Genomic DNA, 55,756 nt, shown 5'->3' with positions numbered 1-55,756 from the left:
CAGTAGCGCGCTGGCTGCACGGATCTGCGACAATACGCGTATGTCTTTGCCGAGCCGAACCATCCGCATCCTGCTCGTGGTGAGCGGCGGGATCGCCGCTTACAAGGCCGCCGAGTTGGTCCGCGAACTGCGCCGCGGCGGCGCCGAAGTGCGTGTGGCGATGACCGCCGCCGCGCAGCGCTTCATCACGCCGCTGACCTTTCAGGCCCTTTCCGGTCAGCGCGTCCACACGGATCTGCTCGACGCGGAGGCCGAGGCGGCCATGGGCCACATCGAGCTGGCGCGCTGGCCCGATCGCATCGTCGTCGCGCCGGCCACCGCCGATTTCCTGGCGCGACTGGCTCAGGGGCGGGCAGACGACCTGCCGGCGGCGCTGTGCCTGGCCACCCGTGCGCCGATCACCGTGGCCCCGGCCATGAACAACGTCATGTGGGAGGCGGTGCCGACCCGCGAGAACCTGGCGGTGCTGCATCGCCGGGGCGTGGCGTGCATCGGCCCCGAGTACGGCGAGCAGGCCTGCGGTGAGTTCGGCGAGGGGCGCATGTCCGATCCGGCGCGCATCGCCGCGGCGTTGCTCGATGCCGGCGGTGCCCCGGGGGGCGCGTGGGCCGGGCGCACCGTGTTGATCACCGCCGGCCCGACCCGCGAGCCCCTGGATCCGGTGCGCTACCTGACCAACCGCAGCTCCGGGCGGATGGGCTTCGCGCTGGCGGCGGCCGCCCGCGAGGCTGGAGCCCGGGTGATCCTGGTTGCCGGGCCCGCCGCCCTGGCCACGCCGCCGGGCGTGGAGCGTATCGATGTCGAACGCGCCGGGCAGATGTACGACGCTGTGCTCGGCCGGATCGACGAGGCGGACTGCTTCATCGCCGCCGCTGCGGTGAGCGACTACCGGCCCGAGCACGAGGCGCCCGAGAAGATCAAGAAAGGCGGTGACGCGCTGACCCTGGCCCTGGAGCCGACGCCGGATACCCTGCGCGCCGTGGCGGCGCGCAGGCCGCGCCCCTTCGTGGTGGGGTTTGCCGCGGAGACCGAGCGCGTTGCTGAATACGCCCGGCGTAAGCTCAACAACAAGGACCTCGACCTGATCGCCGCCAACCGCGTCGGTCCGGGGCAGGGGTTCGATACCGACCACAACGCCCTGGAAGTCCTCTGGCCCGACGGCGGCGTCGCCCTGGCCGAGCAGCCCAAGACGGCCCTTGCCCGGGAGCTGCTGCAGATCGTGGCCGAGCGCGCCGGGTTCGCGGAGGCAGCGAGGAGCACCCATGCACCGTAAGATCGAAGCACGCATCGTCGACGCACGCCTCGGCAGCGAGATCCCGCTGCCCGATTACGCCACCGACGGTTCGGCGGCCATCGATCTGCGCGCCTGCCTGTCCGAGCCGTTGGTGCTCGAGCCGCGCGGGCGGCAGCTGATCGGCACCGGGCTGGCCGTGAACATCCACGACCCGGGCCTGGTCGGCGTCGTGGCCTCGCGCTCGGGGCTATCGCTCAAGCACGGTCTGCGTGTGGCCCAGGGTATCGGGGTCATCGATTCCGACTACCATGGGGAGATCGGGGTGATCCTTGCCCACGACGGGACCGAGCCGTATACGATCACGCCGGGGGAGCGCATCGCGCAGCTGCTCTTCCAGCCGGTGGTGCAGGTTACGCTGGATTACGTCTCGGGCTTTTCCGCCACCACCGAGCGAGGTGAGGGTGGCTTCGGCCACAGCGGTACGCTATGACGCGGGGGCATCCCCGCAGGATGACGATGACAAGGAGGCGCCCGTGAGCGCAGCGCAGGTACCCGCATCGATCTTTCGTGCCTACGACGTCCGCGGCGTGGTGGGCGAGACCCTGGATGCCGACATCGTCCGCTGGGTGGGGCGGGCAGTGGGCAGCGAGGCGCGCGAACGCGGTGTCCGCCGCCTGGTGGTCGGCCGCGATGGCCGCCACTCCAGCGCCGAGCTGGCCGCGGCGGTGGCGGCCGGCATGAACGACGCCGGCTGCGACGTCATCGACATCGGCCAGGCCCCCACCCCGGTCATGTACTTCGCCACCCACGAGCTGGAGACCGGCTCCGGGGTGATGATCACCGGCAGCCACAACCCGCCGGAATACAACGGCCTGAAGATCATGGTCGCCGGCGACACCCTCTCCGGTGAGGCCATCACGGCGCTCTACCGGCGCATACAGGACGGTTGCCTGGCCGAGGGCGAGGGTTGCGTGGAGACACGCACGGACCTGGTGGAACGCTACCTGGCGCGCATCGCGGGCGACATCCGCCCGGCGCGGCCGCTGCGCCTGGTCCTGGATGCCGGCAACGGGGTGGCCGGGGCGGTGGCGCCGCGCCTCTTCGAGGCCCTCGGCTGCCAGGTCGAGGCGCTCTTCTGCGAGGTCGACGGCGATTTCCCCAACCACCACCCGGACCCGGCGGAGCCGCACAACCTGGAGACGCTCATCGCCCGCGTCCGTGACAGCGGTGCCGATCTCGGGCTGGCCTTCGACGGCGACGGGGATCGCCTCGGCGTCGTCGACTCGGCGGGGAACATCATCTGGCCCGACCGCCAGCTGATGCTCTACGCCCGCGACGTGCTCAGCCGTCGCCCCGGTGAGCCAGTGGTCTTCGACGTTAAATGCAGCATGCACCTCAAGCACGTCATCGAGGCGGCCGGCGGGCGGCCGCAGATGTCGCGCACCGGGCACTCGCTGATCAAGGCCACCCTGCGCGAGAGCGGTGCGCCCCTGGCCGGCGAGATGAGCGGCCACACCTTTTTCGCCGAGCGCTGGTACGGCTTTGACGACGGGCTCTACACCGGTGCCCGGCTGGTGGAGATCGTCGCCGCCGATGGCCGACCCAGTGCCGAGGTCTTCGCCGAGCTGCCTGAGGGGGTGTCCACGCCCGAGCTCAAGGTCCACATCCAGGAGGGCGAGCAGGCCGAGCTCATGGATGCGCTGGTGGCGGAGGGGCGGCAGCGCTTCACCGAGGCCACCATCCACACCATCGACGGTATCCGCGTGGAGTGGCCCGATGGCTGGGGGCTGATCCGCGCCTCCAACACCACGCCGGTGCTGGTGGTGCGCTTCGAGGCCAACGACGCCGACGGCCTGGCCCGTATCCGCGAGGCCTTCGAGGCCCTGCTTGCCAGCGTGCGCCCCGGCCTGGCCATCCCTGCACCCTGACCCAGCAATCCGCACCCTGAATTCAATATGACCGAACACCCCATCGATCCCGATCTCACCGCCCAGGTCCTGGTCGAGGCCCTGCCCTACATCCGCCGCTTCCGCGGGCAGACCATCGTCGTCAAGTTCGGCGGCAATGCCATGGTGGACGAGGCGCTGAAGGTGGCCTTCGCACGGGATATCGTGCTCATGCGCCTGGTCGGCTTCCGCGTCGTCGTGGTTCACGGTGGCGGCCCGCAGATCGGCAACCTGCTCGATCGCATCGGCAAGGAGACCGAGTTCGTCCAGGGCATGCGGGTCACCGACGCCGAGACCATGGACGTGGTGGAGATGGTCCTCGGTGGCCTGGTGAACAAGGAGATCGTCAATCTGATCAGCGCCCAGGGTGGCCGTGCCGTGGGGCTGACCGGCAAGGACGGTGGCCTGATCCGGGCCCGCAAGCTCGAGGTGGAACAGCCCGGGCCCGAGAACCAGGTCCCCGAGATCATCGATATCGGCCACGTCGGCGAGGTCGATCACATCGACCCGGCGGTGGTGGAGATGCTCGACTCCGGGGAGTTCATCCCGGTGGTCGCGCCCATCGGCGTCGATGAGCGCGGAACGTCCTACAACATCAACGCGGACCTGGTCGCCGGCCGGATCGCCGAGGTCCTCGACGCCGAGAAGCTCCTGCTGCTGACCAATACCCCCGGCGTGCTCGATGGCGCAGGCAATCTGCTCACCGGGTTGAGCCCCGAGCGGGTCGACGGCCTGATCGCCGACGGCACCATCGCCGGCGGCATGCTGCCCAAGATCCGCTGCGCCCTGGACGCCGTGGCCGGCGGCGTGCGCAACGCGCATATCATCGATGGTCGCGTCCCCCACGCGGTGTTGCTCGAACTGTTCACCGACAAGGGCGTGGGCACGCTGATCCGGCGCCAGCCCGACTAGCCCGTTCGCGCGGGGCCCGCGCCGCGGTCGCGCAGCCCCCAGATCCAGTACCCGGCCAGGCCGAGCATGGCGGCCAGGGAGGCCACGTAGGCCTCCCAGCCCAGGCCGTGGTAGAGGTAGCCCGGCAGCCACGAGCCCACCGCGCCGCCGGCGTAGTAGAAGGCGATGTAGAGGCCGTTGACTACGCCGGTCTCGCCCTCCACCTCCTGGTTGAGGTACCCCGGTGCCAGGGCGTGAAGCAGGAACATCCCGGCGCAGAAGACGAACATCCCCGCGAAGATCACCACCAGCCACGGTCCGAGGAACATCGCCAGCGAGGCGGCGAAGATGGCGATGCCCAGCAGCATGGTGTTGACCACGCCGCCGATGCGATCGGCCACGCGCAGGGCGCTGAGTGCCGTGACCACCCCCATGAGGTAGCCCGTGTACATCAGCGCGATGCCCAGATCGCTGAGCCCGGTCTCGAGCTCCACCAGGCGGAAGGGTAGGAAGGTGAGCAGCGATAGGAAGACGAAGAAGGCACAGAAGATGGCGCCGTAGACCCGCAGCGCCCGGGGCTGACGCAGGATCTGGCCGACGGCGCGGCGGTCCAGGCGGCCGAAGCCAGCCTGCGGATCGGCGTCCAGACGCAGCAGCAGGGCGGTGCACAGCAGCTGCGCTACGCCGAAGAGCAGGAAGGCGGCCTCCCAGCTCGCGGCGGTGGTCACCGCGCCGGCGATGGCCCGACCCAGGAAGCCGCCCAGCACCGTGGCCGCCACGTAGCCGGCCATCACCCGCGTGGTCCGCCCCGGGGCGGCGCTGGCGGCCAGGTAGGTCATCAGCGCGGTGAGGATGGCCGGGATCAGCAGGCCCTGAACCAGGCGCAGCCCGAGGAGGATCTCAAAGCTTGGCGCCATGGCCACCGCCAGCTGGGTCACGGCCAGCAGCCCCGAGGCCACCACCAGCATCTGTCGCGACGATACGCGCTGGAGCACGAAGCCGTAGGCGATGGGCGCAATGGCCAACGGCAGCAGCGTGGCGGTGAGCAGCAGCGAGGCCTTCGGCTCGCTCACCGAGAAAGCGGCCTGGAGCGTCGGCAGCAGCGGCTGCGGGGCGTGGATGGCCGAGAAGGCGAGGACCGTGCAGTAGATGGTGATCAGCAGCTGGGCAATGGGCATGGACGGGCTGAGGGTGGCTTTCGGGACGGGAACGGGTGCGCCGGCTAATGCTCGGCGCGGTGGAAGAGGGCGTAGAGCACGGGCACGACCCCGAGGATGAGGATCGTGCCGAAGGCCAGGCCGGACATCACCGCGATGGCCATGGGCGCCCAGAAAGGCCCGGAGAGAGCCAGTGGGATCATCCCCAGAATGGTGGTGGCTGCGGTGAGCAGCACCGGGCGCATGCGCCCGACACCGGCCTCCATGATAGCCGGCTGCACGGCCATGCCATCATCGCGGTGCAGGCGTATCTGCTCGACCAGGACAATGGCGTTGCGGATGAGCATGCCGGCCAGGCTCATGGCGCCGAGCAGGGCGATGAAGCCGAATGGCTGGCGGAAGGCGAGCAGACCGGCGACCACCCCGATCAGCCCCAGCGGCACGGTCAGGGCCACCACGGCGGCATCGCGTAGGCTGTTGAACTGCGCGACCAGCAGCAGGGCCATGACCGCCAGCACCAGCGGAACAAAGGCCAGCACATCGGCCCGTGCCTCCCAAGAGGCCTCGGCCTCGCCGCCCCAGGAGAGCTCCAGGCCAGGGGGCAGGTCCAGCTCGGCGAGTTCCGGGTCGAGGCGGGCCACTAGCCCTTCGGCGGTGGCCCCCTCGGCCAGGTCCGTCTGGACGGTCACCGTCGGCACCCGGTCCTGGCGCCAGATGCTGCGCTCTTCCCAGGCCGGCTCCAGGTTCGCCACCTGGCGCAGCGGGACCGGCTGCTCGGCGTCCCGCGGCCAGATCTCCAGGGTATCGAGCCGCGACAGGTCACCGCGTTCGGCCTCGGGCAAATACCAGTGGATCGGCAGGTGGCGGTCCCCGTCGATGAGCACACCGATGGGGCCGTCGTCGTAGGCCATCTCCAGGGTCTCGGCTACCTCGGCCGAGGAGAGCCCGGCGGCGCGGGCCCGTTCCTGGTCGACCTCGACATCCAGCGACACCGCCTTCTGGCGCCAGTTGTGCCGGGTGCCTTCGGTTTCCGGCTGGGCCGCCAGCCAGTCGCGCAGCTCCTCGGCTACCCGGCGCAGCTCCGCGTGATCACGCGGACCGGCCACGCGCAGCTCCACCGGGTAGCGCACCGGATCGCCCAGCATCATCGGCCGCACCCGCGGCTGTGCGTCGGCGAAGCGGCCCTCGAGCCAGTCGCGCACATCGTCGATCACCGCATCCAGGTCGCTGCCCGGTTCGGTGCCTACCAGCAGCTGGGCGTAGGCCGGGTTGGGCAGCTCCGGGATCATCGGCAGGTAGAAGCGCGGAGCCCCCTCGCCGATGAAGGTGGTCACCCGAGCGACGTCGTCGTGCTCGCGCAGGAAGGCCTCGATGCGCTCGGTGTCGGCGGCCACCGCCTCGATGCGCGTGCCCTCGCTGCGCCAGTGGTCGATGAGGAACTGGTCCCGGTCGGCGGCGGGAAAGAAGATCCGCGGCACCAGGGTGAATGCGGCCACCGCGATGCCCACTACCAGCAGGACGACGATCAGGCTGCTGGCGCGGTAGTGCAGCATCGTACCCAGAGCCCGCCGGTAGGTGCGGTGCCAGACGGTGTCGTGGGGATCCCCTGCCTCGCCCTCGGCCGGTGCGGGCAGGAAGCGGTAAGCCAGCAGCGTGGTGAAGGTCACCGCCAGGATCCAGCTCAGGCCCAGGGCGAAGGCCACCACCCAGAACAGCGAGCTGGTGAACTCGCCCACTGCCGTCGGCGTGAAGCTGATCGGCGAGAAGGCCAGTGCGGCGATGGCCGTGCCGATCAGCAGCGGTACGGCGGTCTCGCTGACCGCCTGTCGCGCCGCCCGGGCGCGCTCGACGCCGCGCTGGATGCGGGTCATGGTCAGCTCGGCGACCACGATGGCGTTGTCGACCAGCATGCCCAGGACCACGATCAGCGCCCCCAGCGAGACGCGGTGCAGGTCGATGCCGGTGACCCACATCACCAGGAAGGTGCCGAGGATGGTCAGTGGTACGCCGGCGCCGACGATCACTCCGGTGCGCCAGCCCAAGGCGATCAGCAGGACGGCCAGGACGATGGCCACGGCAGTGGCCAGGTTGGTGACGAACTCGGTGATCGCCTCGCGGACCGTCTCAGCCTGGTCGTTGACGGTGTGCAGCGCCATGCCCACCGGGCGGTCGTGCTCAAGCTCGGCCAGGCGCTGTTCGATGCGTTCGCCGAGCTCGACCACGTTGGTCCCTGGAGCCGGCGAGACCCCCAGCGCTACGCCCGGTTCGCCGTCATGGCGGAACACGCGCTCGGGAGGATCGGCGAAACCGCGGCGGACATCGGCGATGTCGCGCAGGTAGATGCGCTCGTCGGTCTCCGGGTTACGGATGGACAGCGACCGCACATCCTCGACGCTGTCGAAGGCCCCCGAGACGAACAGCCCAACCCGATCGTCGTCGAGATCGATCGCGCCCGCCGGCGCGACCACGTTCTGCCGTTGCAGGGTCTCGGCGATCTGCCCGGGGTGTAGGTTGAGAGCCGACAGGCGCTCGCGGCTGATCTCGATGAAGATTCGCTCGCCCTGGCGGCCGAAGAGCTCTGCCCGGGCCACGCCGGGGACGCGCAACAGCTCGCGGCGCAACTCATCGGCATAGTCGTCGATCTCGCGCAGGCCGTAGCCCTCGCCGGTGACCGCATAGAGCAGGCCGAAGACGTCGCCGTAGTCGTCGTCGACCACCGGTCCGCGCACCTCGTCCGGCAGCTCGCGGGAAGCCCGCTGGACCTTCTTGTTCAGCTCGTCCCAGATCTGGCGCAGCCGTGCCCCGGAGTAGCGCTCATCCACGTCGACATAGATGACCACCTCGCCGTCGCGGCTGATCGACTCGATCTCTTCGAGTTCCTCGAGCTGCTGGATGTGACGCTCGAGGACCTCGGTGACCTCCGCCTCCACCCGCTGCGCCCGCGCGCCGGGGTATTCGGCCTGGACCAGGGCGGTGTGGATGGTGAAGTCGGGGTCCTCGAGTTGCCCCAGTTGGCCGTAGGCCCAGATGCCGGAGAGCCCGAGCAGCACCGTGGCGAAGACAATCAGCCGGGCATGCGCCAGGCTCCAGCCGCCGATGCTCACGGCGCCTCCGCATCCATCCGCCGGGTGGGCTGACCCTCGGCCAGGTGGTGGACGCCGGCGGTCACCACCTCGTCGCCGGTCTCCAAGCCGTCACCGACCAGAGCGCTGCCCCGATCCAGGGCGAGCAGCTCCACGGCCTGGCGCCGGACCCGGTGGTCCTCGCCGCGCAGCCAGACGTGGGGCTCGCCGTCGTGCTTGTGGACGGCGGTCAGTGGGACGCGGAACCCCTCGCCGGGGCCGAGGTCAGCGCGGAAGACCGCCTCGGCGGTCATCCCGGGCAGCACCCGGTCGTCGGGGTCGGCCAGGGTGACCTGAACCGGGTAGGTCTGGCGCTCGGGGAGCACGTCGACCCCGACGGTGCGGATCCGCCCCGGGAAGACCGCGTTGAGGGCCGGGACGTGCACCTGCACCTGCTGCAGGTGCTCCCGGTAGACCATGAACTCCTCGGGGATGCCGACCTCGACCTCCAGCTGCGAGAGGTCCTCAAGGAGGTAGACCGGCTCCTGGGGCGGCACGGCCTCGTAGGCGTCAAAGCGGCGCTCGGCGACCGCCGCTTCGAACGGGGCCCTCAGCCGGGTGTAGGCGAGCCGGTCGCGGGCGAGGGCCAGGCCGGCCTGCAGCGAGGCGGCTTCGGCGCGGGCCTCGTCACGCTGGCGGGCGGCCTGGTCGTACTCGGACTGGGTGATGGCCTCCTCCTCGACCAGCTGTGCGGCGCGCAGGTACTCGGTGGCCGCGTAGGCCTGCCGGGCGCGGGCCGCCTCGAGCTGTGCCTCCAGCTCCTCGACCTCGCGGGCGTGGTCGGAGTCGTCCAGCTCGGCAAGGCGCTCGCCGGCGGCCACGCGGTCACCCACATCGGCGTGGATGGTATCCAGCTCGCCACCTACGCGGAACGACACCCAGGCCCGGTGCTGCGCCTCGACGCGGCCGGTGAAGCGCCGTTCGGCGAGGCGGTCGGGATCCTCCAGGACCAGGGTCTGGACCGGGCGCGGCCGCTCCTCGGGGGGCTGCTCGGTACCCGGATCGCCGCAGCCGGTGACCAGGGCCAGGCCGGTGACCAGCAGGGTCACCGTCCGCAGCAGCGGCGCGGGCGCATGGTGGGGCCGCACGTCCATGGCGTTCCTTGAAGGTGATGGGGGGTTCAGGCACTCCACCTATCGTATCCAGCCGGGCCGAGCAGCGCCAGCCGGCGGCGCGGCTACGCCGCGCCGTAGCGGCTCCGATACTGGCGGATGGCGTCCAGGGTCTCGCCCTTGCCGCCGTGCTCGGCCAGGTAGGTTTCCAGGTGATCCAGGGTGATGATCGGGACCACCGGGGCGCCCAGGGCCTGTTCCACCTCGTGGACGGCGGAGACCTGGTTGGCGCCGCGCTCCTTGCGGTCGAGCGCGATGGCCACCGCGGCCACGCGGCCGCCCTCGGCGGTGATCAGCTCGGCGGCCTCGCGGATGGATCCGCCCGATGAGATCACGTCGTCGACGATCACGGCGCGCCGACCATCCACCGGTGCACCCACCAGCCGTCCCCCCTCGCCGTGGTCCTTGGCCTCCTTGCGATCGAAGGCGTAGGGGACGTCGCGGCTGCGCGTCTCGGCCAACGCCATGCTGAGCGCCGTGGCCAGCGGGATGCCCTTGTAGGCGGGGCCGAAGACCAGGTCGAAGTCAACCTGTGCCCTCGCCAGGGCCTCCACGTAGCAGCGGCCGAGCCTGCTCAGGGCCTCGCCGCTGTTGAACAGCCCGGTATTGAAGAAGTAGGGGCTCTCGCGGCCGGATTTCAGCGTGAAGCGCCCGAAGCGCAGCACCCCGCGGTCGAGGGCGAAGCGGATGAACTCTTCCTGGTAATCGTACATGGCGGTCTATCCCGTGTTGCGCATGCCCGCCGCGATCCCGTTGATGACCACCTGCAGGCCGCGGCGCAGGGAGTCGTCCTCGCACATCCGGGAACGACGCAGCAGCTCGACCTGCAACAGGTTGAGCGGGTCGACGTAGGGGTTGCGGACCTCCACAGCGCGTTTGACCACCGGGAAGTCCGACAGCGGCTGCTCGTGCCCGGTGACGGTCAGCACGGCGTCGCGGGTGCGGGCGAAGCGCTCGCGCAGCTCGTCGCCCACCCCGCGCAGCTCCTCGGGGACCAGGGCGTGCTCGTAGAGCCGGTTGACGCCGGGTTCGGCCTTGGCCACGACCATCTCGACCATGTCGAGGAAGGCCTCGAAGAAGGGCCAGTGGGCGAACATCTCCTGTAGTTCTTCGGTTAGCCCCTCTTCGATGGCCTCTTCGAGCGCCTCGCCAACACCCAGCCAGGCCGGGAGCATCAGCCGGGTCTGGGTCCAGGCGAAGACCCAGGGGATGGCGCGCAGGCTGTCCACGGTCATCTGATCCGGCGAGCGCTTGGCCGGGCGGCTGCCGATGGTCAGCCGCGAGATCTCGTCGATGGGGGTAGCCGCCCGGAAATAGTCCATGAACTCCGGGCGCTCCTTGACCGTGTCGCGATAGGCCGCCATGGCCCGGGCGCTGAGCCGGTCTAGGATCTCGCGCCAGCGCTGCGGCGGTGGTTCCGGCGGGCGGACCGTCGCCTCGAGCACCGAGGTGGTGTAGAGCTCCAGGTTGCGCAGGGCGATCCCGGGCAGTCCAAACTTGGCCTGCATCACCTCGCCCTGCTCGGTGACGCGCAGCGTCCCGTCCACGGAGCCCGGCGGCTGGGCCAGGATGGCGGCGTGGGTCGGGCCGCCGCCACGGCCAATGCTGCCGCCGCGCCCGTGGAACAGGGTCAGATCGATACGCTGCCGGCGGGATAGGGCGACCAGCTGCTCCTGGGCCTGGTAGAGCGTCCACGTGGAAGTCAGGTGACCGGCGTCCTTGGTGGAGTCGGAGTAGCCGATCATGATCTCCTGGCGGCCGGCGATGCGCTGGCGGTACCAGTCGCTCTCGAAGAGCACCTCCATGGTGTCGGCCGCCTCGGCCAGCGTGTCGCGGGTCTCGAACAGCGGCACCACCCGGGTGGGGTGGGTGAGACCGCACTCCTTCTGCAGCAGCTCCACGGCGAGGATGTCGGAGGGCTTCGCGGCGTGGGAGACGATGTACGCCCCCACCGCGTCGGGGCCGATCTCCTCGAGCATGCGGATGGTGTCGAGCACCTCCTGGACCTCGCGCTCCGGCTTGAAGTCCAGCGGGATCAGCGGGCGGCGGTGGGAGAGTTCCTGGAAGAGCCACTGCTGGCGGGTTGGCTCGTCCCACTCGGCGTAGCTGCCCAGTCCCACGGCGCGGGTGATGGCGTCGAGCACCGCGGTGTGGCGCTCCGCGTGCTGGCGGATGTCCATGGGCATCAGGGTGAGCCCGAAACAGCTCACCCGGCGGATGGTATCGAGCAGCTCGCCCTCGGCGACCACCCCGGCGCCGACGCGCTGCAGCGAGTAGTAGCAGCGCAGCAGCGGCTGACGCAGGTCCTCGACGTCGGAGAGGATGTCGCTCTCCGGGGGGCGACCGCCCTGGAGCTTGGCCTCGGCCCAGCGCATGGTCTGGCGCAGCCGCGCCCGGAGCCGCTTGAGCACCACCCGGTACGGCTCCCACGCCTCGCCGCCGACCTCCTCGCGCAGCTCATCGTCGCAGACCTGCAGCGACAGGGTGGAGACCAGCCGCTGGATGTCCCGCTCGTAGAGGTAGGCGGCCATCCAGCGCGAGAGGATGGCCACGTCCCGGGTGACCCGGTGGGTGACGTTGGGGTTGCCGTCGCGGTCGCCGCCCATCCACGAGCCGAAGGTGATCGGCGCGCAGTCCAGGGGCAGCGGGCGGCCGGTGTGCTCGCGCAGGGTGTGATCAAGGCTGCGCAAGTAGCGCGGCACGGCGTCCCAGAGTGTCTGCTCGACCACCGCTAGACCCCAGCGGGCCTCGTCCTGCGGGGTGGGGCGGCGGCGGCGGATCTCGTCGCTGTGCCAGGCTGCGGTGATCTCGCGCTTGAGCGCCAGCCGCGTCTCGGCCACCTCCGTGGGCGTCTGGCCGAAGCGGTCGCGGTTGTCCAGCAGCCCGGCGATGCGGTTGTACTTCTGCAGCATGGTCCGCCGCTGCACCTCGGTCGGGTGCGCGGTGAACACCAGGTTGATGTCCATGCTGCAGATGGCCTCGTGGAGCTGCTCGGGCTCCATGTCGGCGGCCAGTCGGGGGACGGTCTCGGCCAGGGAGCCGAACAGCGGTCGGGCCTCGGGGGTACGGGCCCACTCGCGGCTGCGCCGCACCCGGTGATGCTGCTCGGCGATGTTGGCCAGGTTCAGGAACTGCGAGAAGGCCCGGGCCACCGGGGTGACCTGTTCGGGCGGCAGTTCCGACAGGGTCCGTTCGAGCTCCTGCGCAGCTTCGTCGTCCCCGGCGCGGGCCGTCTTGGCCAGCACCCGGACGCGCTCGACGGTCTCGTAGAGCTCGGCGCCGCCCTGCTCGCGCAGGGTGGCACCGAGCAACTCGCCGAGGTCCCGGATGTCTTCGCGCAGGGCGCTGTCGCTATCCTGATGCTCTTCCATGCCGTTGCGCCCCGCCTGCTTGGGGTGGTTGCGTGGTCACTCGGCCTACTCGGGCAGCCCGAACTGCTCGACGCTGGCGAAGATGTCGGTATCGGAGATGATCCCGATCGGCCGGCCCTGGGTGTCGATGACCACCATGCGCCGGATGTTCTCCGCGCCCATGCGCTCGGCGCAGTCGAGCAGCGAGGTGTCCTCGGGTACGGTGATCAGCGGCCGCGTAGCCACCTCCGAGATGCGTACCTGGCTCGGTTGCTTGGTGGCCGAGACCACCCGGCTGATGACGTCGCGCTGGGTCATGATGCCCATGCCGTCGGCCTCGTCCGGCGCGGGCTGGACCACCACCGAGGAGATCCGCCGCTCGCGCATCAGGTGCATGGCGTCCTCGACGCTGGTATCGCCGGACATGGTGACCAGGTTCGGGTTCATGAGGTCGGCCACCGTGTGCGGCACCCGGCCCGAGGCGACCATCTCCTCGAGTGGAGCGACCACCCGGCGCTGCTCGCGGGCCTGGCGCTCGGCCTCGATCGCCTCCTCGCGCTCGCGCTGGATGCGGTCGATGTCGATGGTGCCGTGCATCTGATCGATCAGCGCGTCGGCGAACTGGCTGGTCTTCACCTCGGTGGCGCCCTGCAGCGAGCGGGCGAAGTCGTAGGTGACGATCCCGGCGCCGACCACCTTCTCGTAGGCGGCGCGGATCAGGTCGGCTGCCTCGCTCCAGCCGATGTGCTCGAGCAGCATGACGCCCGAGAACAGCAGCGAGCCGGGATTGACCTTGTCTTGGTTGGCGTACTTCGGCGCGGTGCCGTGGGTGGCCTCGAATACCGCCACGTTGTCGGACATGTTGGCGCCCGGCGCGATGCCCACGCCACCGACCTCGGCGGCGATGGCGTCCGAGAGGTAGTCGCCGTTGAGGTTCATGGTGGCGAGGACGTCGAACTCGTTGGGCCGCAGCAGCATGAGCTGGAACATGATGTCCGCGATGCGGTCCTTGATGACGATCTTGCCCTCGGGGCGCTTGCCGCCGTAGGTGGCGTAGAGCTCCTCCTCGGTGATGGTCTGGTCCGGGAACTCCTCGCGGGCGACCTCGTAGCCCCAGGTGCGGAAAGCCCCCTCGGTGTACTTCATGATGTTGCCCTTGTGCACCAGGGTAACGCTCTCGCGGTTATGCTCGATGGCGTACTCGATCGCCTTGCGCACCAGGCGCTTGGTCCCGAACGGGCTGATCGGCTTGACGCCGAGACCGGCGCCGTCGAAGAACGTCTCGCCCATCTCCTCGCGCAGGAAGCGGGCGACCTTCTCGTTGTCGGCGCTGCCGGCCTGGTACTCGATCCCGGCGTAGACGTCCTCGGTGTTCTCGCGGAAGATCACCACGTCGATGTCCTCGGGGCGCTGCAGCGGCGAGGGGACACCGGCGTAGTGGCGCACCGGGCGGACGCAGGCGTACAGATCGAGCTCCTGGCGCAGGGAGACGTTCAGCGACCGGAAGCCGCCGCCCACCGGCGTGGTCAGGGGCCCCTTGATGGAGATGAGTACGTCCTTCAGGGCGGCCTTGGTCTCATCGGGGAAGTAGTTGCCGTCGTACAGGGCGGCGGCTTTCTCGCCCATGTACAGCTCGGCCCAGTGGATCTTGCGCCGCCCGCCATAGGCCTTCTCGACCGCGGCGTCCCAGATGCGCATGCAGGCGCGGTTGATATCGGGCCCGATGCCGTCGCCCTCGACGTAACCGATGATCGGGTTGTCCGGGACCTGAAGTCGGCCGTCGGACCCGACGGTGATCTTCTGGCCGCCCTCGGGGTACTGGATTTGTTGGCTCATGGCTCCTCCCGCTGGATTTCCTTTCGGCGGCGCGTGGCCGGTCCGGCTTTTGGCCGCGGTCCCGGCGCCTGTGACAAACGGGCTCTATTCTCAATCAGCCCCCGGGGCCAATCAAGAATGGGCGAGCCGCTCCAGGTAACGCTCCACGTCCAGCGCGGCCATGCAGCCGGTGCCGGCCGAGGTGACCGCTTGGCGATAGACGTGGTCGCAGACGTCGCCGGCGGCGAACACACCCGGGACGCTCGTCGCCGTGGCGTTGCCGTCCAGGCCGCTGTTGACCCGGATGTAGCCGCCGGACATGGCCAGCTGACCCTCGAACAGCCCGGTATTGGGGGAGTGGCCGATGGCGATGAAGACGCCCGAGACCTCGCGTTCAGCGATCTCGCCGCTTTCCGTATGGCGCAGGCGCACGCCGTTCACGCCGCTGTCGTCACCGACGACCTCCTCCAGGGCCCGGTTCCAGCAGATATCGACGCGCCCCTGCTCGACCCGCTCCATGAGTTGGCGCTGGAGGATCTTCTCGGCGCGCAGGTTGTTGCGTCGGTGCACCAGGGTGACGTGGGAGCAGATGTTCGCCAGGTACAGCGCCTCCTGGACGGCGGTGTTGCCGCCGCCGACCACCGCAACCGGCTGATTGCGGTAGAAGAAGCCGTCGCAGGTGGCGCACGCCGACACGCCCTTGCCCATGAATTGCTTCTCGGACGCCAGGCCGAGGTACTTGGCGCTCGCCCCGGTGGCGATGATCAGCGCGTCGCAGGTGTAGCGATGCTGGTCGCCCTCCAGGGTGATCGGCTGCCCGGCCACGCTTGCGGTGTGGATGTGGTCGAAGATGATCTCGGTGTTGAAGCGCTCGGCCTGGCGGCGCATGCGGTCCATGAGTTCCGGACCCTGAATGCCTTCCGGCTCGCCGGGCCAGTTGTCGACCTCCGTGGTGGTGGTCAGCTGGCCGCCCATCTCCATGCCGGTGACCAGGACCGGATCGAGATTGGCCCGCGCGGCGTAGATGGCCGCGGTGTAGCCGGCCGGGCCGGAGCCGAGGATCAGCACGTTGCAATGCTTGCTCTGTTGGGCCATGGGGTCACGACTCGTCTGTTTCCAGGGGTGGATGCACCGCACGCCCGGCGCGCGCGGCCGGGGATATGTTAGCGCTATTGCAAGGGTGTCTCTACGCCGTCGCGCCCCGGTCGGTGGATGCGGTCCGGGTGGGCGTAGCGCAGCAGGACCAGGGCCAGGGCGATCGCCGGGAGCCCGGCGGCGGCAGAGATCATGAAGAAGTGGACCCAGCCCACCTGCTCGGCGACGACCCCGGTGAAACCGCCGAGGAACTGACCCGGCAACGTCATCAGCGAGCTGAACAGCGCGTACTGTGTGGCCGTATAGGCGGTGTTGGTCAGGCTCGCCAGGTAGGCGAGGAAGACCGCGATCGCCATACCGCCAGTGACGTTGTCGGCCACGATGGCCGCGATCAGGCCGTGGATCTCCGGACCCAGTGTCGCCAGCCACGAGAAGGTGAGGTTGGTCAGTGGCGCCAGGATGGCGGTGGCGATGAGCATCGGCGCGATGCCCACGCGGCTGACCATGACGCCGCCGAGGGCGGCGCCGAAAAGGGTCATGGCGAGGCCGAAGGCCGCCGCGATGTTGGCGATCTGGTCCTTGGTAAAGCCCAGGTCCAGGTAGAACGGGTTGGCCATCACGCCCATGACGATGTCGCTGACGCGGAAGGTGGCGACGAACAGCAGGATGATGATGGCCACCGGGAGGCCGAAGCGCTTGAAGAAATCGGCGAAGGGGCAGAGCACGGCGCCGATCAGCCAGGCCGTAATCCGCCGGCGCAGGCCCCGGTGCGGGGTCCGCTCCAGGTAGTCGACGACCCGCTGCTCCAATTGCCGCGTGTCGCGGCTGACGGCCACCTGCGGCTCGCGGATGAGCAGCGTTGTGGTCAGGCCCACGCCCATGAGCAGCGCCATGCCGCTGTACGCCAGGGTCCAGTTGCCCCAGGCGGCCAGGTGCAACGCTCCGGCCCCGGCGGCGAGCAGGGCGATGCGGTAGCCAAAGACATAGGTGGCCGCCATGGCCGCCTGCCGATGGCGGGCGGCGGCCTCGACCCGGTAGGCGTCGATGGCCACGTCCTGGGTGGCCGAGCCGAAGGCGGCGGCGACGGCGAACACGGCCACCAGGCCCAGGTACTCGGTGGGGTCGGTCAGTGCCATACCGAGCAGTGAGCTGGCCACGATCAGCTGCGCGAGCAGCATCCAGGAGCGGCGCCGCCCCATCCAGGGGCCGAGCACCGGCAGGGTGAGGCGATCGACGAAGGGCGCCCAGACCACCTTGATGCTGTGGGCGATCCCCACCCAGCTGAGAAAGCCGATGGCGGCCAGCTCGACGCCCATGTCCTGGAGCCACGCGGTGAACGTGCCGCCGACCAGTAGCAGCGGCAGCCCCGCCGAGAAGCCGAGGAAGGCCATGGCGATGACCCGCGGGTGCAGATAGACCCGCAGCCCGGCGTAGCTGTTGCGCTCGGCCGGTGCGGTGGGGGTTGCCTCCTCGCTCACCGGCGCTCCCCCAGCCAGCGCCAGATGGAGCCGTCGGGGCGCTGCTCGCCGGTGGTCAGATAGCGCAGCGTGTTGCGGTGGAACAGGGTCCAGCGCAGCTGCGCGCGCGCCTCGGTGGTCCCGCAGCACAGCAGCCGGTCCCCCGGTTCCAGCGGCACCTGCAGATCGGGCAGGGGGACCACGGCCTCCGGGCGGACCAACAGCAGCGCCACGGTGTTCATGCCCTGGCCGCTCTGCTGGGGGTCAGCCAGGATGTCGCCGATGGCCACCTCGGCGCCCTCGTGACGGAGTTCAAGGATCGCCGGGCTGCGGCGCTCGCTCACCTCCAGGGTCCAGATCTCCGGAACCCGGCCACCACTGACCTCGCGGATGCGTCGGGCCACCGCGGCGTGCCAGCTGCGGTCGAACCCGCGTGCGATGCGTAGGAATTCCGGCAGCAGCGGTGCCGTGATCAGGCTCAGCATGCGCGTGGCGATCAGGTAGCTCGGTTCCACCGGCATTTGCAGCTGCGCCGCCTTGAACAGCGGCCGATGGGCCATCTGGTTCTCGCGGGCGGCGAGGTAGAGGTCCGGCTTGATGTCCCGCGCGGTCATGACGATGGAGAGGTTGTCCGCATCGTCGTCGGTGCCGGCGAGCACCGCCTCGGCCTGCTCGACGCCGGCCTCGCGCAGGGTCACCGCCTCGGTCCCCTTGCCATAGATGGTGCCCTCCGGCGCGCCGGTCTGCTCCGGGGTCCGCTCGATAACGGTGTAGGGCACGTTGACCTTGTCGAGCCGCCGGCAGACCGCCTTGCCGAAGCGCCCGTAGCCACAGATCAGCCACCGGCCCGAAGGGGGGCGGGGTGGCTCGAACAGGGGGGTGTTGGGCATCCCGGAGAGCCACTCGTAGACCCGATGCATCTCCGGCTTGGTGATCGCCAGCGCCAGACGGTCGGCGAACGAGGAGAACGGATCGACCACGTGGTCCGTACCGAACGAGGCCATGTTGTCCGCCGTGGCGCGGTTCTCGGCGCGGCAGATGACGCGCTGCTCCGGGTGCAGCAACCGCACCGTGATGGCGATCTGCAAATTGGTGTGGTCGTCGTTGGTCACCGCCAGCACACCGGCGCACTGCGGGTGGTCGAGGCCGGCAGCGCGCAGGTTGTCGGTGACGTTGGCATCGGCCTGCCAGCCGGGGACGAACAGCCGCAGGTCACGGGTCTCCAGCTCGGCGATGCGCTCGCGGTCGACATCGAGCACGGTGGCCTCCCAGCCGCGCTCGGTGAGCGAGCGGACCAACAGGGAGCCGGTGTCGCCGTAGCCGCAGATGATCCAGAACGGGTCGGCGAGGCGCCGCACCCGGCGCCGGAAGCGCCCGGCCTCCACCGTGCGGCGGAAGATCGGATCCTGGATCAGCCCGACGATGGTCACGATGGCGTAGAACCAGGCGATCACCGGCGGGTAGATGGCCAGCATGTACCCGAAGCGCTGCGCGTAGTTGAACTCGTGCGGATACTCGCCGAAGCCGATGGTCGGCGCCGTGTAGGTCAGGAAGTAGAGGGCGTCGATGAAGTTCATCCGCCACGGCTCGCCGTCCGGGTGCTCGCCGGGGATGGCCATGAGCACCAGGATGCCCAGCGCATAGCTGCCGATGAGCACCAGCAGCGGGCCGCGCATGCGGCGCAGCACCATGTAGAAGGCGGCGTTGCCCATGGATCGGTCCTGCGCCTAGCGGTGGATCTTCACCGTCTCGATGATCAGCAGGGTCACCGAGACCACGTTGGCCACCAGCGCACCGCTGGCTAGGGAGACGATGCTGGCCATGGTCATGTCGGTCAGGCCCACGCCGGTGCCGTAGACCGCCACACCCCAGAGCACGGCGGCGGCAATCAGCTGCAGGTCGGCGACCAGGCTCGCCGCCAGGAGGATGGCGCCGATCTGCGTCCGCTCGCCGAACTTGAGCACCGTAGCGATCAGGTTGACCACGATGGCGGCGAACAGCTCCCAGGCGGCGTGGTGGTCCGGGTTGTCGATCGTCCCGTAGACGAACCCGAAGTTCAGGGTCAGCGCCAGCAGGATGAAGAAGCCGAAGACGACCTTCTCGAGATTCATGAGAACTCCTTGGTTTCCGTCAGCCGCCGCGCGAGGCCAGCCGATCGGCGGTGCGGATCGGCTCCGGGAGGCGGTAGCGGGTGCAGCAGGCCATCACCCAGGCCGCTGCCGTGTCGTAGTCTAGGCGGTGACCGGGCGAGACGTATACCGGCCGCACCCGTGCACGGGTGCGCAGCACCGTGCCGGGCCAGGTCATGTCGCCGGCCCCCGGCTTACGGGCACGGGTTGGGGTTGGCGGCGTGGATCGCCTCGATGCCGTCATGCACCGCCTCGGGCAGGGTCAGATCGGCCGCGGCCAGGTTGTCGGCCAGCTGCGCCTGGGTCGTGGCGCCGATGATTGTGCTGGTGCAGAAGGGCCGTTGGGTGGCGAAGGCGATGGCCATCTGCGCCGGGTCGAGATCGTGCTCGCGGGCCAGCTCGACGTAGGCCCGGGTGGCCGCCACGCCCCGCTCGCCGGTGTAGCGCTGAAAGCGCTCGTAGAGGGTCAGCCGGGCCGCGGCGGGGCGCTGCCCGTCCAGGTACTTGCCGCTGAGCACACCGAAGCCCAGCGGCGAGTAGGCCAGCAGGCCGCAGCGCTCGCGGTGGCTGACCTCAGCGAGGCCCACCTCGTAGCTGCGGTTGAGCAGGCTGTACGGGTTCTGGATGGAGACGATGCGCGGCAGGCCCAGGCGTTCGGCCTCGGCGATGAAGCGCATCGCCCCCCAGGGCGTCTCGTTGGACAGGCCGATGGCGCGGATCCGCCCGGCGGCCACCAGCTCGCCCAGCGCCTCCAGGGTGCGCCGGATGCGCGCCCGCTCGTCCTCGCCTTCTTCCTCAGGGCAGGGATAGTCGAGTTGCCCGAAGAAGTTGGCGCGGCGCTCGGGCCAGTGAAGCTGGTAGAGATCGATGTAGTCGGTCTGCAGCCGCCGCAGCGAGCCGTCCACCGCCTCCTGGAGCTGCTCGGCGGTGTAGGCGCGCTGTCCGTCGCGGATCGAGTCGAGCCCGGGGCCGGCGATCTTGGTGGCGATGACCAGGTCCTCGCGGCGAGGCTGGCGGGCCAGCCAGCTGCCCAGATACGCCTCGGTGCGCCCGGCGGTCTCGGTGCGCGGTGGCACCGGGTACATCTCCGCGGCGTCGATGAAGTTGACCCCACGCTCGGTGGCGAGGTCGAGCTGCGCGTGGGCCTCGGCCTCGGTGTTCTGCTCGCCCCAGGTCATGGTCCCGAGGCAGATGCTGCTGACGCGCAGATCGGTGTGGCCGAGTGGACGGTATTCCATGGGCGTGCCCTGCTGTCGGCGTGGACCCGGTCAGTTTCCCGGCCGCGCCGGCTGCCGGCAAGCCCCCGGCGGACTCGTGGCGGCGCCGGCGAGCCGTTAAGCTGGGGGCGACCGCCGAAGAAGGAGACCCCGGTGAAGATCGCCTCGTGGAACGTGAACTCCCTGAAGGTCCGCCTGCCGCAGGTCAAGGCGTGGGCGCAGAGTGCCGCACCGTCGGTGATCGCCCTGCAGGAGACCAAGGTCCCCGACGACCAGTTCCCGCTCACGGCGCTGCAGGAGGCCGGTTACCAGGCGTGTTTCGCCGGCCAGCGAACCTACAACGGGGTGGCCGTGCTTGCCCGCAGCACGCCGGAGGAGGTGGTGACGGATCTGCCCGGCTTCGCCGATGCCCAGCGCCGGGTGCTCGCCTGTACCGTGGACGGGGTGCGGCTGATCAATCTCTACGTGCCCAACGGCCAGGAGGTGGGCTCGGAGAAGTACGACTACAAGCTGCGCTGGCTGGAGGCCCTGCACCACTGGGTGGCCCAGGAGCTGGCGGCCCACGAGCAGGTGGTGGTACTGGGCGATTTCAACATCGCCCCAGAGCCGGCGGATGTCCACGACCCCGCCGAGTGGGAGGGCAAGGTGCTGTTCAGCCCGCCCGAGCGCGAGGCGCTGCAGGGGGTGCTCGACTTGGGGCTGGTGGATACTTTCCGGCTGTTTGAGCAGCCCGAGGCGCAATTCTCCTGGTGGGACTACCGGGTCAATAGTTTCAAGCGCAACCGAGGCCTGCGCATCGACCTCATCCTGGCCAGCAGCGCCTTGGCGCGGGCCTGCACCGCGTCCGGGGTCGACGTCGAGCCGCGCCGCTGGGAGCGTCCCTCGGATCACGCCCCGGTGGTCGCCGAGTTCGACCCCGCGCTGCTGGCGGGGGGCGAGGGCGGGAGCCCGGTATGAAGTACCGCGACCTGCGCGAGTTCCTCCAGCACCTCGAGGCCCGGGGCGAGCTCAAGCGTATCCGCCACCCGGTGGACCCGCATCTGGAGATGACCGAGGTCTGCGACCGGACCCTGCGTGCCGGCGGCCCGGCGTTGCTCTTCGAACGCCCGCGCGGCTTCGACACGCCGGTGCTCGGCAACCTCTTTGGCACGCCGCACCGGGTGGCCCTCGGCATGGGCGCCGAGGATGTCGCCGCGCTGCGCGAGATCGGCGAGCTGCTGGCCTTCCTGCGCCAGCCCGAGCCGCCCAAGGGGATGCGCGATGCCTGGCGGCAGCTGCCGGTCTTCCGCCGGGTGCTGGACATGTCGCCGAAGACGGTGCGCAAGGCGCCGTGCCAGGAGCGGGTGATCGAGGGCGAGGACGTGGATCTGTCGCGCTGGCCGATCCAGACCTGCTGGCCCGGCGATGCCGGTCCGCTGATCACCTGGGCCCTGGTGATCACCCGTGGCCCGGAGAAGGAGCGGCAGAACCTGGGCATCTACCGCCAGCAGGTGATCGGCCGCAACCGGGTCATCATGCGCTGGCTCGCCCACCGGGGTGGGGCCCTGGATTTCGCCGAGCATCAGCGCCACCACCCCGGCGAGCCCTTCCCGGTGGCGGTGGCCCTGGGGGCGGATCCGGCCACCATCCTCGGCGCCGTCACGCCGGTGCCCGATGCCATCAGCGAGTACGCCTTCGCCGGTCTGCTGCGCGGCTCGAAGACCGAGCTGGTGACCTGCAAGGGGTCGTCGCTCCAGGTGCCCGCCTCGGCCGAGGTGGTGCTCGAGGGCCACATCCACCCCGGGGACACTGCCGAAGAGGGCCCGTTCGCCGACCATACCGGTTACTACAACGAGACCGAGACCTTCCCGGTGTTCACCATCGACCGGATCACCCACCGGGCGGCGCCGATCTACCACTCCACCTACACCGGACGGCCCCCGGACGAGCCGGCGGTGCTCGGCGAGGCGCTCAACGAGGTCTTCGTGCCCATCCTGCGCAAGCAGTTCCCGGAGATCGTCGACTTCTACCTGCCGCCGGAGGGCTGCTCCTACCGCCTGGCGGTGGTCACGATCCGCAAACAGTACCCCGGGCACGCCAAGCGCGTCCTCCTCGGGGTCTGGTCGTTCCTGCGCCAGTTCATGTATACCAAGTTCATCATCGTCACCGATGACGACGTGGACGCCCGCGACTGGAAGGCGGTGATCTGGGCGCTGACCACCCGCAGCGACCCGCGGCGCGACGCCACCTTCATCGACCACAGCCCTATCGACTACCTCGATTTCGCTTCCCCCGTCTCGGGGCTGGGGTCGAAAATGGGGCTCGACGCCACCAATAAGTGGCCCGGGGAGACCGACCGCACCTGGGGCACACCGGCCACCATGGATGAGGCCACCCGGGCCCGGGTGGACGCCTATTGGGCGGAACTCGGTCTTGATTGACGCGGCAGCGGCCGCCCACGAACCAGGCAGAGGGTCATGACCTACACCGTGCGCTTTAGTGACGGCACCGAGATCGGTGCCGAGCCCGACGAGGCGGTGCTCGACGCCGCCCTGCGCCAGGGCGTCTCGCTGCCCTATGGCTGTCGCAACGGCGTCTGCGGGACGTGCCGTGCGCCGGTGCGCGCTGGCGAGATCCGCTACCCGCCGGGTCAGCCCAAGGCGCTGGATGATGCCGAGCGTGCCGCCGGCCTGGCCCTGCTCTGCCAGGCCCGCCCCGCCAGCGACCTGGCCGTGGACCTGGAGCCCCTGGGCGACGCCGCGGCGCCGCCGCGCATCCTGCCGGCGCGGGTGGCGCGCATTGAGCACCTGGCGCCCTCGGTCTGCCGTCTCTTCCTGCGTCTGCCCGAGGACAAGCGTCTGCCCTTCCGGCCGGGGCAGTATATCGACGTCCTGCTCGCCGACGGCGAGCGGCGGGCCTTCTCCCTGGCCAGCTCGCCGTTGGAGGATGACCATCTGGAGCTGCACATCCGCCACATCCCCGGCGGACGGTTCACCGATCACGTCTTCCAGCGGATGCGCGAGGGCGAACTGCTGCGCATCGAGGGGCCTCTGGGCCAACTCTATCTGCGCGATGACGGCGACCGGCCCGCGCTGCTGGTCGGTGGGGGCACCGGTTTCGGCCCGCTCAAGGGGATCCTCGAGCACGCCCTGGCCCGCGGCGATCGGCGCCGGTTTCACCTCTACTGGGGCACCCGCGAACGCGCCGGACTCTACCTGGACGACCTGGCCCGCCGCTGGGCCGAGACCTATCCCGGTGTGGATTACACCCCGGTGCTCTCCGAGCCCGGCGCCGAGGACGCGTGGGACGGGCGGGTCGGCTGGGTGCACGAGGCCGTCGTGCACGACCACCCGGACCTCTCCGGCTTCGATGTCTACATGAGCGGCCCGCCGCCGATGACCGAGGCTGCGCGGGCGGCCTTCCTCGAGCACGGACTGAACCCGGAGCGACTCTTCTACGATGCATTCCACTTCAGCCACGAGTGATCGCTACAGGGCCTACCGCTGGGCGGTGAACCGCGCCTATCAGGAGGCGGCGCTGCCCGGCGTATCGCGGACCTTTGCGCTGACCATCCCGCAGTTGCCCGAGGTGCTGCGCGATACCGTCACCAACGCCTACCTGCTGTGCCGGGTGGCGGATACCATCGAGGACCACTCGGCGGCCGACGTCGAGGCCAAGCACGACCTCATGATCGGCCTCAAGGAGGCCCTCCACGGCGCCCGCGATCCTGGCCGGCTCGCCAGGGAAATCGAGGCGGTGCTCGACTGGGACACGCCGCCGGCCGAGCGCGATCTGGTCGTGTCGCTGCCACGGGTGATCGCGGTGACCGGCGGGCTGCCCGAGGCCCACCAGGGGCCGGTGATCCGCTGCGTTTCGGTCATGGGCGAGGGGATGGCCCGCTTCCAGCGCCTGCGCTCGCCGGTAGGGCTGGCCGACCGGGCGCAGTTCGAGGAGTACTGCTACTACGTCGCTGGCGTGGTCGGCGAGATGCTCACCGACCTGTTCATCCTCGAGGTCGAGGGGTTCGACAGCAACCGCGACGAGATGATGGACCTGGGCCGGCGCTTCGGCCTCGGGCTGCAGGCGACCAATGTCATCAAGGATGTCTGGGCCGACCGCCAGCGGGGGGTCTGTTGGCTGCCGCGGGAGGTCTTCACCGAATCCGGCTGCAGCCTCGGCCCCGACGCGGACTGGAGCGAGGACCCGGGGTTCCACCGCGGTATCGGCCGCATGGTCGAGATTGGGGTCGAGCACATGGAAGCGGCGCGTGCCTACATCCTGCGCATTCCCCCGACGCAGCCGGGCATCCGCCGTTTCTGTGCCTGGGCGGCGACGATGTCGCTGGCCACGCTGCGGCAGATCCGCCGGCACCCCGGCTTCAAATCCGGCGACGAAGTCAAGATCAGCCGCCGCCAGGTGCGTCGCCTGGCCGGGTTGACCAACTACGCCGCCGAGCGCGACTGGGCCATGCGCACGGTGCTGGCCTGGAGCGGCCGTGGGCTGCCACGGCCGCTGGTGCGCTCGCGCGAGCCGGCGTGAGCGACTGCCACGCGGTGTTGGCTCAGCCGCCGATCTCGGCCAGCAGCCGATCGATCAGCCGCTGCGACTGGCTCCGGTACATGCCGCCGAACAGGTTGAAGTGGTTGAGCACGTGGTAGAGCTGGTAGAGGTCGCGCCGTACCGCGTAGCCGGGATCACGCGGCCAGATGGCGTCGTAGCCCTCATGGAAGGCGCTCGGGAAACCGCCGAATAGCTCGCTCATGGCCAGGTCGGTTTCGCGGTCGCCGTAGTAGGTGGCCGGGTCGTAGATCACCGGCGCGCCGTCGCGGGCGAAGCCGGCGTTGCCACCCCACAGGTCGCCGTGGAGCAGCGAGGGGGCCGGCGTGTAGTCCCGGAACAGTGCCCCCAGCCCCGCCGCCAGGCGTTCCCCGGCGTCGACCACCCGGCGCCCGGCGCCGCGTTCGGCGGCCAGGCGCAGCTGGTGGCGCAGCCGCCGCTCGCGGAAGAACCGGACCCAGTCCTCGTCCCAGCCGTTGGGCTGCGGTGTCGCGCCGATGAAGTTGTCCCGGTGCCAGCCGTGGGCCGCGGCGCAGGCCCCGTGCAGGGCGGCCAGCCCCTCGCCCAGGCGCCGGTAGCCGGCGGTATCGCCCCGGCCGGAGAGGTCGATGTGCTCGAGGACCAGGAAGTACTGTCCGCCGTGAGCGCCCTCGGCGATCGGCCGCGGCACCCGCAGTGCCCCGGCGCCGGCCAGCTCGCGCAGGGCGTCGGCCTCGGTCTCGAACAATTCGGCCCCGGCGGCATCGTTGATCTTGACGAAGAAGCGGCGGTGCCCGTCGCTGAGGGTGAAGGCGTCGTTAATGCAGCCGCCCCCGGCGCCGCCCCGGCGGGCCGGGCCGAAGGCTTCGCCGGTGGCCTCGGTGATGGCGGTCTCGATGGTTTGTTGCAGATCCATGGCCAGCGCTCCTGCGGTTCAGGGGTCGGATGCGTGACGGACAACGTGCAGAATAGGCGGCTGCGACTCAACCGTCCCGGACCCCGTTCCGGGTGTCCACAGCGAGGTGCCACCGTGTCCCGAATCCCCCGATCCGCCACCCTGGCCTGCGCCGCAGCGGCCCTGTCCGCCGGCGGTTGCGCCACCCTCGACCGGGAGTACGAGGCCGCCTTGCTGCTCGGCGATCTGAGCGCCGAGGGCCACGAAGAGACCCGCCTGCAGGATCGCGGCGGCGACCCTGAGCGCACTTCAGTGCGCTACGACAAGGGCCAAGGCGAGCGCGAGGCGGATCTCTACCGCCCGGACGGCGAGGCCCGCGGCAACCTGGTGCTGATTCACGGCCTGACCGAGCAGGGCAAGGACGACCGGCGCCTGGTGGAGATGGCCGAGAGCCTGACCCGAGTCGGCTACCGGGTCCTGGTGCCCGAGGTGGAGGGGCTGCGCGAGCTGCGCTGGGGGCCGGAGAATCGCGATGACGTCGCCGATGCGGTCCGCCATATGGCCAACCGCGAGGCGAGTCGCGGGCTGCCCCTGGGGGTGAGCACCCTGAGCCTGATGAGCGGTCCGGTGCTGCTCGCCACCGCCGACGACGAGCTGCGCCGGCGCGTGGAGTTCGTCGCCCTGATCGGTGGGTACTACGATCTTGGGGCGTGGCTGCGCTACATCACCACCGGGTACGACGCTTTGGCCGACGCCCAGGATGACCCGGCGCCACGGGCGGAGAGCCGCTGGGTTCTCCTCCAGGCACTGGCCAGCCGGGTGGACGGGGATGACCGGGAGTGGCTGCAGCGTATCGCCGAGCGCCGGCTGGATGACCCAGAGTCGGACATCGGCGCCGAGCGCGCGGCGCTGGGCGAGGAGGCGGCCGCCCTGGTGGATCTGCTCGCCAATGACGACCCCCAGGCCTTCGATGACTACTTGGAGCAGATCCCGGCCGCTTACCGCGATGCCTTGGAGGAGCTGGACCCGTCCCGTCGGGATTGGTCGGACTACCACCCGGAGCTGCTGTTGGTCCACGGCACCAACGACCGGGTGGTGCCCTTCTCCCACAGCGAGGCACTGGAGGCGGCGGCGCCGGAGGCCCACCTCTACCGCAGCGCTGGTCTCGCCCACGTGGAGCTGGAGGGCGGTCTGTTCGACAGCGTGCGGCTGTGGCGGGCGGCCTCGGCGCTGCTCGACGTCCGCCTGGAACCGGACCGGCCCCTGGCCGAGGATGCGCAGCGTAACGTCTATATCCCGCCGCGCGGCGAGCTCGAGCGCACCTTGCGGGTGGGGGCCGTCTACAACGACGAGGCCATCCAGATCCGCTACGAGTTCGCCACCGAGGCCCCGTCCTGGTATCACCAGTACTGGGTCTACGAGGTGGAGGGGCGCGGCAGCGGTGGCGAGTGGGTCCGCTACGGGAGTGGGGGTCCGGAACCCGACGAGCACGGCCTCTACGAGGACCGCATCTCCATGCTCTTGGACGACGGGGACGTCGGGCTGGACCGCTACGGCGGATTCATGACCGCCCACGAGGGTATGCGCGGGCTCACCGGCGCCGCCGGGGCCGACGAGGTACGGGCCCACCCCCACCTGGGCGAGACCCTGGGGCGCTCGGACGTGCGCAAGTACATCCCCCAGTCGCGCGAGGACGGTGACGGCGCCGCCGACTGGGCGGCCGTGCGGGATGAGGCGGAGCTTGAGGCGATGCGCGAGCGCGGTGAGTTCCTCGACCTGTGGCAGTGGCGTGCCCACCGCTCCCATCCCCTGGGTTACGCCGACAACGGCTACGTCCTCGAGTACCGCCACAGCTCTGCGGGACGCGGCATGTTCACCGACAACTGGGACGACGAGGCGGAGCAGCCGCGCTGGATGTACGACCCCGACGAGGCCGGCTTCCGTGCCCTGGACCGCGAGCGGTTGTTCGCGGGTGACTACGACCAGGACGACCTTTACTACCTGAGCGAGGGGCACGCCACCGATTTCGACCCCGACCACCCCTGGGAGGACGGGGACGTTCTGCCGCAGCGTTTCCTGCAGGAGCCGGACGGCAGCCGCGGGGCGATCCGGGCCGACGGTGGCTATGAGGACGGCGCCTGGCGAGTTCGCCTGACCCGCTCGCTAGAGGCGCCGGACCCCACAGACAGCCACGCCCTGGAGCCCGGTGAGGTCTACGACGTGGCCTTCGCCGTCCACGAGGGCGTGGGGCAGCGCTGGCACCGGGTCTCGATGCCGCACACGCTTGCCCTGGCCGGGGAGGCGGGCGACGCCCCGGAGGCCGACATCGTGGCCACTTACACGGAGGGCGATCTGGACGAGGCCGAGGTGGCGTGGGCCGATATCGGACTGATCTACCCGGGGCAGATGACCTGGGACTGGCTCATCGACCGGGGCCGCGGCGGTCACCCAGGCGCGGGGCATGTCCTTGGCGGCGAGGACGCCATCGGCGACGAGCACCGGCTGCCGCAGCTCCAGGACTACCTGCTCTACGAGGAGCGCCGGCGCATCGAGCGCTCCGAATAGGCCGCCTCGGAGAAGGGCGCTGCTGGGCTACGGCTCGCGCACCCGCAGCGGGCTGCGCCGCGGGAAGTGCGAGCGCAGGAACTCCATCTGGTCGGCAAGGATGCGCCGGCCCTGCAGGTAGACATACTCGGCGTGGGTGGGCGTGAATGGCACCGCCAGCAACTCCATGCCCGCGGCCTCCGGGGTCCGGTCGCTCTTGTGGTTGTTGCAGCGCTTGCAGGCGGTGACCACGTTGTTCCAGGTGTTGGCGCCGCCGCGGCTGACCGGGGTGACGTGATCGCGGGAGAGTTCGGAGGAACGGAAGCGCCTGCCGCAGTAAAGGCAGAGGTGGGCGTCGCGGCGGAACAGGGTCGGATTGTTGAGCGGGGGCGTGTAGCCCGGTCGACCCTTGAGCGATGCCTGTCGGGTTCCCTCGGTGGCGATGATCGAGTTCAGGTCAAGGTACGATCGTCGCCCGGTGGCCGAGTTGAACCCGCCTCGGACCCGGTAGAGTGTACTGCCGCAGGCGTAGGCGACCTGGCCGAGGTAGTAGTAGCGGACCGCCTCCTCGAAGCCGACCCACTCCAGCGGCATGCCGGATATGTCGGTGCGCAATATGCGGTGTTCGAGCACTGCCCACCCCCGTGTCAGGCATTGGGCTTGCCCTCTTATAGCCGGTTGGCACGCCTCTTGACAACAGTCGGTGGGCGGGGTTGCGGTTTTGCCGCACCGCGGCACCGCTTCACACCCCGTGGCCGATTCGCTAGCATCTGCCCGTTCGGCTGGGCGCGCGGCGGTATCCGTGCGCCGTGATCCGGGCCCGGGTCGAGGCCCGTCCGGACAGTCGTCACGAACAATCCAACGGCTAACAACTGCCGCAAACGGGGGATCAAACCATGGCCATCAAGGTTGCCGTGCCGAAGGAGACCCGGCCCGGCGAGCGGCGTGTCGCGCTCGTCCCTGGGGTCCTGAAGCAGTTCGGCAAACTCGGCGTCGAGCTGCTCCTGGAGACGGGAGCGGGTGAGGGCGCCGGGTTCGATGATGCCGATTACGAAGCCGGCGGTGTTCGCATCGTCCAGTCCCGTGACGAGCTGCTCAAGGAGGCCGATGTCCTGCTCAGCGTGCAGCCGCTGAGCGTCAAGGAGACCGGCCAGGTGAAGGAAGGAGCGGTGCTCATCAGCTTCCTGACGCCCCACGAGGGCGACGAGCGGATCCAGACGCTGTGCAAGCGGAAGGTCACCTCCTTCGCTATGGAGCTCGTCCCGCGGATCACCCGGGCCCAGTCCATCGACGCCCTCTCCTCCCAGGCGGCTGCCGCCGGCTATAAGGCCGCGCTGATCGCCGCCGAGCGTTCCCCGCGTTTCTTCCCGATGCTCACCACCGCCGCCGGGACCATCCGTCCGGCCAAGGCCGTGGTGGTCGGTGCCGGTGTGGCTGGCCTGCAGGCCATTGCCACCTGCCGCCGCCTCGGCGCCCAGGTCGAGGGCTACGACGTGCGCCCCGAGACCAAGGAACAGGTCGAGTCGCTCGGTGCCAAGTTCATCGACACCGGGGTCTCGGCCGTAGGCGAGGGCGGCTATGCCCGCGAGCTCACCGCCGAGGAGCAGCAACAGCAGGCCGAGGTGCTGGCCAACCATGTCGCCAACGCCCATGTGGTGGTGACCACGGCCGCCATCCCGGGCCGCCCGGCGCCGAAGATCATCGACAAGGCGACGGTCGAGCGCATGGGCGGTGGCACGGTGATTGTCGACATGGCCGCCGAGACCGGCGGCAACTGCGAGGTCACCAAGGCCGGCAAGGACGTCACCCACAACGGGGTTCTGGTGGTCGGGCCGAAGAATCTCCCCGCCAGCGTCGCCGTCCACACCAGCGAGATGTACAGCAAGAACCTGTACAACCTGCTGACGCTGATGGTTCAGGATGGTGACCTGACTCTCAACTGGGACGACCAGGTGATCGCGGATACCTGTCTGACCCACGACGGCCAGGTTCGCCACGGGGCCACCCGGGAGCGCCTGGAAGGAGGTAAGTCATGATCGAGGTCGGCGGGCTCGTCGCACTCTATGTCTTCATGCTCGCAGCGGTGGCCGGTTACGAGGTCATCACCCGGGTGCCGGTCATCCTGCACACGCCGCTGATGTCCGGCTCGAACTTCATCCACGGCATCGTCGTCGTCGGCGCCATGGTCGCCCTCGGCGTCGCCGAGACGCCGCTGGAGCAGGCCATCGGCTTTGTCGCCGTGCTGCTCGGCGCCGCCAACGCCGTCGGCGGCTACGTCGTCACCGAGCGGATGCTCGATATGTTCAAGAGCAGTAAGAAGGAGGACGGCTGAACATGAGTGTCGTAGTCCAACTCAGTTACTTCGTCGCCTCCATCCTGTTCATCTTCGGCCTGAAGGCCATGAGCTCGCCGGTGACGGCGCGCAAGGGCGTGATGTGGGCCGGTGTCGGCATGGTCGTGGCCACGGTGGCCACCTTCGCCCACCCGAGCGTGGGGATGGAGAACATCTCCCTGATCCTGATCGCCATCGTCCTTGGCGGCGCCTTCGCCTGGTACACGGCGCTCAAGGTGCAGATGACCGAGATGCCGCAGATGGTGGCGGTCTACAACGGCCTCGGTGGCGGTTCCGCCGGTGCCATCGCCGCGGTCTCCCTGCTCCAGGGCGCGCGAGCGGACGAGGGCTCGGTGGCCGCGGCCATGGGCTCCGACGCGGCCGCACTCGGCCTGCTCGGTGCGGTGATCGGCTCGGTGGCCTTCTCCGGCTCCATGATCGCCTGGGCCAAGCTGGATGATCGCCTGAAGAAGTCGACCCTGGTCGAGAACCACCAGTGGTGGAACGTGGCTCTGGCCGCGGCGACCCTGCTGCTGGCGATCTGGGTGTTCAATACCGGCTCCGGCTTCCCGATCCTGCTGTTCTTCATCGCCGCACTGGCGCTGGGCATCTTCATCACCGTGCCCATCGGCGGTGCCGACATGCCCGTGGTCATCTCCCTGTTCAACGCCCTGACCGGCCTGGCCGTGGGCTTCAAGGGGTACGTCCTGGGCAACCTGGCGCTGATCATCGCCGGTACGGTGGTGGGCGCCGCCGGCATGCTGCTGACCCTGCTCATGGCCAAGGCCATGAACCGTTCGCTGCTGAACATCCTGTTCAGCGGCTTCGGAGCCGCTCCGGCCGCCGCCGAGTCGGAGGCCGAGGGCGAGATGAAGGAGGTCGGTCCCGCCGACGGCGCCTACATGATGGGGTACGCCGACCGGGTGATCATCGTCCCGGGCTATGGCCTGGCCGTGGCGCAGGCCCAGCATAAGCTCTGGGAGATGGTCGAGCTGCTGCAAAAGCACGACGTGGACGTCAAGTTCGCCATCCACCCGGTGGCCGGCCGCATGCCGGGCCACATGAACGTGCTCCTCGCCGAGGCCGGCGTGCCCTACGACATGATCTACGACATGGATGAGATCAACGAGGAGTTCGAGGACACCGACGTGGTGCTGATCATCGGCGCCAACGACGTGGTCAACCCGGCCGCCCGGGAGGACGAGGGCAGCGCCATCTACGGCATGCCGATCCTCAACGTGGACTACGCCGACCAGGTTCTCGTGGTCAAGCGTGGTCGGGGGGCCGGCTTCTCCGGTGTGGAGAACAAGCTGTTCTTCCGCGACAATACCCGCATGGTCTTCGGCGACGCCCAGAAGGTCGTCTCCGAAATGGTCCAGACCGTCAAGGGTATGTAAGCCGGCTGCGGCCGGTCTGCTGGAGGCAACGGGTTTGCTGGATGAGTCCGAGCGGCTTTGGCGCTTCGCCGAGGATATCTACGCCAGGCCGGGCGTCGAAGCCGCCTGCCTCAAGCTTCAGGCCCGCTACGGGCTGTCCATTTCGCTCCTGCTGGCCGCCGTCTGGAGCGGTCTGCAGGGGCGGGGGCGGCTCGGGGTCTCCAGTGCCGAAGGTGCCATCCGCCGGGGCCAGGAGTGGGATCGAGAGGTCATCGACCCGCTCCGGGCCCTGCGGCGCCACCTCAAGCTGCATCCGCCCCGCGATCTGGCGGATGACAACCACGAGCTTCGCAAGCAGCTGATCGCCGCCGAGCTCCGCGCCGAGGCGATTGAGCAGAAGCTTTTCCTGCAAGACCTGCCCACGGACCTTCCCGCCGCCCCGGAGGGCGAGCGCTGGCGCGACGCCGCGTGGAATGCCGGCGTGGTCGTACGACGCAAGTGCCCGACCTGCGACCCGGAGGCGGTTTCGGCCATCGCGCGGATCCTCTGCGAGGCGTGCGAGGGGCTCGGGAACGAAACTGCGACGGAAGAGGTCCGACGGGTATGGCCCTGATCAACCTGCCGCGTGCCGCCCTGCTGGCGGTGGGCGGCGCCCTGTTGCTGGCCGGCTGTACGGCCCCGGATCACCTGCTCATCGAGAAGGCCGAGACGGAACGTTTCGAGCAGCGCTTCGACAGCGTCGACGAGCGTCTGGAGGCCCTGGCCGAGGCCCAGGAGCGATCCCGTGAGCTGGCGCGCGAGGCGCAGCTGGCGCGCATCGCCGGCGCCATGGAGGCGCAGACGGCGAACCGCTGGCTGGTGCCGCTGCGCCCCGTCGATCCGGGCGACCCCGAGTGCTCGGACGAGCCGGCCTGTCCCGACGATCAGTTGCGCCCGGGTCAGGAGCTCAGTGCCGACGGCATGCTCGTCTTTGGCGAGATCGAGGAGCTGCAACTGGATCCGCCGGGGCTGCTGTTCGATGCCCGGATCGATACCGGCGCCTCCACCTCCTCGGTGGACGCCCGCGAGATCGAGGAATTCGAGCGGGATGGCGAGCCGTGGGTCCGTTTCCAGATGCTCAACCCGGACGGCGATGGCCGGATCGCCATCGAGCGCCCCAAGGCGCGCAGCGCCACCATCGTTCAGGCCTCCGGGCGGGAGTCACGGCCGGTCGTGGAGTTGCACGTGACCATCGGCCGCTTCTCGGAGACGGCCGAGTTCACCCTGACCGACCGCAGCCACCTGACCTACCCGGTACTGATCGGCCGCGATGTGCTGCGCGATGTGGCGGTGGTCGACGTCGGCCTGAAGCGTGCCACCGAACCCGTGACCCCGGATGACGAGGATCTCGACGCCATCGATGCCGATGACCATGTCGAGGAAATTATCGAGGAAGACGACGAGGATCCGGGGGAGGACGGGGACGATGACGACAAGGACGATCAAGACAACGACACGGATGGCGACGAGCAGGAGGCGGACGACGATGACGGGGACGAGTAGACGGGCCGGGCGGCCCGCCACTGCGTGAGGGGGCCGGGGGAGCGACCATGACGGCCCGGAGGCTCTTCTTCGCGCTGGTGGCGCTGCTGATCGTTGTCGGGACCGCTACCGCGGCGTGGCGCTACATCGACACCGGCGTGCCGTTCCTGCCCGGTGCCCAGAAGCCGGTCTGGCTGGTCGAGGCGCGGATCGACTTCGAGGCCCAGGGCGACTCCGTGCTGGTCAGTTTCAACGTCCCCGACCGTCCACCGGGGTTCGAACTCTCGCTCGAGCACACCGCCTCCCCCGGTTACGGCTTCTCCACCGTCGAACAGGACGGCGTGGTCCGCGGCGAGTGGACCATCGCCGAGGCCGAGGGCGATCAGACCCTCTACTACAAGGTCCACGCCACCCCGGATGGCTCAGACCACCGCGACCGGACGGTGGACCAGGCACCGGGTGAACCGGCCTCGCCGACCTGGTCCGGTGCGGAGGAGACCGCCGCCGAGCAGATCCTTGAGCGTGCCCAGGAGACCTCCGCCAGTCCGCAGAGTCTGGCGCGCCAGCTGATCTACGCCTTCGGGACCGGCCGGGACGGTGCCGCTGACCTGCTCCTCGACAACTACGATCGCGCCGTGGTCATCGAGCGGCTGCTCCACCACGCCGGCGTCCCGGCGCGCACCTCGCTGGCCCTGGAGTTGGAGGACGGGCGGCGCAACCAGACGCCGGTGCAGATGGTGGAGATCTTCGTCGACGACCACTGGCTACCCTTCAACCCGGTGACCGGGCAGCAGGGCATCGACGACGATGTGCTGCTCTGGCACCGGGGCGGGGCCTCGCTCATCGATCTCTTCGGCGGGCAGAACGCGCGCGTGGCCTTCTCCATGAACCGCCAGAACGTGCCGGCCGAGCAGCTGGCGCGGATGGAGGAGGGGGGTGGCGTGATGAGCGTGCTCAGCGTGCATCAGCTGCCCATCGAGCAGCAGACCGCCTTCAAGCTGCTCCTGCTGCTCCCGCTGGGCGCGCTGGTGACCGTCTTCCTGCGCATCATCGTCGGCATCCGCACCTCGGGGACGTTCATGCCGGTGCTCATCGCCCTGGCCTTCCTGCAGACAGAGCTGGTCGCCGGGCTGATCAGCTTCGTGGGCATCGTCGCCCTGGGCCTGCTGCTGCGCGGCTACCTATCGCGGCTCAACCTGCTGTTGGTGGCCCGGATCGCCACCGTGATCGTGATCGTGGTCTTCATGATTGGCCTGATGAGCCTGCTCGGCTATCAGCTCGGCTTCGCCACCGGCATGACCCTGGCCTTTTTCCCGATCATCATCATCGCCTGGACCATCGAGCGCATGTCCATCCTCTGGGAGGAGGAGGGGGCCCGCGAGGTCCTCACCCAGGGCACCGGCAGTCTGGTCGTGGCGCTGGCCGCGTACCTGCTCATGAGCCGCCCGCTGGCCGAGCACCTGACCTTCAACTTCCCCGAACTGAATCTGGTGGTGGTCGCGCTGATCATGCTCATGGGGCAGTACACCGGCTACCGGCTGGTCGAGCTCAAGCGCTTCAGCGCCTTCCGGGAGGCCTCGGGATGATCCTCCGCCACTGGCGCACGGCCCGGCGCCTGCGGCAGGCGGGGATCCTCGGGATGAACCGGCGCAATGTCCACTACATCGGCCAATACAACGACCGGCGGCTGTACCCGCTGGTCGACGACAAGCTGCGCACCAAGCTGCTGGCCGAGGAGCATGGGGTCGGCACCCCGTCGCTGCGCTTCACCATCCGTCACCAGCACGAGGTCCGCGATCTGGCCGGGCGCCTGCAGGGGGTAGACGAGTTCGTCATCAAGCCGGCCAAGGGGGCGGGCGGCAAGGGGATCCTGGTGGTGACCGGGCGCCGCGGCGACCGCTTCCTGACCGGCGGCGAGCGCGAGCTCTCGCTCGAGGATCTGCAGCGCCACGTCTCCAACACGCTGGCCGGGCTGCACTCGCTGGCTGGCATGCCGGATACCGCGGTGTTCGAGGATCGCATCCGCCTCGATCCCCGGTTCGAGGCCCTCTCCTACGAGGGTATCCCGGATATCCGCGTCCTGGTCTTCCTCGGCTATCCGGTGATGGCCATGCTGCGCCTGTCCACCAAGGACTCCCAGGGCAAGGCCAACCTCCACCAGGGGGCGGTGGGCGTTGGCCTGGACATCGCTACCGGCCGGTGTGCCCACGCGGTGCAGTACGACCAGCGCGTCTACCAGCACCCGGACACCGGGGTGACGCTCGACGACATCGACATCCCCGATTGGCGCTCGCTGCTGGAGCTTGCCGCGCGGTGCCAAGAGATGAGCGGCCTCGGTTACCTGGGGGCTGATCTGGTTCTGGACCGGGATCGGGGCCCGCAGCTGCTGGAACTCAACGCCCGCCCCGGCCTGTCGGTGCAGATCGCCAACGGCTGCGGGTTGCTGCCGCGCCTGGGGGCCATTGAGGCCCTGGAAAGCCGGCACGCCACCGCGGAGGCGCGCGTCGGCTGGGCCATGGAGCAGTTCGCCGTCGGCACCTGAGGCGACGCCCTCTGGCCCCGAAGGCCGAAGCGCCAGTACGATGCGCCTCGTGTTCATTGGGGGTGAGTGACCATGGCTGTTGCCGAGATCCTGATCGCCATCCTGGTGCTCTGCCTGCTGGTACTGGCCAGCTCGGTCCTGCGCGCCTACACGCTTTGGGCGCGGCGGCTGTTCCTGCCGGCGTCGATCATCGCCGGTGCCGTGGCGCTGCTGCTCGGCCCGGAGGTGCTGGGCCGGTTCATCGGCAGCCCCTTCGAGGACGGCGCGGGGCTGTTCCCGGACTACGTCTACGACACCTGGTCGGCCATCCCCGGATTGTTGATCAGCGTCGTCTTCGCCGCCCTCTTTCTCGGCAAGCCGCTACCGGGGCTGCGCGAGATCTGGCTGCGCGCCGGCCCCCAGGTCGTGGTCGGGCAGACCATGGCGTGGGGGCAGTACGTGGTGGGCATCCTGCTGGCTTTGCTGGTGCTGACGCCGGTCTTCGGCCTGAGTCCGATGGCCGGGGCGCTGATCGAGATCGGCTTCGAGGGCGGCCACGGCACGGCCGCCGGCATGGCCGGTACCTTCGAGGATCTCGGCTTCCCCGCCGGGGCCGATCTGGCCCTAGGGCTGGCCACCGTAGGCCTGGTCGGCGGCGTCGTGGTCGGCACCATCCTGATCAACCTGGCGGTGCGTCGGGGGATCATCGATCACCCGGAGAATGCCCAGGGGCCCGGTAGCGCCCAGGAGCGCTTCAGCGACCGTGAACTCCACCTCCTGCGCCGCGACCGCCAGCAGGAGAGCCAGACCACTGATCCGCTCACCGTCCACCTGGGCCTGGTCGCCCTGGCCGTGGTGCTGGGCTGGGGGATGCTCTCGGCGCTGCAGTGGCTCGAGGCGGTCACCTGGGCGCGTGACGGCGGGGTGGAGATCCTACAGCACGTGCCGTTGTTCCCGATGGCCATGCTCGGCGGCGTGCTGCTGCAGGTGTTCATCATCCGCTCCGGCTATGCCGAATATGTGTCGGAGCGGACCATGTCGCGGATCTCCGGCACGGCGCTGGACTTCACCATTGTCGCCGCCCTGGCCACCCTGTCGCTGACCGCCCTCGGCGAGCATCTGGTGCCCTTCCTGCTGTTGGCCGCAACGGGCATCGCCTGGTCGTTGTTCGTGCTGGTGGTGATCGCTCCACGCGTCATCCCCTTCGACTGGTTCGAGCGTGGTGTGGGTGACTTCGGTCAGTCCATGGGCGTGACGGTTACCGGCGTGCTGCTCATGCGCATGGCCGACCCCAACAACCGTTCCGGCGCCCTGGAGAGCTTCGGCTACAAGCAGCTGCTCTTCGAGCCCATCGTCGGCGGGGGGCTGTTCACCGCGGCGTCGGTGCCGCTGATCTACCAGTTCGGGCCGGTCCCGGTGCTGATCCTCGCGGCCGTGATCACCACCGCGTGGCTGGCCCTGGGCTTCCTGTACTTCGGGCGCATGGTGCCGGACGGCGGGCGCGGCCGGCTGCGGCCGGCGGCGCGGGGCTGATCCCATGGACCGGGCGCCGCGGTGCGTCTCAGCGGGCCATCAGGCGCTGGTAGGCGTCGTTGATCCGCTGCAGGGTCGCGGTATCGCCGCCCCGGTCCGGATGGTGACGCATGGCCAGGCGCCGGTAGCGGCGCCGGATCTCCGCCGGCGGGGCTCCCGGGGCGAGGCCCAGCTCGGCGAGGTCCGCCGCCCGGTCGCCCGCGCCCAGGGCCCGGCACAGGCCGTCGGCGATCAGCCGCTCCACCGCGGCGTTGTCCATGCCCTCCAGGTTGCCCGGGTCGAGGTAGAAGGCGGCCAACGGGTCGGCGCCGATCAGTGCGCGCTCGGCCGCAGCGCGCCCGGGCAGCCGGTGCAGCCGGATGCACAGGCAGTGGATCTCCAACCCCAGGCCGGCCTCGGCCAGTGCCGGGCGCAATCGGTAGAGGGCGTGGAAGAGCAGGAAGTGGGCGCGGTAGAGCGCCGCCGGCTCGCTGCGCCCCTCGCGCGTGAACAGCGGATGCCCGTCGGCGGCGAGCCGGTCCATCAGGGTCATCTCGGTCACGCCCTCGGGATGGGCGTGGAGGATGGGCTCGATGGCGGCCTGCAGCTCGGCGATGGCGGTCTCCGGCTCCATGGCTGACGACTCTAGCGCGCGCCCGGACGCCGGTCACCCCTGTGCAGCGGGGTTGCCGCCGGTTCTGCGGGTGGCGGTGCCCCGCCCGCTGCAGGAGGCGCTGGATTACCGCCCGCCGTCCGGCGCCTGGCCTGATGACCCCGTCGGCTGTCGGGTCGAGGTGCCGCTCGGCCGCAGTCGCGCCGTGGGCATCGTCGTGGAGGTGTGCCGGGGCTCCGAGGTGCCGGCAGCGAGGCTGCGCGCCGCCACCGCCTGGGTGGATGAGAGGCCGCTGCTCGACGCCGAACTGCTGGAGACGCTCACCTGGGCGGCGCGCTACTACCGCTACCCGCTGGGCACAGCCCTGGCCACCGGGCTGCCGGGCCCGCTGCGCCAGGGCCGCCCGGCACGGCGGGCGGTGGCCTGGTGGCGCCTGGACGAGCGGCTGCGTGAGGATGATGCCCCGGTGCGCCGGGCCCCGCGCCAGGCGGAGCTGCGTCGCCGCCTGGTGGAGGCCGGCGGTGCCGCGCCCTGTGCCACGCTGGTGGCGGAGCAGCCTGCCTGGCAGCGGGCCGGGCGCCTCATGGAGCGGGCCGGCCTGCTCCATCGCGAGTACCACCCGGCCGAGCGCGGGGCCGAGACGGTGCCGGCGCCCCGCCCGGGGCCAGAGCTTGACGCCGATCAGCAGCGCGCCCTGGCCGCGATCCTGGATACCGAGGGGTACGCCGCCTTCCTGCTCGAGGGGGTGACCGGCAGCGGTAAGACCGAGGTCTATCTGCAGGCCGCAGCCCGGGCGCTGGCCTCGGGGCGGCAGGTGCTGATCCTGGTCCCCGAGATCGGACTCGCCCCGCAGTTCCTTGAGCGCCTGCGCGAGCGCCTGCGCGGCTCGGTGGTGGTGCTCCACTCCGGGCTGTCCGGCGCCGACCGCGCCGAGGCCTGGCTGGCCGCCCGGGACGGCGACGCGGCGGTGATCCTCGGCACCCGCTCGGCCATCTTCACGCCGCTCCCGCGTCCGGGGCTGATCGTCGTCGACGAGGAGCACGACCCCTCGTTGGCACAGCAGGAGGGGTTCCGCTACTCGGCGCGGGACCTGGCGGTTCTGCGGGCCCGCACCCTGGATGTGCCGGTCGTGCTCGGCTCGGCTACGCCCTCGTTGGAGTCTCTGCACAATGCGCGGGCCGGTCGCTACACCCACCTGCGCCTGCCGCATCGGGCGGGCGAGGCCCGTGCCCCGAGTGTGCAGCTGGTCGATATCCGCAGCCGCCGTCTGGTTGGAGGGATTTCCGCACCGCTGCAGGAGGCGTTGCGCCGGCACCTGGACGCTGGCTCGCAGGCGCTGCTGTTCCTCAACCGGCGCGGCTACGCCCCGGTGCTTACCTGCCACGCCTGCGGCTGGGTGGCCGAATGCCACCGCTGTGATGCGCGGCTGACCTACCACCGCAGCCGCGGCCAGCTGCGCTGCCACCACTGCGGATACAGCGCGCGCCTGCCGGCGGCCTGCCCGGATTGCGGTGCGGCGGATCTGCGCCCGCTGGGGCCCGGAACCGAGCGCCTTGAGGAGGCGCTCACGGAACTCTTCCCCGGCGTGGGGCAGCTGCGCATCGACCGCGACACCACCCGGCGCCGCGGCGAGCTCGAGGCCCATCTTGCGGCCGCTCACCGGGGCGACGCCCAGTTGCTGATCGGTACGCAGATGCTGGCCAAGGGGCACCACCTGCCGGCGGTGACCCTGGTGGCGGTGATCGATGTGGATCAGGGGCTGTTCGGCGCAGACTTCCGGGCCACCGAGCGGTTGGCGCAGCTTGTGGTGCAGGTGGCCGGCCGCGCCGGGCGCGGCGATCAGCCCGGCGAGGTGCTGCTGCAGACCCGCCATCCGGAGCATCCGCTGCTGCGGGTTCTGCTCGAGCGGGGCTATCCCGCCTTCGCCGAGGCCCACCTGGCCGAGCGCCACGCCGCCGGCCTGCCGCCTTACGCCGCGCTGGCTCTTTTGCGTGCCGAGTCGGTGAATGCCGACGCGCCGTACCTTTTCCTTGAGTCGGCGGCCCAGTATGGTCGAAGCCGGGTCGGCGCGGACGGCGGGGTGGAGCTGCTCGGCCCGGTGCCGGCGCCCATGGAGCGGCGCGAGGGTCGGCACCGGGCGCAGTTGATGATCCGCGCCGAGCGGCGGGTCGATCTGCAGCGTTTTCTGGTGAGTTGGAGCGGCGGGCTCGGCAGCCTGGAAGGGGCCCGCCAGGTCCGCTGGTCGCTGGATGTGGACCCGGTAGAGATGGTCTGAGTCCCGGTGTAGAGGACAGGGAGGGGTGACTCGTGTTCGTGATCAGCAAGCTCGCCGGGGCGGTCCTGATGCCCCTGAGCCTCCTGGTGCTGGCCGGCATCGTCGGCCTGGTCCTGCTCTTCACCCGCTACGGGCGCTGGGGTCGGGGGGTGCTGATCGTCACCGTGGCGGCGCTCTATCTAGCCAGCTGGGAACCGACCGCCAGCCGTTTGCTCGCCCCGCTGGAGCAGCGCTACCCGGCGCTGCTTGATCCGGCCGGGATCGCCGAGGGCGAGGAGGCGCCGGTGACCGACATCGTCGTCCTCGGCCACGGCCACCGGCTCGATCCGCAGCTGCCGGTCACCGCGCAGGCCAACGCCGACGGCGTTACCCGGGTCCTCGAAGGAGTGCGCCTCCAGCGCCACTTTCCGCAGAGCACCCTCTGGCTGACCGGCGGTGCGGTGCGCGGCGATACCCCCAACTCGGCGGTGCTCCACCGTCTGATGGGCGAGGTTGGCCTCGACGCCGGCGCTGTCGAGCGCCTGGCCGAGCCCCGCAATACCGCCGAAGAGGCCCGGGCGATGGCCGAGCGGCTCGGCGATGAGGCCGGGTCGATCATCCTGGTCACCGAGGCCTCGCACATGCCGCGGGCCATGGGCCTGTTCCGGGGGCAGGGGCTCAAGCCGATCCCCGCCCCGACGCGCCACCGTGTGCGCGAACGAGAGCCCGGCGCGGAGGCCCATCCGGGCCACGGGTTGCGTCCCTCGGTACACGCGCTGCACATGACCGAGCGCGCCTTCCACGAGTACCTGGGGATCGCCTGGGGGCGGATCCGCGGGGAGATCCGCGCCGCGGAACGCTGACGCGGCTCCGGACGGCTCAGGCGCGCTCGACCTGGTGCTGGGAGACGGTCAGCGTGGTGTGCTGCCCGGCCACGTCGAGCAGGATCATGACCCGCTCCTCGCTGCGCGAGGCACGGAAGATCCCCTCGTAGGACTGGAATGGGCCGTCGAGCACGCGCACCCGCTCGCCGGGCTGCAGGGGGTCGGGGGCCAGGTCGCAGTGGCCGTCCTCGATGCGCTGCCGGATGGTTTCCACCAGCCCGTCCGGCACGCGGGCCGGCCAGGTGCCGAAGCGCACCAGCCCGTTCACGCCGGTGGTCGAGCGGATCGGGCTCCAGTCCTCGACCCCTGCGGCCAGACGGATGAACAGGTAGCGCGGGAACATCGGCTCGACGACGGTCTGATACCGCCGCTGGCGGCGACGCCGGAACCGCGCCATGGGCAGGAAGCAGCGATAGCCCTGGTGATCCAGGTTCCACCAGGCCCGCTCCTCCTGCCTAGGCTTGCTGTAGACGAGATACCAGGCGTCCGAACGCCCGAAGTCCTCGACGAGATCTTCCGCCTGCATGGTGTGCACTCCGCCCTGATCCGCGCCGACCGGCCGCCGGGCCGTAGGGGTTATTTCCACTCCCGCTGACCGCCGATCTCGACGGCGAGCCGGTCGTCATCCTTGAGGACGTAAGTGGCACCGCAATAGGGGCAGATCATGCTGCCGGTCTCGTGGACGGGCAGGTAGACCCGCGGATGGGAGTTCCACAGGTACATGCCGGGCAGCGGGCAGCAGACCGGCAGGTCCCGGGCGGTGACCTCATAGCGGTTCGCCGCGTTCGGCTGTACCAGGTCTGTGCGATCGTGGGTCTGGGGATCCGGCACCATGCTCTCCCGCTTGGCTGCTGATCGTGATGCCGATTGTAACCGAGGCAGGCACCACGTAGGCTATTGCCTACAGTCCACCCGGGTCTGCCTCGTGAGTCAAGAGACACCGCCCCCGAATCGCATCCAGCTGCTCCGTACCCAGCTCTGGGCGTGGGCCGGCGAAACCGGCTACCGCGAGGCGGTGCGCATCGGCGCGCCGCGCTCCCGCGAGGCGGTGCCGGTGGTGGACCTGGTCCACGAGGAGCCGCCGGTGGCCCTGGCCACCCTGCTTGGCCTGCTCGAGCAGGACCGCTTCGAGGCCCCGGTGCTGCTCATCGAGCGGGGCCTGGACCGGGCCGGCACGCCGTTCCTCCACCACGAGAACGCCACCGCGGCCCTAGGGGCGGCGTGCGCGGCCCTGCACGCGCGCAGGATCGCTGGCGCGGGAACGGGCCCCGAGCTGCTCGGTGATCTGCTCGGCGTCTGGCTGATCGGCGCTGTGGCCGACTTCCCCGAGGCCCACGAAGCCTATCTGCGCGACCTGGCCCGGGGCATGGGTCCGGCGATGGTCCCCCAGGGGTGGGCGGGCACGCTCCTCCACGCCAGCCCCGCCGCCAGCGACGCGCGCGAGAGCCTGGTGGTGAACCTGATCCACGAGGCCGTGGTCGAGCGCGCCCCCGGTGCCACGCTGCGCACGGTCGGGCACGCCCTGTCGGTGCTCGACGCAGCCGGCGAGGCGGATCACGCCGTGGCCTGGCGCCGGGCGCTGGCCTTCGTGATCGGCGCCGAGCTCCACCACCACCCGGCCGGCCGCTTGTACTCGGAGTACCACGCCCACCTTGAGGCACCGGCCAGCCGCCACCGCCGCGCCGTGCTGTTCATCCAGCAGGAGGCCATCCCGGCCTACCACTCGGTCGGCGATTGATCCCGCACTCGGCGGACGGTCAACGCCCTTCCTCGTCGTGACGGTTCTCCAGGTCCCGCAGCTGCACGTGCAGGGCCCCCACCGAGATCTGCAGCTCGCGCAGGGACAGCCCCAGCGAGGCGAGCATCAGGATCAGACTGATGGTGAAGAGCACCTTGCCTAGCAGCATCGATCCGGCGAACAGGACCAGCATGCACAGGACGCAGAAGAACAGGCTGGCCACTCCGGCGACCTGCATGTTGCGGATGAGCAGCACGCGCTTGCGCAGGTTCTCGATCTGGGTGCGCAGGCAAACGTCGTGGGTGGAGCGGTACTTGGATTCCAGGTCGCGGATCAGCGAGGCCAGCCCCATGAAGCGGTTGGTGTAGGCGAGCAGGAGCAGCGAGATGGCGGGGAAGAGCAGTGCCGGCGTGGACAGGGTCAGTTCGGCGGTTGGCTCGGGTGCCTGGAACATCCGCGGGCCCTCCGGTCAGGGTGGCTGAGACCCCATGATACGGACACGCGCCACGGCTGCCACCTCGTCGCGCCGGCTTCTGTCGGCTCCGGCGCCGCGGCTATAATCCCCGACCCGTTCTTCGACAGGATGCCCGCTCGCCCATGAATCTCCCGCTGCCCGGCTTCCGCGATGTCCGGGTCGTCGTCGCCGGCGACCTGATGCTCGACCGCTACTGGCACGGGGCCACCCAGCGCATCTCGCCGGAAGCGCCGGTGCCCGTGGTGCGGGTCGATGACGCCGAGGAGCGCCCGGGCGGTGCGGCCAACGTGGCGCTCAACGTGGCCGCCCTCGGCGGCGCGGCGCAAGTGATCGGCCCCACCGGCAGCGACGAGGCCGCCGACCGGTTGGCGCAGTTGCTCGAGGCCGCCGGCGTCGGCCAGCGCTTCCACCGCATTCCCGGCGCCGACACCATCACCAAGTTGCGCGTGATCAGCCGCCATCAGCAGCTGATCCGTCTCGACTTCGAGCGCGGTTTCCCCGGCTTTGACCGCGCCGCCATGCTGGCGCTGCTTGAGCCGGTGCTGACCGACACCGCGGTGGTGGTGCTCTCGGATTACGCCAAGGGGGCCCTGCCCGATCCGGCCGGGTTGATCGACGCCGCCCGCCGCGCTGGGCGGCCGGTGCTGGTCGATCCCAAGGGGGCGGATTACCGTCGTTACCGCGGCGCCACTCTGCTCACGCCCAACCTGGCGGAATTCGAGGCGGTGGTTGGGCCCTGCGCGGACGGCGACGAGATCGCCCGGCGCGCGGCGATGGTGGCGGCAGAGCTGGAGCTCGAGGCGCTGTTGGTCACCCGGGGCGAGGCGGGGATGACCCTGGCTCCGCGGGAGGGCGCTCCGGTGCACCTGCCGACCCGGGCGCGGGAGGTCTTCGATGTCACCGGCGCCGGCGATACCGTGATCGCGACCCTGGCCGCCGCGCTGGGTGCCGGGGTGGACCTCGCCGATGCCGCCGCCCTGGCCAACCTGGCCGCCGGCGTGGTGGTGGGCAAGCTGGGCACGGCCACGGTCACTCCGGCGGAGCTGGAGGCCGCGATGGGCGGCGCGGGCGGCCAAGCAGCGGGCGCCGGTGTGGTCGACGAGCCAGGTCTGCTCGCCGCCATCCGGCAGGCCCGGGCGGCTGGAGAGCGCATTGTGATGACCAACGGCTGCTTCGATCTGCTGCACGCCGGCCACGTCGACTACCTGCAGCGGGCCCGCCGGCGGGGCGAGCGGCTGGTGGTGGCCGTCAACGACGACGCGTCGGTGGCGCGGCTCAAGGGGGCGGAGCGGCCGGTCACTCCGCTGGAGCAGCGCATGGCGGTGCTCGCCGGCCTGGATGCGGTGGACTGGGTGGTGCCGTTCAGCGAGGACACCCCGGCGCGGCTGATCGAGGTCGTGCTGCCGGATCTGCTGGTCAAGGGCGGGGACTACCGGCCTGAGCAGATCGCCGGCCACGACGCCGTGGTCGCCGCCGGCGGTGCCGTGGAGGTCTTGCCCCTGCTCGCCGGCGCGTCGACCACGGAGCTGATCGCTCGCATCCGCGGCCGCGGCTAGCTGTCCGCCGCGCTGCCCCGGCGTGGTACGCCGTGGTCGGCCAGGGCCGCATCCAGCCGTTCGACCACGTCGGCCACGCTGATCCAGTCCATGGCCTCGGGGTTGCGCACCCGGCGCCCCCAGCGGACCGATTCCACCGGCCGGCCGAGTTCGGCCTTGAGCGCCTCCGGGTAGCGGTTGGCGACGTATTCGAGGTTCAGGTAGGGGCCGGTACGCTGCGGGTTCGAGGTCGCGTAGAGCCCCACCACCGGCACCCCGCTGGCGTTGGCCAGGTGGAGCGGGCCGGAGTCCGGGCCGACGAACACAGTGGCCTGCTGCAGGACGGCCAGCAGCCCCTTCAGCGATGTCCGGCCGACCAGGTCGGCCACCGGCGCGCTGGTGGCGGCGGCGATGGCATCGGCGTACTCCCGCTCCAGCGCGGTGGGGCCGCCGGTCAGCGCCAGCGCCAGGCCGTACTCCTGGTAGGCGTACTCGGCCACGGCCGCATATTGGGTGGCCGACCAGTTGCGGAAGTTGCGCGCACGGATCGAGCTGCACGGGCTGATCGCCAGGAAGGGGCGGGCGGGCAGCCGGCCGGCCACCTCCGCCTCGGCCTCGGCGGGTACCGGCAGATCCCAGCGCAGGGTGCGTGCATCCAGCCCGGCTGCCTGCAGGAACTGGAAGAAGCCGTCCAGGACGTGGACCCGCGCCGGCCCCGGGATGGGGCGGTGGGTGAACCACCGCTGGCCATTACGGGCGCGCGGCCGATCGAAACCGATTCGGGTGTCGGCCCGGATCGCCGTCGAGAGCAGGTTGGCCCGCCACGACGCCTGCATGTGTAACAGCACGTCGAAATGCCGGTCCGCCAGCTCCCCGCGCAGCTTGCGCACGGCGCCAAAGAGCCCGTCACCCTTGTCAACGACGATGAACTCCACCCCCGGCAGGTCGCCGACCAGGCGGTACTCCGTCTTGCCGACGACCCAGGTGATGGCGGTCTCCGGCCAGTGTTCGCGGAGCGTGTGCACCACCGGGGCCACATGGCTGCAGTCGCCGATGGCCGACAGGCGCAGCAGACAGATCGAGCGGGGGGGTGTGGATGGGTCTTGGGGCATCGCTGAGCTTACTCCTCGAGCGCGTTGTGCCAGCCCTGACGCAGGGCGGCCAGATGGCTTTCCGGCACCGGCGCCACGGCGGCGTCGTTGCGCGCGATCTTGGCCAGGCTGCGCTGCAGTCGGGCGAGGTTGCGCTCGGCCCAGCGGCCGGCGCGGGGGCGCAGTCGGGCCCGGTCCAGATCGATGACGTGGGTGGTGCCGTCGGTGGTGAGCAGGATGTTGTGGGCGTTGAGGTCGGCGTGATCCAGGCCGCGCCGGTGCAGTCGGCCGATGCAGGCGCCGATGGCGCACCAGCGCTCGGCCGGCAGTGGTCCGTGGCGCAGCGTCTCGGTGAGGGTGGCCGCCGGCAGCCGCTCGAGCAGGACCTCGGCGCGGTAGCACGGTCCGGCCATGCGCACACGGGCGGCCAGCGGGGCGGGCACGGGGAAGCCCTCGTCGTGGAGCCGGGCGAGCAGCCACCACTCGCGCCAGGGGCGCGATGCGTGGAGCCGGCCCCGGGCATAGCAGTCGCCGAGCAGCGGGCCGAGGAGCCCACCCCGGCGATAGGGCCGCAGCACGGCCGGGATCCCGCCGACCTCCAGGAAACAGGCGCTGCCGCGACCGCCGCCGGGGCGTCCGCTGAGCCGACCGGCGCGCGCCAGGGCCTCCGGTTCGAAGAGCGCGGCGTCCGGCGCCGGTAAGCGGTCAGCATCGTAGAGGATGTACTGGGGGCCTTGGCGCGTCTGTTGCGGGTCCATGGCCGCCTACTCTGCCATACCGAGGCCCACACCGGTGGTGGTAAAGTGCCGTCATGGCACACTGGAGAATACCGTCGCGGGTCTTTCTCGTTGGCCCCATGGGTGCCGGCAAGAGCACCGTGGGGCGCGAGCTGGCCACCCTGCTGGGTCTAGAGTTCATCGACAGCGATGCCGCCATCGAGGCGCGCACCGGGGTGAGCATCCCGTGGATCTTCGACCTCGAGGGCGAGGCCGGTTTCCGCGCGCGCGAGGCGACGGTGATCGACGAACTGACCCGCCGGGACGGAGTGGTCGTGGCCACCGGCGGCGGCGCGGTTACCACGCCGGCCAACCGCGACCTGCTCGGCGCGCGCGGCGTGGTGGTCTACCTGTACACCCCGGTCTCGGTGCAGCTGCAGCGCACCCGCCACGACACCAACCGGCCGCTGCTCCAGAGCGACGACCCCGAGGCGCGGCTGCAGGCCCTGCTCGCCGAGCGTGACCCCCTCTACCGGGAAGTGGCCGACGTGGTGGTGGAGACGACCGGTGGCAGGGCGCGGAGCGTGGCGCGGCGGATCATCGAGGCGTTGCAGGGGCAGGCCTCCTGAGCGTCGGCACCGACGAACGAGAGCAGACAGGCAGCAGGAGCGGTCATGCGGACACAATGGGTCGAGCTCGGGGAACGCAGCTACCCGATCTATATCGGTGACGGGGTCCTGGAGGAGGGGCTGCTCACCGGGCACCTGGAGGCGGATCGGGCGCTGCTGGTCAGCAACGAGACCGTAGCCCCGCTGTACGCCGGGCGCCTGGCCGCGCCGGGGGTCGAGGTGCAGTCGGTCACCCTGCGCGATGGTGAGCGCTACAAGACCCTGCAGACCTGTGAGCAGGTCTTCGACGCCCTGATCGAGGGCCGCTTCGACCGCTCGGCCACGGTGGTCGCCCTGGGCGGCGGGGTCATCGGCGATCTGGCCGGCTTCTGCGCCGCCACCTATCAGCGCGGCGTGGGCTACATCCAGGTGCCCACCACCCTGCTGGCTCAGGTCGACTCCTCGGTGGGAGGCAAGACCGGCGTCAACCACCCGCGCGGCAAGAACATGATTGGCGCCTTCCACCAGCCCCGCGCGGTGATCGCCGATACCGGCGTTCTCGCCACGCTCCCGGAGCGCGAGTACAACGCCGGTCTGGCCGAGGTGGTCAAGTACGGCCTGATCCGCGATCCCGCCTTCTTCGACTGGCTCGAGGGCAGTGTCGATGCCCTGCGCCGGCGCGATCCCGAGGCCCTGGCTCACGCCGTGGCCGAGTCCTGCCGCAATAAGGCTGAGGTGGTTGCTGCCGACGAGCGCGAGGCCGGTGAGCGCGCCCTGCTCAACCTGGGCCACACCTTCGGCCACGCCATCGAGACAGAGACCGACTACAGCACCTGGCTCCACGGCGAGGCCGTGGCGGTGGGGATGGTCATGGCGGCACGCATGTCGGTGCGCCTGGGCTGGCTGTCGCGCGACGGGCTGGAGCGCACCACCGCCCTGCTCGAGGCCTTTGGACTGCCCACGCAGCCGCCGGCGATCTCCGAGGAGCGCTTCCGCGAGCTGATGAGCGTGGACAAGAAGAATCGCGCTGGTCGGCTGCGCCTGGTGCTCCTGCGCGGCGTTGGCGACGCCGTGGTGACCAGCGAGTTCGCCGCCGAGGCGCTGACGGCCACACTGGCCGAGGCGGTCCGGGCGGGCTGAGCCCGCCGCAGCCTAGGTCAGCTCCTCGGGGCGGAACAGCCGGCGGTACTCCTCGATGGCGAACCGGTCGGTCATCCCGGCGATGTAGTCGGCCACGGCCCGTGCCCGCCCTGGCATGCCGTGGCGGGCCTCGCCGGCGTGGGCCGCATCGCGGGGCTGATCCGGCATCAGCTGCGGGTCGTCGAGGAAGACGTCGAACAGCCCCTGCACCACCACCTGGCTCTTGCGCACCATGCGCGCCACGCGGAAGTGGCGGTAGAGGCGGCGGAACAGGAAGTCCTTCAGGTCCTGGTGCCGCCGGGCCATGTCCGCGCTGAAGCCGATCAGCGGCCCCGGGTGCCGGCGTACCGCTTCGACGTCGGCGGGATCGGCGGCCTCGATGCGTGCCGCGGACTCGCGGATGAGATCCTCGACCTGGACGTTGATCATGCGCCGGACCACCTCGTAGATGGTGCGTCGCTCATCCAGATTGGGGTAGGCCGCCTCGACCTCAGCGAACAGCGGGCCGAGCAGGGTTGTCTCGCGGCACTCGGCGACGCTGATCAGCCCCGAGCGCAAGCCGTCGTCCACGTCGTGGCTGTTGTAGGCGACGCCGTCGCAGACGTTGACCAGCTGCGCCTCCAGCGTTGGCTGGCCGCCGTCGAGGAAGCGCTCGGCCACCGGGCCGAGCTGTCGGGCGCGCTCCACCGGGCAGCGCTTGAGCAGGCCCTCACGGGTCTCGAAGGTCAGGTTGAGCCCGTCGAACTTTGCATAGCGCTTCTCCAGGTCGTCGACCACGCGCAGGGACTGGATGTTGTGCTCGAAGCCGCCGAGCCCCTCCATGCGCTCGGCCAGGGCGTCCTGGCCGGCGTGGCCGAACGGGGTGTGACCCAGGTCGTGGGCGAGGGCGATGGCCTCGACCAGGTCGATGTTCAGGCCGAGGGCTTGGGCGCTGGTGCGGGCGATCTGGCCTACCTCCAGGGTGTGGGTCAGCCGGGTGCGGTAGAGATCGCCGACGTGGTTGACGAAGACCTGCGTCTTGTACTCCAGGCGCCGGAAAGCGCCGCAGTGGATGATGCGGTCGCGATCGCGCTGGAACTCGCTGCGGTGCCCGGGGTGGGGTTCCGCATACTGGCGACCGCGGCTGGCGCTCTCGGTGACGGCGCAGGGGCGTGGCGGGGTGGCGTGCAGGCTCACCGGTCGTCCTCGATTGCTCGGCTGGGGCGGTCAATGTGGGGGCGGGGGCCGGTTTCGTCAACGGCCGCCCCCGGTGGCGCCCCCTCCTCGACCAGGCGCGGCGTCACGAAGACCAGCAGCTCGTGGTGGCTCTGCTCCGATCGGCGCTGGCGGAACAGCCAGCCGACCAGTGGCAGGTCGCCGAGCCACGGCACCGCTTGACGCCGCTCGCGCTGCTCGTGCTCACGCACGCCGCCGAGGACGATGGTCTCGCCGGCCTGCACGCGCAGGCGGGTGGCGACGGCCTGGGTGTCGATGCTCGGCACGCCCTCGTAGATCTGCCCGACGGCGTCCTTGGTCACGCGCAGGGCGAGGTTCACCGCATCCCCGTCGGTCACCTGCGGAGTGGCGGTCAGCGACAGGGAGGCGTCCTCGAAAGCGACCGCGGTGGCGCCGGATTCGGCCGTCTCCTGGTAGGGGATCTGGACGCCCTGCTCGATGCGCGCCGTCTGCCTTTCGGTGGTCAGGACCCGCGGGCTCGAGACCACGCGCCCGTGGCCCTCGGCCTCCATCGCCGAGAGTTCAAGCTGCAGCAGGCGCTCGCCCACCTCGCCTACGGAGACGCTCAGGCGCGCGCCTTCGCCCACCGGCGGCAGGTCGGCGAGTAGCCCGTCGCCCAGGGCGGCTCCCTCACTGCCGGGTAGGGTGTCGAAGGCGAAGTGGCCGTCGCCGCGTTGGCTCGAAAGGCCCAGGCGGCTGCCGAGTTCCCGCGCGTACTCGCCCGAGGCAAGGACGATGCGCGCCTCGATCATCACCTGGCGGTTGGCCCGGTCCAGTTTGTCGATGAGCCGCTCGGCCTCGTCGAGGTGCTCCGGGGTATCGTGCAGGATCAGTGTGTTGGTGCGCTCGTCGACGCTGGCATGGCCGGACTGGGAGAGCACACCGGTCTCCTCGCGCAACAGCTCGGCCAGCTTTCCGGCGTCGGCGTGAACCAGGGGCAGAGTGCGCAGGGAGGCCTCGGCGCCGGTGTCGCCGTCCCCGTCGAGCGGGCCGTGGAACGGGTCGGGCGGCCCGGCGTGCGTGCCGGTGGGGGCAGCCAGCAGCACGGCCGTGACCGCGGGGAGCAGTCGGCGTCTCATGGCTCGTCCTTCGGCGGGTGCAGGACCAGGGTCACCTCGGCCTCGAGCCGTGGTGGTTCGGCGGCGCGCAGACGCAGGTGATCGAGGCCGCGCTGCCGCGGGGCCGCGGCCTCGTCGGCGAGCCAGTCGCGGAGCGCCGCGTAATCGCCGGAGATACGCAGCTGCGCGACGACCCGACCGTCACCGCCCGCTGGGTCCCGTCGCAGGTCCTCGAGGATCAGATCCCGTGCCTCCAGGCTCCGGCTCAGTGCGCCGAGTTGCTCGCGCAGGGGTGTCCCGGGCGCCGCGTCGGGGGCCGGGTCCGGAGGCCGCGGCTCGGCGCGCAGGGAGAGCGAGCGCCGGCCGTTGTCGGTGCGGCGCATCTGCTCCAGCTCGATGTCCTCGAAGCCCGCCTCCTGCAGCGCCGCCAGGTAGCGTTCGGCGCACTCGGGGGCGGCGGCCAGGGCGTCGACGCGCAGCGTGTTGCCGAGCTCGACAGCCGTCAGGCGGGCGCGCTCGGGCAGTGCGCCGGCCAGCGTGTCGAGCCACCCGGGGGCCGCGCGCCGGCGTGCGTCTGCGGGGTCGGGGGGTGGATCGGGCGGGGCCGGATCCGCGGCAGGGCCCTCTCGTTCCTCCGGCGGCTGCGGATCCCGCCCGTGGTCGGCGGCGGGCGGCTCCACGTCGGTGTCGGCGTGGTCGCCGGCTCCGGGGACGAGCGTACTGCCCCAGTGGGCGTGGGCCGCCACCCCCGCCAGGCCGGCGGCCAGCGCAGCGCCGGCGGCGGTGCGCAGGGCGTGCCCGTTGTCGCGGGCGTTCGGGTCCCGCGCGTGGAGCAGGTTGTCCGGCCCCGGGCAGCGGGCCACCTCGGCCAGGGCCCGGGTCAGTCGGGCTGCCGGGGTGTCTGGCAACGGGGCCGGTGGCGTCCCGGTTGCCCGGGCCAGGGCATCGCGGCTGGTGAGCAGCGCCACCGGCCGCAGGCCAGACTCGTACAGCAGCGCGCGGGCGGCGTTCAGGTCGGTGTGTCGAGCGGCGAGCAGGCGCGGCCGCCGGCGCTCGTCGCCGAGGCAGTAACGCCAGGCGGAGGCCGGTGCAGGCAGGGCGCGGCGGACGTGCAGGCGCAGCACGGCGCGGTGCTCGGAGCGGCGCAGCCCGTCGGGCAGGCGGAGCCGATGGCGCTGCACGCGGCTCTCGGGCACGGCCATCGCGACCCGCGGCCGGCCAGCGTCGAGCCGGCGGCAGGCCGCGCGCAACGCCTCCCGTCGGCCCTCTGCGCCCGTGCCACGGACGGGTTCCGCGGTGTAGGCGTAGTGGCTACGGCGCCGCAGGCAGACGTGCACGGTTCGTCCGGCCACGGCGACGCCGAGCGTCGCGGTGCTGGGCAGGGGCATCCCGTCTCCTCCCTGAGACGCTGGTTCCCGAGCCGCCGCCACCGGTCCCTGGTGCGCGGCGAAGAGCGTCCCCCCACTATAAGGCGGGAACTCGCCCGTTCAAGAGGTGGTCAGTATACTGCCTACAGAGTTTGCCAAGGCGCCTGCGCCCCGTCCCCATGAAGCGATTCCTGCGTACCCTTCTCTACACCACCGTCGCCCTGGTCGGTGTCGGCGCTGTCCTGGCCGCGGCGGCCGTGGCCTACGCCGTGTTCGTGCTCGCCCCGCAGCTGCCGGATGCCGAGTCGCTGCGCGACGTGCGCTTCCAGCAGCCGCTGCGTGTCGTCAGCGTCGAGGGTGAGCTCATCGCCGAGTACGGCGAGCAGCGGCGCCAGCCGGAGGATATCGACGATCTCCCCACCGATCTGCTGCTGGCGTTCATCGCCGCCGAGGACGACCGCTTCTACGAACACCCCGGGGTGGATTACCAGGGCCTTGCGCGTGCGGTCGGCCACGTGGTCCGCGAGCGTTCCTTCGGGCCCGGTGGTTCCACCATCACCATGCAGCTCGCGCGGAACTTCTTCCTTTCGCGCGAGGTGACCATCCTGCGCAAGGTCAACGAGATCCTCCTGGCGCTGCAGATCGAGCGGACGCTGTCCAAGGAGGAGATCCTCGAGCTCTACCTCAACAAGATCTACCTGGGCCATCGCGCCTACGGCGTGGCGGCGGCCGCGCAGGTCTACTACGGCAAGGACCCCGACGAGCTCGATCTGGCCCAGATGGCGATGATCGCCGGCCTGCCGAAGGCGCCCTCGGTAGCCAACCCCATCCGCAATCCGCAGCGGGCGCTCCAGAGGCGTGCCTACGTTCTCGGCCGGATGCTCAACGAGGGCTTCATCAGCCCGGAGCGCTATCAGGAGGCCATGGCTGCGCCGATCACCGCCGATTTGCACGCCCCGCGCAGCCGCGTGGACGCTCGCTACGTCGGTGAGATGGTGCGCCGGACCATGACCGAGCGCTACGGGCCCGAGGAGGCCTACACCGGTGGCTACACGGTCTACACCACCATCGAGAAGGACCGTCAGGACGCCGCCAACCGGGCCCTGCGCAGCGGCCTCCGCGATTACGACCGGCGCCACGGCTACCGGGGGCCGGAGGGCAGCGTTGAAGCGGAGCTGGTTGGCGATCCGGCGGCCATGGAGGAGGCACTGACCGCCCACCCGCCCTTCGGAGGCCTGCAGGCGGCCGTGGTGCTCGCCGTGGAGCCCGAGGCGGCGTGGGTCTGGCCGCGTGGCGGGCGCGTGCTACAGGTCGACTTCGAGACCATGGAGTGGGCGCGCCCCTACCGGGATGCCAACCGGCGCGGTCCCGCCCCGGAGGAGGCGGGCGACGTGGTGGAGGTCGGCGATATCGTGCGTGTCGCGCCGCGGGGCGAGGGGCGCGGTGCCCTCAGCGCCGTCCCCGATGTCTCCGGCGCGCTGGTGGCCCAGGACCCGATGGATGGCCGGGTGCGGGCGCTTGCCGGCGGCTTCGACTTCCGGCTCAGTTCCTTCAACCGGGCGGTGCAGGCGCGGCGGCAGACCGGTTCGGTGTTCAAGCCGTTCATCTACTCGGCGGCCCTCGAGAACGGCTACACGCCGGCCACCCTGGTCAACGATGCGCCGGTGGTCTTCCGGGACGATGCCCTAGAGAGCTACTGGCGGCCGGGCAACTACTCGGGCCGTTTCTACGGCCCCACCCGGCTGCGCGAGGCGCTGGTCTTCTCCCGCAACCTGGTCTCGATCCGGGTGCTGCGCGACGTCGGCATCGACCCGACCATCGCTCACGCCGCCCGCATCGGCTTCCCGGCGGAGAGCCTGCCGCGGGATCTCTCCCTGGCCCTGGGCAGCAACAGCGCCACCCCGCTGCAGATCTCCAGTGCCTTTGCGGCCTTTGCCAACGGCGGGTACCGCGTCATCCCCAATGTCATCGAGCGCGTCGAGGACGGCGCCGGCGAGGTGGTCTTCCGGCCGGATTTCCCGGAGGCGTGCGAGCTGTGTCGCGACGACCTGCCCATGGCCTCGGTCCCGGGCGAACGCATCGGCCTGTTCGATTTGCCGCCGCAGGCCGAGCGTGTCCTGCCCGAAGACAACGCATGGCTGATCAGCGACATGCTCTCCGATGTGGTGGAGCGCGGTACCGGCCGAGGGGCCCGGCGGGTGCTCGACCGCGAGGATCTGGCCGGCAAGACCGGCACCACCAACGACCTGCGCGATGCCTGGTTCGTGGGCTACAACCAGGACCTAGTGGCCACGGCGTGGATCGGCTTCGACGACCAGCGCAGCCTGGGCCGGGGCGAGACCGGCGCCACGGCCGCGCTGCCGATCTGGGCGCGGTTCATGTCGGTAGCCCTCGACGGGGTCGAGGAGCGCTCCGTTCCGCGCCCGGACGGTCTGGTCACGGTGCGCATCGATCCGGAGTCCGGGCGCGCGACGAGCTCCGAGAACCCAGAGGCAATTTTCGAGACCTTCCGCGAGGAGACCGTTCCGGTCCGCGAGGACCGCGATCGCCGGCAACGCGACGGCGAGCATTCGGAGCGGCAGCTCTTCTAGGCGGATGGCACCAGCAGACGGCCGGAGCAGGGGGGAAGCCATGGGACGCAGAAGTGCCAACCACCAGCGCGATCAGCGCATGCGGCTGAGCCTGATACGCGAGGCAGCGCGGCTGATGGCCGAGGACGGCGTACGTGATTACTACGCCGCCAAGCGCAAAGCGGCGGAGCGCCTGGGCGCCAGCGACACCCGTAACCTCCCCGGTAATCAGGAGATCCAGGAGGCGCTGCTGGAGTACCACGCCGTCTTCGGTGGCGAGGAGCACGAGGCCGCGCTGCGCCATCTGCGCCGGCGTGCCCTGGAGGCGATGGATTTCTTCGCCGACTTCCGCCCGCGGCTGGTGGGGCCGGTGCTCGCCGGAACCGCCGACGCCGAGTCGCCGGTGCAGCTGCACGTCTTCGCCGATACCCCCGAGACGGTTCTGATGTTCCTGATGGACCGGCGCATCCCCTTCGAGTCCGATGAGCGGCGCCTGCGCTTCGGCCGCGACGGGTGGTCCATCCAGCCGATGTTCCGCTTCCTGGCCGGAGATACCGAGGTGGAGCTGACCGTTTTCTCGGAGGCCGGCCTGCGCGAGCCGCCCCGCAGCGAGGTCCACGGCGGGGCGATGGAGCGCGCCGGCGTTGCTGAGGTGACCGCGCTGCTCGAGGCGGTGGTGGGCGAGGAGTAAGGGGGCGGGGGGCCGCCCGGGGGGGCCCGGGGGGGGGGGGCGGGGGGGGGGGGGGGCCCC

The 55,756-nt window shown here is 70.5% G+C and carries 48 protein-coding genes and 1 pseudogene; 25 read left to right on the top strand and 24 right to left on the bottom strand.

Annotation, left to right across the window (positions count from 1 at the left end; genetic code table 11):
• The first annotated feature begins 40 nt into the window (after nucleotides 1-40).
• From coaBC to argB, 4 genes are read left to right on the top strand one after another with little or no spacing between them, the layout of a single operon-like run.
• Complete coding sequence (gene coaBC / locus LRG10_RS06775) at nucleotides 41-1,273, top strand: bifunctional phosphopantothenoylcysteine decarboxylase/phosphopantothenate--cysteine ligase CoaBC (RefSeq protein WP_201173239.1); 1,233 nt, start codon at nucleotides 41-43, stop codon at nucleotides 1,271-1,273.
• Nucleotides 1,263-1,724: a dUTP diphosphatase gene (gene dut, locus LRG10_RS06770; protein WP_201173237.1), complete on the top strand. Its 462-nt coding sequence runs from the start codon at nucleotides 1,263-1,265 to the stop codon at nucleotides 1,722-1,724. The genes coaBC and dut overlap by 11 nt, the downstream gene beginning before the upstream one ends.
• Before the next feature lie 43 nt (nucleotides 1,725-1,767).
• Nucleotides 1,768-3,162, top strand: a complete 1,395-nt coding sequence (locus LRG10_RS06765) for a phosphomannomutase/phosphoglucomutase (RefSeq protein WP_201241820.1) — start codon at nucleotides 1,768-1,770, stop codon at nucleotides 3,160-3,162.
• A gap of 27 nt (nucleotides 3,163-3,189) precedes the next feature.
• Nucleotides 3,190-4,092 (top strand): acetylglutamate kinase, encoded by a 903-nt coding sequence (gene argB / locus LRG10_RS06760; RefSeq protein WP_201173234.1) that lies wholly within the window; start codon nucleotides 3,190-3,192, stop codon nucleotides 4,090-4,092.
• Here argB and LRG10_RS06755 read toward each other — a convergent pair.
• The 13 genes and pseudogenes from LRG10_RS06755 to LRG10_RS06695 form a co-directional block, all read right to left on the bottom strand.
• Nucleotides 4,089-5,249 (bottom strand): MFS transporter, encoded by a 1,161-nt coding sequence (locus tag LRG10_RS06755; RefSeq protein ID WP_201173232.1) that lies wholly within the window; start codon nucleotides 5,247-5,249, stop codon nucleotides 4,089-4,091. The genes argB and LRG10_RS06755 overlap by 4 nt on opposite strands.
• 44 nt (nucleotides 5,250-5,293) lie before the next feature.
• Nucleotides 5,294-8,332, bottom strand: coding sequence for an efflux RND transporter permease subunit (locus LRG10_RS06750; protein WP_238635009.1), 3,039 nt, complete (start codon nucleotides 8,330-8,332; stop codon nucleotides 5,294-5,296).
• The gene (locus LRG10_RS06745; RefSeq protein WP_238635008.1) at nucleotides 8,329-9,444 is read right to left on the bottom strand and encodes an efflux RND transporter periplasmic adaptor subunit; all 1,116 of its coding nucleotides are present in this window, start codon (nucleotides 9,442-9,444) and stop codon (nucleotides 8,329-8,331) included. Before LRG10_RS06745 ends, LRG10_RS06750 begins: the two co-directional genes overlap by 4 nt.
• Before the next feature lie 83 nt (nucleotides 9,445-9,527).
• Nucleotides 9,528-10,175, bottom strand: coding sequence for an orotate phosphoribosyltransferase (pyrE, locus tag LRG10_RS06740; RefSeq protein WP_201173223.1), 648 nt, complete (start codon nucleotides 10,173-10,175; stop codon nucleotides 9,528-9,530).
• 6 nt (nucleotides 10,176-10,181) lie between these two features.
• The gene (gene ppc / locus LRG10_RS06735) at nucleotides 10,182-12,833 is read right to left on the bottom strand and encodes a phosphoenolpyruvate carboxylase (RefSeq protein ID WP_201241818.1); all 2,652 of its coding nucleotides are present in this window, start codon (nucleotides 12,831-12,833) and stop codon (nucleotides 10,182-10,184) included.
• A gap of 45 nt (nucleotides 12,834-12,878) precedes the next feature.
• Nucleotides 12,879-13,259 carry a cyclic nucleotide-binding/CBS domain-containing protein gene (locus tag LRG10_RS06730; RefSeq protein WP_255772131.1) on the bottom strand — a complete coding sequence of 127 codons (381 nt, stop codon included), beginning with the start codon at nucleotides 13,257-13,259 and terminating at the stop codon, nucleotides 12,879-12,881.
• Between the two features lie 147 nt (nucleotides 13,260-13,406).
• Nucleotides 13,407-14,648 (bottom strand): annotated as a pseudogene (gene icd, locus LRG10_RS06725) (isocitrate dehydrogenase (NADP(+))); the annotation flags it as partial.
• Between the two features lie 111 nt (nucleotides 14,649-14,759).
• Nucleotides 14,760-15,722, bottom strand: a complete 963-nt coding sequence (gene trxB, locus LRG10_RS06720; RefSeq protein ID WP_201241817.1) for a thioredoxin-disulfide reductase — start codon at nucleotides 15,720-15,722, stop codon at nucleotides 14,760-14,762.
• 74 nt (nucleotides 15,723-15,796) lie between these two features.
• A complete protein-coding gene (locus tag LRG10_RS06715) occupies nucleotides 15,797-17,200 on the bottom strand; it encodes an MFS transporter (RefSeq protein ID WP_201241816.1) in 1,404 nt (467 codons plus the stop codon).
• On the bottom strand, nucleotides 17,197-18,891 hold the full coding sequence (locus LRG10_RS06710) for a TrkA family potassium uptake protein (protein ID WP_238634999.1): 1,695 nt from the start codon (nucleotides 18,889-18,891) through the stop codon (nucleotides 17,197-17,199). Before LRG10_RS06710 ends, LRG10_RS06715 begins: the two co-directional genes overlap by 4 nt.
• Nucleotides 18,892-18,906: 15 nt before the next feature.
• Nucleotides 18,907-19,290 (bottom strand): DUF6394 family protein, encoded by a 384-nt coding sequence (locus LRG10_RS06705; protein ID WP_201173209.1) that lies wholly within the window; start codon nucleotides 19,288-19,290, stop codon nucleotides 18,907-18,909.
• A gap of 19 nt (nucleotides 19,291-19,309) precedes the next feature.
• Nucleotides 19,310-19,486 carry an endonuclease V gene (locus LRG10_RS06700; RefSeq protein ID WP_338018463.1) on the bottom strand — a complete coding sequence of 59 codons (177 nt, stop codon included), beginning with the start codon at nucleotides 19,484-19,486 and terminating at the stop codon, nucleotides 19,310-19,312.
• A 16-nt stretch (nucleotides 19,487-19,502) separates the two neighbouring features.
• Nucleotides 19,503-20,546 (bottom strand): NADP(H)-dependent aldo-keto reductase, encoded by a 1,044-nt coding sequence (locus LRG10_RS06695; protein ID WP_238634998.1) that lies wholly within the window; start codon nucleotides 20,544-20,546, stop codon nucleotides 19,503-19,505.
• A 132-nt stretch (nucleotides 20,547-20,678) separates the two neighbouring features.
• Between LRG10_RS06695 and xth the strand changes: the two genes are divergently transcribed.
• From xth to LRG10_RS06675, 4 genes are read left to right on the top strand one after another with little or no spacing between them, the layout of a single operon-like run.
• Nucleotides 20,679-21,482: an exodeoxyribonuclease III gene (xth, locus tag LRG10_RS06690; protein WP_238634997.1), complete on the top strand. Its 804-nt coding sequence runs from the start codon at nucleotides 20,679-20,681 to the stop codon at nucleotides 21,480-21,482.
• On the top strand, nucleotides 21,479-22,945 hold the full coding sequence (gene ubiD / locus LRG10_RS06685) for a 4-hydroxy-3-polyprenylbenzoate decarboxylase (RefSeq protein ID WP_238634996.1): 1,467 nt from the start codon (nucleotides 21,479-21,481) through the stop codon (nucleotides 22,943-22,945). Before xth ends, ubiD begins: the two co-directional genes overlap by 4 nt.
• A 36-nt stretch (nucleotides 22,946-22,981) precedes the next feature.
• Nucleotides 22,982-23,989, top strand: a complete 1,008-nt coding sequence (locus tag LRG10_RS06680; protein WP_238634995.1) for a CDP-6-deoxy-delta-3,4-glucoseen reductase — start codon at nucleotides 22,982-22,984, stop codon at nucleotides 23,987-23,989.
• A complete protein-coding gene (locus LRG10_RS06675) occupies nucleotides 23,964-25,043 on the top strand; it encodes a phytoene/squalene synthase family protein (protein ID WP_238634993.1) in 1,080 nt (359 codons plus the stop codon). The genes LRG10_RS06680 and LRG10_RS06675 overlap by 26 nt, the downstream gene beginning before the upstream one ends.
• Nucleotides 25,044-25,065: 22 nt before the next feature.
• On the opposite strand, the gene LRG10_RS06670 is transcribed toward LRG10_RS06675, so the two are convergent.
• Nucleotides 25,066-25,956: a fructosamine kinase family protein gene (locus tag LRG10_RS06670; protein WP_238634992.1), complete on the bottom strand. Its 891-nt coding sequence runs from the start codon at nucleotides 25,954-25,956 to the stop codon at nucleotides 25,066-25,068.
• A 1,182-nt stretch (nucleotides 25,957-27,138) separates the two neighbouring features.
• On the opposite strand from LRG10_RS06670, the gene LRG10_RS06665 reads away from it, so the two are divergent.
• Nucleotides 27,139-28,500: an ethylbenzene dehydrogenase-related protein gene (locus LRG10_RS06665; RefSeq protein ID WP_370645243.1), complete on the top strand. Its 1,362-nt coding sequence runs from the start codon at nucleotides 27,139-27,141 to the stop codon at nucleotides 28,498-28,500.
• Between the two features lie 27 nt (nucleotides 28,501-28,527).
• On the opposite strand, the gene LRG10_RS06660 is transcribed toward LRG10_RS06665, so the two are convergent.
• Nucleotides 28,528-29,073: an HNH endonuclease gene (locus LRG10_RS06660; protein WP_201173390.1), complete on the bottom strand. Its 546-nt coding sequence runs from the start codon at nucleotides 29,071-29,073 to the stop codon at nucleotides 28,528-28,530.
• 302 nt (nucleotides 29,074-29,375) lie between these two features.
• Between LRG10_RS06660 and LRG10_RS06655 the strand changes: the two genes are divergently transcribed.
• The 8 genes from LRG10_RS06655 to LRG10_RS06620 all read left to right on the top strand — a co-directional run bounded on the left by LRG10_RS06655 (nucleotide 29,376) and on the right by LRG10_RS06620 (nucleotide 37,762).
• Nucleotides 29,376-30,515 (top strand): Re/Si-specific NAD(P)(+) transhydrogenase subunit alpha, encoded by a 1,140-nt coding sequence (locus LRG10_RS06655; RefSeq protein WP_201173189.1) that lies wholly within the window; start codon nucleotides 29,376-29,378, stop codon nucleotides 30,513-30,515.
• Entirely contained in the window at nucleotides 30,512-30,811 is a 300-nt protein-coding gene (locus tag LRG10_RS06650) for an NAD(P) transhydrogenase subunit alpha (RefSeq protein WP_011815061.1), read from the top strand. The genes LRG10_RS06655 and LRG10_RS06650 overlap by 4 nt, the downstream gene beginning before the upstream one ends.
• A 2-nt stretch (nucleotides 30,812-30,813) precedes the next feature.
• On the top strand, nucleotides 30,814-32,208 hold the full coding sequence (locus LRG10_RS06645; protein WP_201173179.1) for an NAD(P)(+) transhydrogenase (Re/Si-specific) subunit beta: 1,395 nt from the start codon (nucleotides 30,814-30,816) through the stop codon (nucleotides 32,206-32,208).
• 34 nt (nucleotides 32,209-32,242) lie between these two features.
• Nucleotides 32,243-32,800: a TIGR02444 family protein gene (locus LRG10_RS06640; RefSeq protein ID WP_201173178.1), complete on the top strand. Its 558-nt coding sequence runs from the start codon at nucleotides 32,243-32,245 to the stop codon at nucleotides 32,798-32,800.
• Complete coding sequence (locus LRG10_RS06635; protein WP_238634990.1) at nucleotides 32,791-33,729, top strand: RimK/LysX family protein; 939 nt, start codon at nucleotides 32,791-32,793, stop codon at nucleotides 33,727-33,729. The genes LRG10_RS06640 and LRG10_RS06635 overlap by 10 nt, the downstream gene beginning before the upstream one ends.
• A gap of 47 nt (nucleotides 33,730-33,776) precedes the next feature.
• On the top strand, nucleotides 33,777-35,294 hold the full coding sequence (locus LRG10_RS06630; RefSeq protein WP_238633261.1) for an inactive transglutaminase family protein: 1,518 nt from the start codon (nucleotides 33,777-33,779) through the stop codon (nucleotides 35,292-35,294).
• On the top strand, nucleotides 35,291-36,250 hold the full coding sequence (locus LRG10_RS06625) for an alpha-L-glutamate ligase-like protein (protein WP_201173168.1): 960 nt from the start codon (nucleotides 35,291-35,293) through the stop codon (nucleotides 36,248-36,250). The genes LRG10_RS06630 and LRG10_RS06625 overlap by 4 nt, the downstream gene beginning before the upstream one ends.
• 72 nt (nucleotides 36,251-36,322) lie before the next feature.
• Nucleotides 36,323-37,762 carry a sodium/glutamate symporter gene (locus tag LRG10_RS06620; RefSeq protein ID WP_201173165.1) on the top strand — a complete coding sequence of 480 codons (1,440 nt, stop codon included), beginning with the start codon at nucleotides 36,323-36,325 and terminating at the stop codon, nucleotides 37,760-37,762.
• Nucleotides 37,763-37,790: 28 nt separating this feature from the next.
• On the opposite strand, the gene LRG10_RS06615 is transcribed toward LRG10_RS06620, so the two are convergent.
• A complete protein-coding gene (locus LRG10_RS06615; protein WP_201241803.1) occupies nucleotides 37,791-38,375 on the bottom strand; it encodes a DNA-J related domain-containing protein in 585 nt (194 codons plus the stop codon).
• Between LRG10_RS06615 and LRG10_RS06610 the strand changes: the two genes are divergently transcribed.
• Together LRG10_RS06610 and LRG10_RS06605 are read left to right on the top strand one after the other, a co-directional pair.
• Entirely contained in the window at nucleotides 38,374-40,629 is a 2,256-nt protein-coding gene (locus tag LRG10_RS06610; RefSeq protein ID WP_370641516.1) for a primosomal protein N', read from the top strand. The two genes, LRG10_RS06615 and LRG10_RS06610, sit on opposite strands and share 2 nt — an antisense overlap.
• 32 nt (nucleotides 40,630-40,661) lie before the next feature.
• Nucleotides 40,662-41,471, top strand: a complete 810-nt coding sequence (locus LRG10_RS06605) for an ElyC/SanA/YdcF family protein (RefSeq protein ID WP_238634987.1) — start codon at nucleotides 40,662-40,664, stop codon at nucleotides 41,469-41,471.
• A gap of 16 nt (nucleotides 41,472-41,487) precedes the next feature.
• Here the strand turns inward: LRG10_RS06605 and rfaH are convergent, their stop codons facing one another.
• Together rfaH and LRG10_RS06595 are read right to left on the bottom strand one after the other, a co-directional pair.
• Nucleotides 41,488-42,018: a transcription/translation regulatory transformer protein RfaH gene (rfaH, locus tag LRG10_RS06600; protein WP_238634986.1), complete on the bottom strand. Its 531-nt coding sequence runs from the start codon at nucleotides 42,016-42,018 to the stop codon at nucleotides 41,488-41,490.
• Nucleotides 42,019-42,068: 50 nt separating this feature from the next.
• Complete coding sequence (locus LRG10_RS06595) at nucleotides 42,069-42,326, bottom strand: zinc-finger domain-containing protein (RefSeq protein WP_207189725.1); 258 nt, start codon at nucleotides 42,324-42,326, stop codon at nucleotides 42,069-42,071.
• 91 nt (nucleotides 42,327-42,417) lie between these two features.
• On the opposite strand from LRG10_RS06595, the gene LRG10_RS06590 reads away from it, so the two are divergent.
• Complete coding sequence (locus LRG10_RS06590; protein WP_201173156.1) at nucleotides 42,418-43,230, top strand: hypothetical protein; 813 nt, start codon at nucleotides 42,418-42,420, stop codon at nucleotides 43,228-43,230.
• 19 nt (nucleotides 43,231-43,249) lie between these two features.
• On the opposite strand, the gene LRG10_RS06585 is transcribed toward LRG10_RS06590, so the two are convergent.
• Complete coding sequence (locus LRG10_RS06585) at nucleotides 43,250-43,684, bottom strand: DUF2721 domain-containing protein (RefSeq protein WP_201173155.1); 435 nt, start codon at nucleotides 43,682-43,684, stop codon at nucleotides 43,250-43,252.
• Between the two features lie 143 nt (nucleotides 43,685-43,827).
• On the opposite strand from LRG10_RS06585, the gene hldE reads away from it, so the two are divergent.
• Complete coding sequence (gene hldE / locus LRG10_RS06580) at nucleotides 43,828-45,261, top strand: bifunctional D-glycero-beta-D-manno-heptose-7-phosphate kinase/D-glycero-beta-D-manno-heptose 1-phosphate adenylyltransferase HldE (protein ID WP_201173154.1); 1,434 nt, start codon at nucleotides 43,828-43,830, stop codon at nucleotides 45,259-45,261.
• On the opposite strand, the gene LRG10_RS06575 is transcribed toward hldE, so the two are convergent.
• A complete protein-coding gene (locus tag LRG10_RS06575; protein ID WP_238634985.1) occupies nucleotides 45,258-46,352 on the bottom strand; it encodes a glycosyltransferase family 9 protein in 1,095 nt (364 codons plus the stop codon). The two genes, hldE and LRG10_RS06575, sit on opposite strands and share 4 nt — an antisense overlap.
• 8 nt (nucleotides 46,353-46,360) lie before the next feature.
• A complete protein-coding gene (locus LRG10_RS06570; protein ID WP_238634984.1) occupies nucleotides 46,361-47,089 on the bottom strand; it encodes a 3-deoxy-D-manno-octulosonic acid kinase in 729 nt (242 codons plus the stop codon).
• Between the two features lie 53 nt (nucleotides 47,090-47,142).
• On the opposite strand from LRG10_RS06570, the gene aroK reads away from it, so the two are divergent.
• Nucleotides 47,143-47,676 carry a shikimate kinase AroK gene (gene aroK / locus LRG10_RS06565; RefSeq protein ID WP_201173149.1) on the top strand — a complete coding sequence of 178 codons (534 nt, stop codon included), beginning with the start codon at nucleotides 47,143-47,145 and terminating at the stop codon, nucleotides 47,674-47,676.
• 45 nt (nucleotides 47,677-47,721) lie between these two features.
• The gene (gene aroB, locus LRG10_RS06560) at nucleotides 47,722-48,795 is read left to right on the top strand and encodes a 3-dehydroquinate synthase (RefSeq protein ID WP_238634983.1); all 1,074 of its coding nucleotides are present in this window, start codon (nucleotides 47,722-47,724) and stop codon (nucleotides 48,793-48,795) included.
• A gap of 12 nt (nucleotides 48,796-48,807) precedes the next feature.
• Here the strand turns inward: aroB and LRG10_RS06555 are convergent, their stop codons facing one another.
• The 3 genes from LRG10_RS06555 to LRG10_RS06545 are packed head-to-tail and all read right to left on the bottom strand — an operon-like array spanning nucleotide 48,808 to nucleotide 52,456.
• Entirely contained in the window at nucleotides 48,808-49,971 is a 1,164-nt protein-coding gene (locus tag LRG10_RS06555) for a deoxyguanosinetriphosphate triphosphohydrolase (RefSeq protein WP_201173146.1), read from the bottom strand.
• Entirely contained in the window at nucleotides 49,968-51,089 is a 1,122-nt protein-coding gene (locus LRG10_RS06550; RefSeq protein ID WP_238634982.1) for a secretin N-terminal domain-containing protein, read from the bottom strand. The genes LRG10_RS06555 and LRG10_RS06550 overlap by 4 nt, the downstream gene beginning before the upstream one ends.
• A complete protein-coding gene (locus LRG10_RS06545; protein ID WP_238634981.1) occupies nucleotides 51,086-52,456 on the bottom strand; it encodes a hypothetical protein in 1,371 nt (456 codons plus the stop codon). Before LRG10_RS06545 ends, LRG10_RS06550 begins: the two co-directional genes overlap by 4 nt.
• A 158-nt stretch (nucleotides 52,457-52,614) precedes the next feature.
• On the opposite strand from LRG10_RS06545, the gene LRG10_RS06540 reads away from it, so the two are divergent.
• Together LRG10_RS06540 and LRG10_RS06535 are read left to right on the top strand one after the other, a co-directional pair.
• Nucleotides 52,615-55,026 (top strand): penicillin-binding protein 1A, encoded by a 2,412-nt coding sequence (locus LRG10_RS06540; RefSeq protein WP_238634980.1) that lies wholly within the window; start codon nucleotides 52,615-52,617, stop codon nucleotides 55,024-55,026.
• A 40-nt stretch (nucleotides 55,027-55,066) separates the two neighbouring features.
• Nucleotides 55,067-55,696, top strand: a complete 630-nt coding sequence (locus LRG10_RS06535; RefSeq protein WP_201173137.1) for a hypothetical protein — start codon at nucleotides 55,067-55,069, stop codon at nucleotides 55,694-55,696.
• The last annotated feature ends 60 nt before the right edge of the window (nucleotides 55,697-55,756 follow it).

The organism is Halorhodospira sp. 9628 (assembly GCF_022228075.1).
Classification (GTDB): Bacteria; Pseudomonadota; Gammaproteobacteria; order Nitrococcales; family Halorhodospiraceae; genus Halorhodospira; species Halorhodospira halophila_A.
The sequence above is the reverse complement of the archived record's forward strand: the minus strand, read 5'-3'. Positions and strand labels throughout refer to the sequence as shown.

What these genes read in the sequence shown, in the direction of transcription:
- ppc (WP_201241818.1), bottom strand. Translation starts at nt 12,833, where the DNA reads ATGGAAGAGCATCAGGATAGCGACAGCGCCCTGCGCGAAGACATCCGG.
- aroB (WP_238634983.1), top strand. Translation starts at nt 47,722, where the DNA reads ATGCGGACACAATGGGTCGAGCTCGGGGAACGCAGCTACCCGATCTAT.
- LRG10_RS06615 (WP_201241803.1), bottom strand. Translation starts at nt 38,375, where the DNA reads ATGGAGCCGGAGACCGCCATCGCCGAGCTGCAGGCCGCCATCGAGCCC.
- LRG10_RS06655 (WP_201173189.1), top strand. Translation starts at nt 29,376, where the DNA reads ATGGCCATCAAGGTTGCCGTGCCGAAGGAGACCCGGCCCGGCGAGCGG.
- LRG10_RS06650 (WP_011815061.1), top strand. Translation starts at nt 30,512, where the DNA reads ATGATCGAGGTCGGCGGGCTCGTCGCACTCTATGTCTTCATGCTCGCA.
- LRG10_RS06630 (WP_238633261.1), top strand. Translation starts at nt 33,777, where the DNA reads ATGACGGCCCGGAGGCTCTTCTTCGCGCTGGTGGCGCTGCTGATCGTT.
- LRG10_RS06645 (WP_201173179.1), top strand. Translation starts at nt 30,814, where the DNA reads ATGAGTGTCGTAGTCCAACTCAGTTACTTCGTCGCCTCCATCCTGTTC.
- LRG10_RS06595 (WP_207189725.1), bottom strand. Translation starts at nt 42,326, where the DNA reads ATGGTGCCGGATCCCCAGACCCACGATCGCACAGACCTGGTACAGCCG.
- LRG10_RS06540 (WP_238634980.1), top strand. Translation starts at nt 52,615, where the DNA reads ATGAAGCGATTCCTGCGTACCCTTCTCTACACCACCGTCGCCCTGGTC.
- pyrE (WP_201173223.1), bottom strand. Translation starts at nt 10,175, where the DNA reads ATGTACGATTACCAGGAAGAGTTCATCCGCTTCGCCCTCGACCGCGGG.
- LRG10_RS06535 (WP_201173137.1), top strand. Translation starts at nt 55,067, where the DNA reads ATGGGACGCAGAAGTGCCAACCACCAGCGCGATCAGCGCATGCGGCTG.
- LRG10_RS06660 (WP_201173390.1), bottom strand. Translation starts at nt 29,073, where the DNA reads ATGCCGCTGGAGTGGGTCGGCTTCGAGGAGGCGGTCCGCTACTACTAC.
- LRG10_RS06620 (WP_201173165.1), top strand. Translation starts at nt 36,323, where the DNA reads ATGGCTGTTGCCGAGATCCTGATCGCCATCCTGGTGCTCTGCCTGCTG.
- LRG10_RS06755 (WP_201173232.1), bottom strand. Translation starts at nt 5,249, where the DNA reads ATGCCCATTGCCCAGCTGCTGATCACCATCTACTGCACGGTCCTCGCC.
- LRG10_RS06730 (WP_255772131.1), bottom strand. Translation starts at nt 13,259, where the DNA reads ATGAACCCGAACCTGGTCACCATGTCCGGCGATACCAGCGTCGAGGAC.
- LRG10_RS06550 (WP_238634982.1), bottom strand. Translation starts at nt 51,089, where the DNA reads ATGAGACGCCGACTGCTCCCCGCGGTCACGGCCGTGCTGCTGGCTGCC.
- LRG10_RS06570 (WP_238634984.1), bottom strand. Translation starts at nt 47,089, where the DNA reads ATGGACCCGCAACAGACGCGCCAAGGCCCCCAGTACATCCTCTACGAT.
- rfaH (WP_238634986.1), bottom strand. Translation starts at nt 42,018, where the DNA reads ATGCAGGCGGAAGATCTCGTCGAGGACTTCGGGCGTTCGGACGCCTGG.
- LRG10_RS06700 (WP_338018463.1), bottom strand. Translation starts at nt 19,486, where the DNA reads ATGACCTGGCCCGGCACGGTGCTGCGCACCCGTGCACGGGTGCGGCCG.
- trxB (WP_201241817.1), bottom strand. Translation starts at nt 15,722, where the DNA reads ATGGCCCAACAGAGCAAGCATTGCAACGTGCTGATCCTCGGCTCCGGC.
- LRG10_RS06710 (WP_238634999.1), bottom strand. Translation starts at nt 18,891, where the DNA reads ATGGGCAACGCCGCCTTCTACATGGTGCTGCGCCGCATGCGCGGCCCG.
- dut (WP_201173237.1), top strand. Translation starts at nt 1,263, where the DNA reads ATGCACCGTAAGATCGAAGCACGCATCGTCGACGCACGCCTCGGCAGC.
- ubiD (WP_238634996.1), top strand. Translation starts at nt 21,479, where the DNA reads ATGAAGTACCGCGACCTGCGCGAGTTCCTCCAGCACCTCGAGGCCCGG.
- aroK (WP_201173149.1), top strand. Translation starts at nt 47,143, where the DNA reads ATGGCACACTGGAGAATACCGTCGCGGGTCTTTCTCGTTGGCCCCATG.
- LRG10_RS06625 (WP_201173168.1), top strand. Translation starts at nt 35,291, where the DNA reads ATGATCCTCCGCCACTGGCGCACGGCCCGGCGCCTGCGGCAGGCGGGG.
- LRG10_RS06585 (WP_201173155.1), bottom strand. Translation starts at nt 43,684, where the DNA reads ATGTTCCAGGCACCCGAGCCAACCGCCGAACTGACCCTGTCCACGCCG.
- coaBC (WP_201173239.1), top strand. Translation starts at nt 41, where the DNA reads ATGTCTTTGCCGAGCCGAACCATCCGCATCCTGCTCGTGGTGAGCGGC.
- LRG10_RS06680 (WP_238634995.1), top strand. Translation starts at nt 22,982, where the DNA reads ATGACCTACACCGTGCGCTTTAGTGACGGCACCGAGATCGGTGCCGAG.
- LRG10_RS06545 (WP_238634981.1), bottom strand. Translation starts at nt 52,456, where the DNA reads ATGCCCCTGCCCAGCACCGCGACGCTCGGCGTCGCCGTGGCCGGACGA.
- LRG10_RS06695 (WP_238634998.1), bottom strand. Translation starts at nt 20,546, where the DNA reads ATGGAATACCGTCCACTCGGCCACACCGATCTGCGCGTCAGCAGCATC.
- LRG10_RS06575 (WP_238634985.1), bottom strand. Translation starts at nt 46,352, where the DNA reads ATGCCCCAAGACCCATCCACACCCCCCCGCTCGATCTGTCTGCTGCGC.
- LRG10_RS06705 (WP_201173209.1), bottom strand. Translation starts at nt 19,290, where the DNA reads ATGAATCTCGAGAAGGTCGTCTTCGGCTTCTTCATCCTGCTGGCGCTG.
- hldE (WP_201173154.1), top strand. Translation starts at nt 43,828, where the DNA reads ATGAATCTCCCGCTGCCCGGCTTCCGCGATGTCCGGGTCGTCGTCGCC.
- LRG10_RS06745 (WP_238635008.1), bottom strand. Translation starts at nt 9,444, where the DNA reads ATGGACGTGCGGCCCCACCATGCGCCCGCGCCGCTGCTGCGGACGGTG.
- LRG10_RS06670 (WP_238634992.1), bottom strand. Translation starts at nt 25,956, where the DNA reads ATGGATCTGCAACAAACCATCGAGACCGCCATCACCGAGGCCACCGGC.
- LRG10_RS06675 (WP_238634993.1), top strand. Translation starts at nt 23,964, where the DNA reads ATGCATTCCACTTCAGCCACGAGTGATCGCTACAGGGCCTACCGCTGG.
- LRG10_RS06635 (WP_238634990.1), top strand. Translation starts at nt 32,791, where the DNA reads ATGGCCCTGATCAACCTGCCGCGTGCCGCCCTGCTGGCGGTGGGCGGC.
- argB (WP_201173234.1), top strand. Translation starts at nt 3,190, where the DNA reads ATGACCGAACACCCCATCGATCCCGATCTCACCGCCCAGGTCCTGGTC.
- LRG10_RS06610 (WP_370641516.1), top strand. Translation starts at nt 38,374, where the DNA reads ATGGCTGACGACTCTAGCGCGCGCCCGGACGCCGGTCACCCCTGTGCA.